We start from the raw sequence: 57,671 nt of genomic DNA, 5'->3' as shown, positions 1-57,671 counted from the left end.
AAGGCGCCGTTGCGGGACCCGGCCTCCGCGGCCTCCCGGTACCACCGAGCCGCCTCGACCACGTCCCCCCGGGCCGCCGCCAGCATCCCCACCCGCACCTGCGCCCGCCGATGCCCCAGGGAGGCCGCCCGCTCGTACCACTCCTCGCACTCGGTCTTCTCGTGCACGATCTCGCCCAGCTCATGCGCGGGCTCCGGCGGCCGCCGCGCGTCGAGCACGGTCGCCAGCCGGTACGCCCCCTCCGCGCTGCCGCCCCCCGCCGCACACCGCAGATGCCGCTCGGCCGCACCCTCGTCCCCGTCCCGCAGCCGCGCGATCCCGACCTGCAGCGCGGCCTCCGTGTGCCCGGCGGCGGCGGCACGCTCGTACCACCGCAGCGCGACGTCGTCCTCGCCCCGCCCGGCGAAGAGGATCCCCAGGTTGAACGCGGCGTCCACGCTCCCGGCCTCCGCGGCCTTGGAGAACCACGGCTCGGCCCCGGTCGCGTCCCCGCCCTGAAGCAGCAGAATGGCGAGCGCGTTGGCGGCCTCCCGGTGCCCGGCATAGGCGGCCCGCCGGTACCACTGCTCGGCCGGCGCGGTCCGCCCCTGCTCGGCGCAGAGCAGCCCGAGGTTGTACGCGCCGTTGTCGTCCCCGGCGTCCATCGCCGCCCGGTACCACCGCTCGGCGGTCTGCGTCTCGCCCCGCTCGGCGTGCAGCGCGCCCAGCGCGTTCGCCGCGTTGCCGTCCCCGTCCTGGGCGGCGCGCAGCCACCAGACGGCGGCGCTCTCGGTGTCGCCGGCGTCGCGCAGCAGGAAGCCCAGCGCGCACGCGGCGCGCGCCTCGCCGTCCTTGGCGGAGGTCAGGTACCAGCGCCCGGCCTCCTTGAGCTCGCCGCGCTTCTCCAGGATCGCGCCGAGGTGCAGCGCGGCCCGCCGGTGTCCGCGCGCGGCGGCCTGCCGGTAGAACTGCTCGGCCTGGGCCAGCAGTTCGACACCGTTGTCAGTCCCGCCCTCGCCCTCGCTCGCCGCCTTGCGATCAAGAGCGCGCGCCAGCCGGTACGCCGCCTCGCGGTGCCCCCGCTCGGCCGCGGCCCGCATCCACGCCTCGGCCCCGGTGTCCCCGCGGTGCTCCAGCAGATCGGCGAGCGCGTACGCGCCCAGGGCGTGCCCCTGCTCGGCGGACTGGCGCAGCCAGTACTCGGCGGCGGGCTCGTCCCCGCGCTCGCGGTGGTGCCGGCCGAGCGCGTGGGCGGCGGCGGCGGAACCGGCGACGGCGGCGATCCGCCACCACCCGGCGGCCTCGTCGGCGTATCCGCGCTGGTGAAGGAGGACTCCCAGGTTGTTGGCGGCGGCGCGGTCACCGGCCGCGGTGGCGGCACGCAGCTGGGGTTCGGCTCCGTCGAGATCTCCGCGGCGCAGCAGCATGGCCCCGAGGACACTCATCGCCTCGACGTCGCCGGCCTCCGCGGCGAGGCGCTGACGCAGTTCCTCGGCAGCCTGCTCGGCAGCCTCCTCCCCGGCCTCGGCTTGCTCCGGGCCGGAGGGCTGCACAAATCGCCCTGTCTCGAACAGAGTTGCCTTGTCCCCCATAACGTCCATCGTCGCACCACCTGCAACCTGGGTACACCTGGTATACCGCAGTCAGTGAGGTCACTTCAGCGTTTTGTCGACATGCCCACAGAGAGACAAGTCAAACACACATCACCCAACTCCCCACGGCGGCACGGCGAATCCCCTGTCGGCACATGCGTTCGCACATCACGAAGGCCCGGATCCGTGAGGATCCGGGCCTTCGACTTCAGTAGCGGGGACAGGATTTGAACCTGCGACCTCTGGGTTATGAGCCCAGCGAGCTACCGAGCTGCTCCACCCCGCGTCGTTGTTCGGCAACCGTATCACGACGCGGGACGGGCATTTGATCAGCCGCTGCCGGAGCTCTTGCTCGGACTCGGACTGCTGCTGGGACTGGCACTGGTGCTGGGACTGGGGCTGCTGCTGCTCTTGTTGCCGCTGCCCCCACTCGACTTGTCGGCCTTGGACTGCGCGTCCTCGGCCCGCTTCAGCGCGTCCTCCAGGTCCTTCTGCGCCTCGCCGTACGCCTGCCAGTCGCCCTTCTTCAGGGCTGCCTGGCCCTTGTCGAAGGCCTTCTGGGCGTCGTTCAGCGCCTCCTGGACCGTGGGATTACCGGACGTCGGGGGTGTGGTCGTCCCCTCGTCCGGTGGTGGTGTGGTCGAACTCTCCGCTCCGAAGACCTTGTTGAGCGCCTCGTCGAGGGTGTCCTCGAAGGCGGTCTTGTCGCCGTAGCTGACCAACACCTTCCGCAGCAGCGGGTACTTGAGTCCACCACCGCGTACGTAGACCGGCTCCACGTACAGCAGTCCTCCGTCGAGCGGCACCGTCAGCAGGTTGCCGTACTCGATGTCGGAGTCGCCGCCCTTGAGCAGCTTGATCGACTCGGCGATGTCCTGTTCGGAGTTGAACTGGCTCTGTACCTGTTTGGGTCCGTCGACGGTCGTACTGGTCGGCAGTTTCAGGATTCTGATCTTGCCGTAGTCGCTGGAGTCCGCCTGGGCGTCGACCGTCATGAACGCACTGAGGTTGTCCCGGCCGTTGGGCGTGAACGTCGTCGTCAGCGAGAACGCCTGGGACGTCTGGTCGGGCATCTTCATGCTCAGGTAGTACGGCGGCACCGCGTTGCCCGACTTGTTGGTCGGGTCGTCCGGCACCTGCCACACCTCACTGCCGGTGAGGAAGGTGGTCGGGTTGGTGACGTGGTACCGGGTCAGCAGCTCGCGCTGGACCTTGAACAGGTCCTGCGGATAACGCAGATGGGCCAGCAGCGACTTGGAGATCGCGCTCTTGGGCTGCACCGTCCCCGGGAAGGCCTTCATCCAGGTCTTCAGCACCGGGTCCTCGGTGTCCCACTGGTAGAGCTTGACCTGGCCGGTGTACGCGTCGACGGTCGCCTTCACCGAGTTGCGGATGTAGTTGACCTGGTTCTGCTGGGCCACCACCGCGCGCGAGTTGTTGGTCGCGGTCAGCGAGTCGGCCGTGGTGTCACCGAGGGTCGTACGGGAGGCGTACGGGTATCCGTTCGTCGTCGTGTACGCGTCGACGATCCACTGGATACGGCCGTCCACCACCGCCGGATAGGCGTCGCCGTCGATGGTCAGCCACGGCGCCACCGCCTCGACCCGCTCCTTGGGCGTGCGGTTGTAGAGGATCCGCGAACCCTCGCCGATCGCCCCGGAGTAGAGGATCTGCGGCTCGCTGAACGCCACCGCGTACGCCGCCCGGTTGATCGGGTTGGCGAGGTTGACGCCGCTCTTGCCCTTGTAGCTGGTGGTCTTCTCGCCGCTGTCGTCGGAGTAGTCGATCTCCTTCTGGGGACCGCCGACGATCGAGTACGTCGTGGTCTTCTCGCCGTAGTAGATCTGCTGCTCGTACGTCCCCAGGTCACCGGTGGACGGCAGGTCGGACTCGGTGAAGACCGGCTGGCCGTTGGCGTCGGCCGCGGTGCCCTTGGCGGCGACCACGCCGTAGCCGTGGGTGTAGCGGAAGTGGTCGTTGATCCAGTTGTTCTTCGGAATGCCGTTGAGGTTCAGCTCGCGCAGACCGATGACGGTGTCCTGGACCTTGCCGTCCTTGGTGTAGCGGTCGACGTCCAGGTTGGTCGGGAACGCGTAGTAGTTCCTGATCTGCTGGAGCTGCTGGAAGGTCGGCGAGACGATGTTCGGGTCCAGGATGCGGATGCTCGCCGTGGAGTCCACGTCGTCGCGCAGCGTGGTCTTGTCCTTGGTCTTGCTCGTCCCCGAGTAGTCGCTGACCTTGGTGCCGTCGATGCCGTACGCCTCGCGCGTCGCCTTGAGGTTCTTCTCGACGTACGGCGCTTCCTTGGCCTGCTCGTTCGGCTGGACCTGGAACTTCTGGACGATCGCCGGGTACAGGCCGCCGATCAGGATCGCCGAGAGCACCATCAGGCCGAAGCCGATCACGGGCAGCTGCCAGGTGCGCCGCCACAGGGTGGCGAAGAACAGCAGCGCGCAGATGACGGCGATGCAGAACAGGATCGTCTTGGCCGGCAGGTAGGCGTTCGCGTCGACGTACCTCAGGCCGGTCCAGTTGTCCGTCGCCTTGAAGTCGCTGGACTTGACCGCGAGGCCGTACCGGTCGAGCCAGTACGCGACCGCCTTCAGGGCGACGAAGATGCCGAGCAGCACGGAGAGATGACCGGTCGCGGCGGCGGTGGCCCGCGCCCCCGGGGAGGTGACGCGCAGCCCGCCGTACAGGTAGTGGGTGAGCGCGGCGGCGATCAGGGAGAGGATCGCGGCGGCGAAGCCGAAGCCCAGCAGGAAGCGGTACCAGGGCAGGTCGAAGGCGTAGAACGAGACGTCGAGGTGGAACTGCGGGTCCTTCTGGTGGAAGGGCACGCCGTTGACCCACATCAGCCAGGTCCGCCACTGGCTCGACGCCGAGGCACCGGCGATCAGGCCCACCAGCGAGGTGATCGCGAGCAGCAGCCAGCGCTTGTACGGCGCGATGCCCATCCGGTACCGGTCGAGGCTCTGCTGCTCCATCGACATGGCGCTCAGCGGCGGCCGCAGCCGGTGCGCGAGCCAGATGTTGAAGCCGACCGAGAGGGCCATCAGCAGACCGAAGACGAAGAACAGCCCGATCTTCGTCCACAGCGTCGTCGTGAAGACGGACGAGTAGTGCACCGACCGGTACCAGAGCCAGTCCGTCCAGAAGCCCGCGAACATGGTGAACGCCATGCCGAGCACGGCAAGGACGCCCAGTGTCATGAGCAGGGTCCGGACACGCCGGGACGGGCGGCCCACTCTGATCCGTGGCCCCGTCGGGCCTCCGCCGCGGTCCGGCATCTGGAAAGCCAAGGTGCGCACCTCGAAGTTCGCTGTCGATCCGTCAGGCCCTCGTGTTCGCGAGCCCGCCGTGGCCCCCCGTGATCGCGGGCCCACACCTATGCAACTTACTCACCGTTTACTCGGTTCCCGATTCCGGCCATGAACGAGGCAGGATTGTGACCATGTCCAACACCCCCATGGCGGCGAGCCCGCTCACCCGGGCCGTACTCGAGATCGACGAGTACGCCTCCGGCCTCGGCTGGGACCAGCCCGCCCGTCTCTTCGCCCTCGTAGACACCGCTCGGCTGCGGACCCAGGAACCCGCCCTCGCGGCCCAGCTCGGCCTGGAGGGCGAGCAGGAGTCCGCCGGGCTCACGCCGATCGAGCAGGACGAGATTCCAACGGGCAAGGCGCTCGACGAGTTCCTCGCGACCATCGCCTGGCCCGACGCGGTGGCCGGCTGCGCGCTCACCGTGGAGCGGCTGATGCTGCCGCCGTCCGCCGAGGCGTCCGTCCCGGAGGGGATGGACGAGAAGAGGCTCGCGAAGTGGGTGGCCGAGCACCCGGACCGTCAGGAGGTCCGGATGACGGTCGCGGTACTGCGCGACGGCACCCGCGAGTCCGCTCTGCGGCTGCGCGAGAAGGACACCCCGACGGACGTCCTCACCGGCTCCGACCTGGTGCCGGGCCTCGCGGAGGCACTGACGGCGACCTTCGAGGAGTAGCCGCCGCGGCTACTTGGCCGTGCACTTGGGCAGGTCGGCGGTCTTGCCGCCGCGGATGTCCTTCAGCGCGCCGAGGGCGTCCTCGATGGTGTTCACCTTCACCAGGGTGAGACCGCTCGGGGTGTCCTTGGCGGCCGCCGCGCAGTTCTCGGCCGGCGTCAGGAAGTACTGGGCGCCCTTGCTGCGCGCGCCGACCGTCTTCATCTCGATGCCGCCGATCGGGCCGACCTTGCCGTCGTCGTCGATGGTCCCGGTGCCGGCCACGAACTTGCCGCCGGTGAGGCTGCCCGGGGTGAGCTTGTCGTAGATGCCGAGCGCGAACATCAGGCCGGCGCTCGGTCCGCCGACGTCGGCCAGCTTGATGTCGATGCTGAACGGGAAGGTGTGGTCCGTCCCCGCGGAGATCCCGACGATGGCCCGCTTGGCCCCGCTGTCGTCCGAGGTCGCGGTCTTGATCGTGATCTTCTCGGTCTTTGTCGCCGTCTTGTTCGCCTTCTCGGCGGCGGCCTGCTCCTTGGCGGGCACGATCGTGAAGACGACGTCCTGGCCCGGCTTGTGCTTGGTCACCAGCGTCGCGACGTCGGCCGGCTCCTTGACCGTCGTACCGTCGACGGCCTTGATCACGTCACCGGCGTGCAGCCTGCCCTCGGCCGGGGAGTCCTTGACCACGGTCGAGACGATCACCCAGGACTTCACCGGGATGTCCAGCTCCTTCAGGGCGGCGACCTTGGCGCTCTCCTGGGACTGGCTGAACTCCTCGGCGTTCTCCTGGGTGGACTGCTCCTCGGTCTTGCCGTCCGGGTAGAGCGTGTCGTGCGGCACGACCTTGTTGTCGTGCGCGAGCCAGCCGTAGACGGCCTCGACGAGGTTCATCTTGTAGTCGGCGCTGGTGACGCGCACGGTCGTCATGTTCAGGTGACCGCTCGTCGCGTACGTCTTCCGGCCCGAGATCTGCAGCACCGGCTCGCCGTCGTGGTCCCCGAGCGTGTTCACCGTCGGCCCGGGGGACATCTCCGAGTACGGCACGGGGATGAACACTCCGGCGCACAGGAGCGCGATCAGCATCAGGGTGGAGGCGAGCATCGTCGCGGTGCGGCGTGGCATGCCAAGACAGTACGGGACGACGCTGTCAGCGCACCGTCAGCCCCACCTCTGTCATGTACCGGAGTGGGACTTGTCCATGGCCTCGCGGAACCGCGCGTACCCGTCGAGCTCGGGCCCGTCGCTGCGCACCTTGCGGGTGCGGTTGGCCCAGCTTCCCCACAGACCGGCGGCGACCGCAGCGACAAGCGGGATCAACAACCAGACGAGCGCACCCATGCCGACCTCCCAACCCCGGTGAGCGACCGCAAGAACTGACTGATCAGCAGATTAACCATCCGCACTGACAACGCTCACGGCAGGGGTGCGGTTACGCAACCGGAGGACCGGCGGAGGGGGTTCGGGCAGGGCCGGGAGCCCGGGTTCAGCAGGCGCCGACCCACTCCTCGGTGCCGTCGGAGAAGGTCTGGTGCTTCCAGATCGGCACCTCGTGCTTGAGGTCGTCGATCAGCTTGCGGCAGGCCTCGAAGGCCTCGCCCCGGTGCGGACACGACACGGCGACGACGACCGCGAGGTCCCCCACCGTCAGATCCCCGACCCGGTGCACCGCGGCCAGCGCCCGGACCGGGTACTCCGCGACGACCTTCTCGGCGATGCGCCGCATCTCGGCCTCGGCACTGGGGTGGCAGGAATAGCCGAGCCGGTCGACGTCGACACCCCCGTCGTGGTTCCGCACGGTCCCCACGAACAGCGTGGTCCCACCGGCGGCGTCGTCCCCGACGGCCCGGAAGACCTCGTCCACGGAGAGCGGCGTCTCACGGATGGCGACGAGCTTGATCGGGTCGTCCGCGACCTGCTCGCCGGGGTGGTCGTGTGTGGCTGCCATGGGTCCATCGTGCCCCACGCCTCGGACAACACGGAATACGACTTTCACCAGGCACACGCGTGTGCCGTTTTGGAGCGTCCTACAGCTTCGGTTGCCCTGGGGCACGCGTCAGCGCTCCGCGGATGTGCGGCGATGGGTCGTCCGTCGGCTGCGGCGCCGTCGTGGCTGGTCGCGCAGTTCCTCGCGCCCCTTGGGTGCGCTGCCCGACCGCAGTCGGCTTCCCCGGGACCGCTCAGATGCGCCGCCGCGCCTTCCGGGCCCGCCGTACCACCGCCGCCGCGCCCAGCAGGGCGACCGTCGCTCCCGCGGCACCGGCCGCGGTCGCGTCCTTGCGGCCGAGTCGCCGTCCGGCGACCGTGTGCCGGCCGGAGACCTCCTCCAGCAGTTCGGCGAGGACCTCCTCGTTGGTCCACTGCGGGCGCCAGCCCGCGTCGTGCAGCCGGCTTCCGCTCACCACCCAGGGGTACATCGTGTACGCCAGATCGCCCGCCGGGGACGGCGTCAGCCCGATCCGGTGCAGCCGGGCCGCCGCCCCCAGGGCGACCGCGGAGGGCAGCTCCATCCGGCGGATCCCGCTGAGCTCCTCGACCTCCTCCTGCTCCAGCCACCCGTCGCAGCCGACCGCGAGCTCCCCCTCGACCTTCTCCAGGACGGCGTACTCCAGCGCGCTGCACAGGTCCTCGACATGGCAGAACTGCCACGCGGGCCGCGACCCGGCCACGACCAGCAGCCGCGGCGACTCGAAGTACCTGGTCAGCGCGGTGTCGGTGCCCCCGATGAGTACCGCGGGGCGTACGACGGTGACATTGAGGCCGGGATGCGCCCGGGGCGCGCGCCGTGCGAGCCGCTCGATCTCCAGCAGGTCACCCACACCGGTGGCCTCGGCCGTCGCGCGCAGCTCCGCGTCCTCCGAAAGCGGCAGCTCGTTGTCCGGCAACGCGCCGTAGACCATGGCGGACGTGCACAGCACGACCCGGTGGACGCCCGCGGCCGCGGCGGCCGTGAGCACCGTCTGCGTCCCCCGCACGTTGTACGCCGTCCGGGCGGCGGGGTCGGTCTCCAGGTCCAGGTCGAGCGCCAGATGCACCACCACGTCGGCCCCGCGCAGCTTTTCCGCGATGGCCGGATCCCGCACGTCCAGGATGTGCCACTGGGCTCCCGCGCACTCGCCGCGCCGCTCGTCGATGGCGATGACCTGCTTGATCGCCTCCGAGGCGGCCAGCCGCTCGGTGAGCAGCGCGCCGATGCCGGACGCGGCACCGGTGACCGCGACGACGGGACCGCGCACCGTCGGCGGGGTTGACTCGTTTCGCGCTGCGCGAACCTGAGGATCTGGGGAACTCACCGGGCGTCTCCAGCGGTTGTCTTCAGTAAGAACGCGAGTGACGCGTCCGTACCAGGTGGCATCCATCCTGCCGCAGGCCAAGAGTCGGCGGAGCACCGAGGCCCGAACCGCCCACGGTGTCTAGGCTGGGTGGTGTTATCGGGCAGTCGTGCCGTCGGAGACAACCGGCGGCCTTAACAGCCGAGGAATCCCGTGAGTGACACCCCATTCGGATTCGGCCTTCCGCCGGAGGAGCCGGAAGACGGCGACGAGGGCAAGAAGAAGGACCAGCAGAGCGGTGGTGGTCAGGGCCCGGCCAACCCGTTCGGTTTCGGCGGGCTGCCCGGCGCCGGGGGCTTTGGCGGCCCCGGTGCGGACAATCCGCTCGCTGCCATGTTCGGCTCGCTGAACCCCACCGACCTGGGCGCCGCCTTCCAGCAGCTCGGCCAGATGCTCTCGTACGAGGGCGGTCCGGTGAACTGGGACATGGCCAAGCAGATCGCCCGCCAGACGGTCTCCCAGGGCACCCCGGACGGCACCAAGGACTCGAGCATCGGCCCCGCCGAGCGCAGCGCGGTCGAGGAGGCCGTCCGCCTGGCCGACCTGTGGCTGGACGACGCGACGTCCCTGCCGTCCGGCGCCGGCTCCGCCGTCGCCTGGTCGCGCGCGGAGTGGGTCGAGGCGACCCTGCCCGCGTGGCAGGAGCTCGTCGACCCGGTCGCCGAGCGCGTCGGCGCGGCGATGGGCGACGTCCTGCCGGAGGAGATGCAGGCCATGGCGGGCCCGCTGATCGGCATGATGCGCTCCATGGGCGGTGCCATGTTCGGCACCCAGATCGGGCAGGCCGTGGGCGTGCTCGCGGGCGAGGTCGTCGGCTCCACCGACATCGGCCTGCCGCTCGGCCCGGCCGGCAAGGCCGCGCTGCTGCCGGTGAACATCGAGGCGTTCGGCAAGGACCTGGGCGTGCCCAAGGAGGAGGTGCGGCTGTATCTCGCCCTGCGCGAGGCGGCCCACCAGCGCCTGTTCGCGCACGTGCCGTGGCTGCGCTCGCACCTGTTCGGCGCCGTCGACGGGTACGCGCGCGGGATCAAGGTCGACACCGCCAAGCTGGAGGACGTTGTCGGCCAGTTCGACCCGCAGAACCCGGAGCAGCTGCAGGACGCCCTCCAGCAGGGCATGTTCCAGCCGGAGGACACGCCCGAGCAGAAGGCCGCCCTGGCCCGTCTGGAGACCGCTCTGGCGCTCGTCGAGGGCTGGGTGGATGCGGTGGTCCACGCGGCTGCGAAGCCCCGCCTCTCCTCCGCCGACGCGCTGCGCGAGACACTGCGCCGCCGCCGTGCGACGGGCGGCCCGGCGGAGCAGACCTTCGCCACGCTGATCGGCCTGGAGCTGCGCCCGCGCCGCCTGCGCGACGCCTCCCGTCTGTGGGCCTCGCTCACGGACGCGCGCGGGGTCGACGGCCGGGACGCCCTGTGGGCCCACCCGGACATGCTGCCGACCGCCTCCGACCTGGACGACCCGGACGGCTTCGTGCACCGCGAGCAGCTGGACTTCTCCGAGATCGAGAAACTGCTCGGCGGGGTCACGGACGACTCCGGCGACAAGCCGAACCTGAAGAAGGACGACAGCAAGGACGACGGCAAGGGCGACGACACCGAGTGAGCCTGTACGACGACGCGGTCCTCGTCCTGAAGGGGTATGAGGGCCAGGAAGAGCTGCGCCAGGCCTACCTGGACCATCTCGCGGCCCACCCGGACGGCATGTGGAAGGCCTGCCACGCGGGCCACCTCACGGCGAGCGCGCTGGTGATCGACCCTTCGCGGGAGCGCGTGCTGCTGACCCTGCACAGGAAGCTGCGGATGTGGCTGCAGATGGGCGGCCACTGCGAGCCGCAGGACACCTCGGTGCAGGCCGCGGCCCTGCGCGAGGCGACGGAGGAGTCGGGCATCGCGGGGCTGACCCTGCTGCCGGGCGGGCCGGTGCGCCTGGACCGGCATGCCCTCCCGGCGCCCTGCCACTGGCATCTCGACGTCCAGTACGCGGTCGTGGCCCCGCCCGGCGCCGTGCAAGAGATCAGCGACGAGTCCCTCGACCTGCGCTGGTTCGCCTACGGCGAGGTGGCGGACGTTGCGGACGACTCGGTCGTACGACTGCTGGAAGCGGCGCTGGCCAGAATCTGAAGGCGTAAGGGGTGACCACCCTGGTGGTCACCCCTTACCGGTTCTAACTCCAGACATTCCCCTGGTTCTGCGCCCGCGCCCCTTGCTGCCCCATGCCGAACTGCGCGGCGAGGCCCGAACCGATCTGGGCGTTCTGCGGCGGCAGCAGTTCACTGGGCTGGACCAGCGCGTAGCCGCTGCCCATGAAGCTCAGCTCCCAGCCCTCACCGGTGTTGCCACGGCGCCGCCACACCCCGGAGGAGTGCGTCTGGGCCTGCATCTGGACGCGCAGCCCGGTCGACCAGGCGACGATCGCGTCGGCGTCGCAGCTGACGTACTTGTCCGGTGTCACCTGCATCATCAGCGGCGCGCCCGAGGTCATCAGGGCGACCTTGCCGCGGCCGGTGATGTTGAGCTGGTACTTCCCGGAGCCGGAGATGCCGTACTGGCTGTCGACGGCGATGACCTCGTGGTGCAGCGAGGAGTCCATCGCGAGGACATAGCTGCTGTCGACGGTGAGGCCGTCCTGCTCCACGTCCACCACATGGATGTGCTGGGCGAGGTTGGCGAAGAAGACCGTGCCCTGCCCGTGGCAGCGCATCAGGCTGAGGCCCTCGCCGGTGGCCGCACGCGCGTATGCCTGCCGGGTGCTCTGGTACTCGGCGTCGAACTCTACGAGCCCCTGGTAGGCGACCATCGTGCCCTTGCGGGCCAGGACGTCGTCGTGACCCTCCAGGTTGACGCGCAGCATCTGCTTGTTCTGCAGGCTGTAGCGGTCCTGGGACTGCGAGTCGTTGAAGGCGAAAAGCGGACTCTGCATGGCGTTCTGGCTCCCCCTCAGCCCCGGAACCGCAAGCGGTCGGTGCTGTCCTCGCTGGGCTGGACGACGACGATGCCCTGACCGGAGAAGGCCATCTGGTAGGCCTCGCCGCTGCCGCGGCCGATCAGCGACTGCGCCTTGAAGCTGCGCTTGCCCTTCACCTTGAGGTTCGGGGACCAGGCGACGAGCGCGTCCGGGTCGACGTAGGTCTCGTCCTCGCCACCGCCGCAGTCGACGACGATCGGCTTGCCCCGGGAGGTCAGCGCGACCCAGCCGTTCCCGGAGATCTTGGTGTTCCACAGGCCCTGCCCGGCGAACTTCGCCAGGCCCTTGACCCGCTCCACGCCCCAGGTGAGGGACGCGTCGAAGGCGAGCAGGTTGGTGGCGTTGACGGAGATGCCGTCACCGTTGAGGTTGATGACGACGACGTCGGCGCCGTAGTCGGCGAGGTAGAGCAGTCCGTCGCCGGAGCACTTCATCAGGGGCGCGCCCTCGCCGGTCATCCAGTCGCGGGCGATCTGGCGCACGGCCGGCGGGTTGGGCTCGTACTGGATGAAGCCCTCGTAGGCGACCATCGACCCCACGCGCGCGAGGAGGTCGTTTCCGGTCTGCATGGCGACCTTCAGCATGTTGTTGCCGTGGTTCTCCATGCGGGCGGTGACGGGTGCGGGAGCGTAGCCCGCGAGCGGCTGGTTCATGACGGGCTCCCTCAGACCTCGTACGGCTGGACGACGATGAAGGTGCCGGGAGCGCCCCGGAACTGCAGGTTGACGCTCTCCCCGGTGTCGCCGGGATAGGCGTTGCGGCGCATCCTGACCTGGCTGGAGACGATCACCTGGGAGGCGGCCGACCAGGCGACGACGGCGTTGCAGTCGGCGAAGGTGGTCGGCGTGACCGGCAGCACCACGGGCGTGCCGTGCGTCTTGACGACGATCGTGCCGGTGCCCTGGAACTGCATCGTGAACAGCGCGCCCCCGGGGATGCCGTGGCCCTCGATGCGGCGGACCTCGTACTGGAGGCTCTCGTCGAAGGCGAGGACGTTCTCCGCGGAGACGCAGATCGCGTCGCCCTGGAGTTCGACCGGGTGCAGATGGGTGGAGTTCTCGGCGAGGAACACCTGGCCCTGGCCGGTGCAGCGCATCAGCTGCATCTCCTGGCCGGTCGCGTTGCCCACGATCCGCCCGGCGAACCCGGCGCCCTTGTAGCTGAAGTCGACCTTGCCCTGGTAGAGCACCATGCTGCCCTGCCGGGCGAGCACGGGCTGGCCGCCGATGCCGAGGTCGACGCGGATGAGCTTCTTGTTCTGCTGCGTCCAGCGCTGCCCGGTGGGCGTCTCCCTGAACTTCTGCAGCGCGGCACCGACACCGGCACCGCCCTGGGGAGCGCCCTGCGGGACGCCGTAACCCTGCTGCTGCCCCGGGACCTGCCCGAGGGGCGGCTGCTGGCTGTAACCGGGGGGCTGGGGCGGCTGTCCGTAGCCGGGCGGCGGGGTCGGCTGGCCGTAGCCGGGCGGCGCCGTCGGGGCGTGCGGGGCCTGGGGTGCCTGGCCGTAACCGGGCGGCGGCGGGGCGCTCTGGCCGCCGGGCTGGCCGTACGGCTGCTGCTGCTGCGGCTGGCCGTAGCCGGGCGGCGGTCCCGGGGGCGGCACCGGGGAGCCGCCGGGCGGGGACATGGGCGCGACGATGGTGGGCGCGGCGTGCACGTTCGGCGCGGGGGCCGGGGCGGGCGCCGGGGGCGGTGTCTGGCCCGGGGGCGGCGCGAAGCCCTGGGGGGCGGGCGCGGGGGCCTGCGGGGCGGGGGCCGGTGCGGGGGGCGTGGGCGCCGGCGCCGGAGCGGCCGGGGCGCCGAACGCGGGCGGCGCGGTGGCCTGGGCGGGCGGCGCGAAGCCGGGGGCGGCGCCGGTCTGCGGTTGCTGCGGAGCCGGGGCCGCGGGTGCCTCCTCCTCCATGACCTCGCCGCCGAAGTTCTTCAGCAGCGCCTCCAGGCCACCGTCGAAGCCCTGGCCGACGGCCGCGAACCGCCACACGTCCTTCAGGTAGAAGTCGCCCAGCATCACGGCCCGTTCGGTGGTGAACTCCGAGCCGTTGAAGGAGTACCGGGCCACCTCCTCGCCGCCCGCGACGATGCGGATGTATCCGGGGGCGATCTGCGACATCTGTCCGGCACCGTCGATCGTCGCCGTGAACGACAGCTTCTGGATCTTCGCCGGGATCCGGTCGAGCGTGACCCGGAAGGACTCCGTGTCACCGGCCTGGGCGCCCAGGAGCTGAATCGACTCCTCGGGAGTCTTCGGCTGGTTGAAGAAGACGAAGTAGCTGTCGTCCGAGAGCCGTTCGTCGGCGTCGAGGCCGAAGCAGCTGATGTCGAAGCTCAGTCCGGGGCCGCTGATCTGCACGCCTACGTACAGATCGGTGCCCGCGGTGAGGTCACTGATCCTGGCCTTGTGGCCGCGTTGGAATTCCCTGGCCATGCGTAACGACCGTCCCCCATCCCGAATGCGAGTGCGTCGCGCCAGGCTAACGGCAAACTCCGACACCGGAAGAAGTCGGTACAGACCCGGTACACAACACCGGGCTCGGCCGTCACTCGCCGCGCGCGCCCGGCAGATGCGGCAACCGCTCGGCGGCGACCACCCCTTCGAGGTAGCCACGGGCCCGCTCGGTGCGCGGATAGGCCTCCAGGAGCCGCCAGAAACGGGGCCCGTGTCCGGGCACGAGCAGATGCGCCAGCTCGTGGACGAGGACGTAGTCGACGACGTACTCGGGCATCCCCTGGAGCCGGTGCGACAGTCGGATGCTGCCCTCGGCGGGGGTGCAGGAGCCCCAGCGCGTGTTCTGGTTGGTGACCCACCGCACCGAGGTGGGCCGCGCCCGCCCGTCGAAGTACTGCGCCGACAGCCGCTCGGCCCGCTCCGCCAGCTCGGCGTCGCCAAGGACCCGTTTGCTTTCCTGGGCGGCGAGTTTGTCGAGCATGACGGTGACCCAGCGCTGCTCCTCCGCCTCGGACATCCGGGCAGGGATGAGTACGACGGTGCGATCGCCCTCGCGGTACGCGGATACCGTCCGGCGTCGCCGGGCGCTCCTGCGGACCTCGATCGCGCTCGCCCCCGAGCCGCTCGGCGGCTGGCTCGTCGTGCTGCGCTGTGGCATTCCGGCGCTGTGCAGTGGGTCGGCGGGCACGCCCCGACGTTACCCGCTGCACACGCGGGAAGTCCCGACTCCGGGACGGTTCCGTGCCGATCCCCCTCCGTGCGTCTGATTTGTACGACGAATACCCACCGCCTGTGGACAACTTTCGGCGGCCGTCGGCGGGTCCGGGCATGCTGGATCCCGCCGGGGGAACCGCGACGGGCGTCGACCGACCATCGACCCGCCCCGCCGCGAGCGAGCCCCTCGGCGGACGGGATGTTCTACGAGGGCTACGGGGGCCTGTGATGGACACGGGGTGCGCGAAGGACGCGGCGAACGCGAAGGGTTACGGGAGCGCGGGGAGCGCGGGGAGCGCGAGGAGCGCGAGGAGCGCGGGGAGTACAGCGAACTCGGAGGGCGCAGGGAGCGCGAAGGGTGCGTGGAACGCCGTAGGTGCGAGTAGCGCCGTACGTGCAAGTAGCGCCGTACGTACGATTAGCGCGGCGGATGACCTGGACGCGGCCGGCGTGGTGGATCCGTCGGCGCCGATCGCTCCGCTGGTGAAGCCGGCGCTCCGGCGTGGCTGGCGTGATCTCAACACCGTGCAGTTCGGGATGGCTCCGGCGCACGCGATGACCCTCGGTCCGATGGACCCGGCGACGGGCAGCTTCCTCGACCTGCTCAACGGCACGAGGGGGCTGCCGCTGCTGCGGGAGGAGGCGCACCGGATGGGCCTGCCGGACGGCCACGTCGACGGACTGGTCACGGGCTTGGCGCGGGCGGGCCTCCTGGACGACGCCAAGGGAGGCGGTCCGGCCGCCGACGCCCTGCGCGGCAAGAAGGAGGTCCTGGACCGGCTGCGCCCCGACCTCGCCTCCCTCTCCCTGCAGACCACGGGACCGGGCGACGCGATCGGGCAGCTGGCCGCCCGCCGCTCACTGCGGGTGCAGGTGCGGGGCGCGGGCCGGGTCGGCGCCATCCTGGCCTCGCTCCTCGCGGCCGCGGGGGTGGGCGAGGTCGACGTGCGTGACGTCGGCGAGGCCGAGCCTTGGGACGTCGCCCCGGGCGGGCTGCCGGCCGAGTCCGTCGGGGACCGCAGGGACGAGGCCGCCCGGCGGACGGCACGCCACTGGGCCCCGGACCGTCCCCCACTCCGTGACCGCGCGGCACAGTCCCCGGCGGGTGACCCCGGCTTCTCCCTGGTGATCCTCGCCCCGCGCGACGACGTCGACGTCCACGCACCCGCACCGTCCACCGCCGAACCCCTCGTCTCTTCGGGTACGCCCCATCTGTACGCCGGTGTCGTGGAGGCCACCGGAGTCGTCGGCCCCCTGGTTCTGCCCGGCGAGACCGGCTGCGCGGGCTGTCTGCACGAGGGGCGGACCGACCGCGACCCGGCCTGGCCGCGCCTGGTGGCGCAGTGGCGCTCGGGTTCGGGCAGGTCCCGCGCGGTGCGGGCCTGCGATGTGACTCTCGCCACTACGGTCGCCGGGTTGGCCGCCGCCCACGCACTGGCCTTCCTCGACGGCCGGGTCCCGACGACCGCGGGCGCCCGCTGGGAGGTGTCACTGCCCGGCCTGACCTGGCACGCGAGACCGGTCTGGGGGCACCCGGCATGCCCGTGCGGTGCCGCGGAGAAAGGTAAGAAGGGGGCACGGGCCGGTGAGGACGGGAAGCCGCACGAGACAATGAAGGGGCAACGGTCGTCGAAGGAACGCCGTGAGGCGGACGCGGCGCGGCCGGCAGGGACTTGGAGGGCGCATGTCTGATCTTCCCCGCAAGGCGGTCACCCGGACCGCCAAGCTCGCCGCGCTCCCGCTCGGCTTTGCCGGGCGGGCCACCTGGGGGCTGGGCAAGCGGATCGTCGGGGAGTCCGCGGAGATCGTCGGCCGCGAGCTGCAACAGCGCACGGCGGAGCAGCTGTTCAAGGTGCTCGGCGAGCTCAAGGGCGGCGCGATGAAGTTCGGCCAGGCCCTGTCGGTCTTCGAGTCGGCGCTGCCGGAGGAGGTCGCCGGCCCCTACCGCGCGGCGCTCACGAAGCTGCAGGAGGCGGCCCCGCCGATGCCGACGCGCACCGTGCACACGGTGCTCGCCGAGCGGCTCGGCGAGGACTGGCACGAGCTGTTCCTCGAGTTCGAGGACAAGCCGGCCGCCGCGGCCTCGATCGGCCAGGTTCACCGCGGGATCTGGCACGACGGCCGCGAGGTGGCGGTCAAGGTGCAGTACCCGGGAGCGGGCGACGCCCTGCTGTCCGATCTGAACCAACTGAGCCGATTCGCCCGCCTGCTGGGGCCACTCATCCCCGGCATGGACATCAAGCCGCTGATCGCCGAGCTCAGGGACCGGGTCTCGGAGGAGCTGGACTACGCCCTGGAGGCCCAGGCCCAGCAGGTGCACGCGGAGGAGTTCGCCGGCGACCCGGACGTCGTGGTACCCGGTGTGGTCCACCAGTGCGACCAGGTGCTGGTCACCGAGTGGATCGACGGCGTCCCGCTGTCGGAGATCATCGCGGACGGCACCGCGGAGCAGCGCGACCGCGCCGGCCAGCTGCTGGCCCGCTTCCTCTTCTCGGGCCCGGCCCGCACCGGCCTGCTGCACGCCGACCCGCACCCGGGCAACTTCCGTCTGCTGCCCGGCGGTCCGGCCGGCGAGGACGACTGGCGGCTCGGGGTCCTGGACTTCGGCACGGTCGACCGCCTCCCCGGCGGCCTGCCGACCACGATCGGCGACTCGCTGCGCATGACCCTCGACGGCGAGGCGGAGGCCGTCTACGAACTCCTCTGCGAGGAGGGCTTCGTCAAGGAGTCCATCGAGCTGGACCCGGCCGCCGTTCTGGACTACCTCCTGCCGATCATCGAACCGGCCCAGGCCGACGAGTTCACCTTCACCCGCGGCTGGATGCGCAGCCAGGCGGCCCGCATCGCCGACCCCCGCTCCCCCGCCTATCAGCTGGGCAAGCAGCTGAACCTGCCGCCGGCCTATCTGCTGATACACCGGGTGACGTTGAGCACGATCGGTGTGCTGTGCCAGCTGGGCGCGACGGTCCGGCTGCGGGACGAGCTGGAGGAGTGGCTGCCGGGGTTCGTCCCGGAGGCGGCGGAGGAAGAAGAGTCGGCCGCGGAGGCGTGAGCTACCACCAGGCCGAGTCGAGCCGTCCCTCGATCGCCCGGAGGTTCTCCCGGGAACAGGCGTCGCAGAAATAGTGGCGGGTGCCGTTCTCCACGGAGCAGATCCAGGTGGGTTGCGGACCCTCGGCGCGGGTGCCGCAGCGTGCGCACACCAGGGGCTGGGGCTCCGCCGGGGAGCCGCCGTCGTCACTGCCTCCGGAAAGACTCGTCACGCGGCGACGATACGCCGAGGTCGGCGCCCGCGCGGGTACAACGCACCGCGGGGGCCGGTCCGTTCGGACGGACCGGCCCCCGCGGGGGAGCTATCGCCTCCCGGGCTCGGGAGGCCACCGCTTCAGGTGTGGTCGGTTACTGCATGACGGCCATGGCGAGCGCACGGCGGGCACGCCGCGAGGCGCGCTCCGCACGGCGCTGCATCCGACGGGCGGTCGCCAGGCGCACGGCCTGGCGTTCCCGCTCGGCCTCGTGCAGCAGGTCGTGCATATGCGCACGAGCCAGGGCTTCTGGTTGAAGTTGCATCTCTCGGGTCCTGTTCTGGGGTGAACCGGCGGTGCCGGTAGTCGTGGTGTCTTCGATCGCGGAGCCGGCGGGCTCGTTGGTGGACGGCTTCATCGAGGCCTGCTTCTTGGGGTCGTGCGTGAGGGGGCGGTCGATCGTTCCTGCGGTGTTCATGCCGTGACCGGGTTCTTGCGCGGGCGACCACGCGGCCGCTTCCGGGCGACGACGACACCCTGGACGAACAGCTCGCCACCCCAGACGCCCCAGGGCTCACGCCGCTCCTTGGCGCCGGCGAGGCAGGCCTCGATCAGCGGGCAGGTGCGGCAGAGGGACTTGGCGTACTCGACGTCCGCCGGCGACTCGGCGAAGAAGACCTCCGGGTCGTAGGAACGGCAGGGGACGGGTACGCCGAGGTTCTCGATGGCGTCGTCGAGCGCGGTGAGCGCGGTGAGCGGGATCAAGGCGGAGTCCTCCGTGAGGCCGGGCGGGGGGATCGTTTCGGAAGGCGGTACGGACGGGGCGTGCGCTTCGAGTTGCACGGTTCGTCTTCCTCGTCTGGTCGTTCCGGTCCTGTTGGACCGGGTGGCGGCTGGTACCGGGTTCTTTTCTTGTCCCGAGGCCCCTTCGCCCGTCCGTCCCGGTGATGGGACAAACAGAAGGGCCGCGGATCCCGGATGGGGTTCCGCGGCCCTGAAGGCGCCGGCCTGATTGATCAGGCTGGATCACTCCAGGGTTCTGGCCCACGGAAGGCCCACATCAGGTGGTGCTGCGTCGTCTGCTTCCGGTTTCCGGCACCAGCCGCCGTAAAGGCATAGGCCTGCGCCTGTGCCGCTACTGCTTCCAGTGCCTTCGTCGGTCGCTCATCGCGCTCACGAACGGGAAGACCCGCGAGAGACACGGAGGACGCCGGCCGGGCGGCACGAATGCCGGACAGACCGGTGCCCGGGTTGGAGGCGCCGAGCATGCACAGGGAAGCGACGACCGAGCGATCGGTCATTTTGACGGTGCTGATGGAGCTCTTCTTGATGCTGATCACTGGACTCGCCTCCTCTCGGCGTCTAGGGGGACTGGGATGAACCAGCCCGACGGATATGCAAGTAGAACACGGAATCGGGGCCTCCGAGAAGGCCTCCGTCCCCGTGGCTAAGAACCTATGGGGATTGCTGGGGCATGCGCAAACTATTTTTTCGACGAGTTTCCCTCAGCCCTCCTCGTCGCCTTCCCCGACCTCCCGGCCTGCGCAGATGGCCAGGACATCGGCCCCGTAGCGGTTGAACTTGCGCGCTCCGACGCCGGGGATCCGGGCCAGCTCGTGCTCGTCGTCCGGGACGGTCTCGGCGATCGCCATCAGCGTCTTGTCGGTGAAGACGCAGAACGCCGGCTGCCCGCTGCGCCGCGCCTGCTCGGCCCGCCACTCGCGCAACCGCTCGTACAGGCCCTCGTCCATGTCGGACGGGCAGTCCTCGCAACGCATCAGCTTCATCTCACCGGCGTCGGTGAGCGTGCGCCCGCACACCCGGCAGCGGGCCGGGCTGCGCTGGGTGCGCCGCGGGACGACGTCCGGTCTCCCGGCGAAGCCGCGCTCGACCCCGCCGGGGCCCGCCGCCGCGCCACGGCCGACGGCGGCGGTGGAACCGGGCCGCAGCCCGTCCAGGAAGCGGCTGGGGCGACGGCTCGGGCGGCCGCCGGGCGAGCGGGACAGGGACCAGGAGACATGGAGGCGCTCGCGGGCACGGGTGACACCGACGTAGAGGAGGCGGCGCTCCTCCTCGATCTGCTCGTCGGTCTTTGCGTAGGTGATCGGCATCATGCCCTCGGCGACGCCGACCAGGAAGACGACGTCCCACTCCAGGCCCTTGGCCGAGTGCAGGGAGGCCAGGGTGACGCCCTGGACGGTCGGGGCGTGCTGGGCGTTCGCCCGCTCGTCCAGCTCGGCGACGAGGTCACCGAGGGTGGCTCCGGATCCGGCGGCGGCGAAGTCCTGCGCGAGGTTCACCAGGGCGGCCAGGGACTCCCAGCGCTCTCTGACCGCGCCGGACCCGGCCGGGGGCTGCGATGTCCAGCCCTCCCCCGACAGCACGGCACGCACCTGGGAGGGCAGGTCGACGGCGTCGTCGAGCAGGGAGTCGTTGCCGCCGAAGCGGGCCGCGCCGCGCAGGGCGACGATGGCCCTGCGCACCTCGGGCCGGTCGAAGAACCGCTCGGCGCCGCGCAGTTGGTAGGGCACCCCGGCGTCGGAGAGGGCCTGTTCGTAGGTCTCGGACTGGGCGTTCGTGCGGAACAGGATCGCGATCTCGGCCGCGGGGACGCCCGCGTCGATGAGCTCGCGGATGCGGCGGGCCGCGCCCTCGGCCTCGGCCGGCTCGTCGACGTACTCGGTGTAGCCGGGCTCGGGGCCCGCCGCGCGCTGGGAGACCAGCTCCAGGCGGTGGTCGGCGGCGCGGCCGCGGGCCTGGGCGAGGAGGCCGTTGGCGAGGTGGACGACCTGGGGGGTGGAGCGGTAGTCGCGGACCAGCTTGACGACGGTGGCGCCGGGGTGGCGGGTGCGGAAGTCGAGCAGGTGGTCGGGGGTTGCGCCGGTGAACGAGTAGATCGTCTGGCTGGCGTCGCCGACCACGCAGAGGTTGTCCCGCTCGCCGAGCCACAGCTCCAGCAGGCGCTGCTGGAGCGGGCTGACGTCCTGGTACTCGTCGACGACGAAGTGCTGGTACTGGGCGCGGACCTGTTCGGCGATGTCGTGGCGGTCCTGCAGGACGGCCACGGTGAGCAGCAGGACGTCCTCGAAGTCGATGACGGAGCGGTCCCGCTTGAGGTCTTCGTAGACGGAGTAGAGCTGGGCGATCTCGGCCGGGTCGCGGGGTGCCTCACGGCCGGCCTTGGCGGCGGCCGCGGCGTAGTCGGCGGGGACGGTCTGGGTGACCTTGGACCACTCGATCTCGGCGGTGACGTCCCGCAGCTCGCCCCGGTCGAGGCGGATGCGGCAGGCGGCGGCCGCGTCGGCGACGAGCTGGATCTTGCGGTCGACGAGCCGGGGCATGGAGCCGCCGACCGCTTTCGGCCAGAAGTACTGGAGCTGGCGCAGGGCCGCGGAGTGGAACGTGCGGGCCTGGACGCCGGCGGCGCCGAGCTGCCGCAGCCGGCCGCGCATCTCTCCGGCGGCACGGTTGGTGAAGGTGACGGCCAGCACGCTGGAGGGCTGGAGGATCCCGGCCCGCACCCCGTAGGCGATCCGGTGGGTGATCGCCCGGGTCTTGCCCGTGCCGGCGCCCGCCAGCACGCACACCGGGCCCCGCAGGGCGGTGGCCACGGCGCGCTGCTCGGGGTCGAGCCCCTCGAGCACCGCGTCGGCCGATGCCGGAACCTGCGGGAAGAGCGTGGAGTGCGTTGCTGCTGTCACACGGCCATGCTGCCAGGTCGCCCGAGACGGGCGCGTCGGTTGTCCACAGGCAGGCACCATTAGTCGTACCAATGCGGCAGGCGTCACGTCGGTCGGGGCACCGCGTGTGGGAATGGTGGCTCTTTCAAGTACGTTCCCCCACTGCGAGCACCGATCCCCCAGCAGCTGAGGAGAGCGAGAGACATGCCGGGCACTGTGACGATGTACAGCACCACGTGGTGCGGCTACTGCCGTCGGCTGAAGAGCCAGATGGACCGCGAGGGCATCACGTACAACGAGATCAACATCGAGCAGGACCCGGAGTCCGCGGCGTTCGTGGAGAAAGCGAATGGCGGAAACCAGACGGTCCCGACCGTGCTGTTCGCCGACGGTTCGACGCTGACGAACCCGTCGCTGGCGCAGGTGAAGCAGAAGATCGGCGCGTAGTCGCTCCGCGGTTTCGCACGGAAGGCGGTCCCTGAGTTCGTCTCAGGGACCGCCTTCTCGCTTGTGGTCACTGTGGTCGCTTGTGGGGCGAGCGCCTCAGACGAAGCTCCGCGTCGGCAGCGGCTTGCCGTACCACATCTCGATCAGGCGGGCCGCGATGGAGATGCCGTAGGGCGGCAGGACCTCGCCGGACTCGAAGGCGGCGCCCAGTTCGTCGCGGGAGAACCAGCGGGCCTCGTGGATCTCGTCGCCGTCGACATCGATCTCGGTCGAGGTGGCGTGGGCCATGAAGCCGAGCATCAGGCTGGACGGGAACGGCCAGGGCTGGCTGGCGACGTACTCGACCTGGCCGACGGCGATGCCGGCCTCCTCGAAGACCTCGCGGCGCACCGCCTGCTCGATGGACTCGCCGGGCTCGACGAAGCCGGCCAGCGTCGAGAAGCGGCCCTCCGGCCAGTGCACCTGACGGCCGAGCAGGATGCGGTCGTCTGCGTCGGTGACGGCCATGATCACGGCGGGGTCGGTGCGCGGGTAGTGCTCGGCGCCGCAGGCGGGGCAGCGGCGGATGTGACCGGCCGCCGCGATCACCGTGCGCTCGCCGCAGCGGGAGCAGAAGCGGTGGGTGCGCTGCCAGTTCTCCAGGCCGACCGCGTGCACCATCAGGCCCGCGTCGCGGGGTGAGAGGAGCAGCCCGGCCTCGCGCAGGCCCGCGGCGCGCGCGGACTGGTCGATCCGTCCGGGCAGCGCGTCCTTCTGGAGGGCGAAGTAGCTGACGCCGTCCTCGTCGATGCCCAGGAAGTAGCGGTGCGCCTCGGTCAGGGGGGCTTCGAACGAGGGGGTCATGACGAGTTCGGTGCGGCCGTCCGCCGTCTCGTCGATGAGGACCTGGCCGCCGGAGACCACGAAGCAGCGCGTCGTGGGGTGGCTCCAAGCCGCCGCGAGCCAGGCCTCGTCGAGGCGGTGGTGGGCGGCGCGGTCGATGCCGCTCGGGGCGGTGAGCGAGATGGGGCGGTTGGCGGTGTGGTCGGTCCAGGTGGTCACGGGTGCTTCCAACTCCCCCAGTGGAACGGATTGTTTCGGCGGGCGGTTCGGCGGGACGTGCGGTGGGAGGCGGCCGGGTCCGGTGGGGTCGGGCGGTGCGGGGCGGCCCTTACAGTGTGCTCCCCGCGCGCTGCCGCTGCGGACGGCGCCGGGTGCTCAGGGCGCATGGCGCCAGTTCTCCGCGAGGTCGCCCCACAGGTACGCGGTGGTCTCGACGCCCTTGAGCAGCAGGTCGAGCTCGACCTTCTCGTTCGGCGCGTGCCAGCCGTCGGACGGCACGGAGATGCCCAGGAAGAGCACCGGGGCACCCAGTACCTCCTGGAGGTCGGCGGCCGGGCCGGAGCCGCCCTCGCGGGTGAAGCGGACCGGCTTGTCGAAGGCGCGCCCCATGGCGCGGGCGACGGACTGCAGGGCCGGGTGGTCCAGCGGCGTCAGGCACGGGCGCGTGGCGGCGCCGAACGTGATCTCGTGCCGGATCCCGGCGGGAACCTGCTCGGCGGCCCACGCGCGGACGGCCTTCTCGACGTGGTCCGGATCCTGGCCGGCGACGAGCCGGAAGGAGAGCTTCACCATCGCCGAGGACGGGATGATCGTCTTGCTGCCGGGGCCCTGGTAGCCGCCGCCGATGCCGTTGACCTCGGCGGTGGGGCGGGCCCAGATGCGCTCCAGGGTGCTGTGCCCCGCCTCGCCCTGGGCGGCGTACGACTTGGCGGTGCGCAGCCACTGCCGCTCGTCGAAGGGCAGTTCGGCGAAGAGTTCGCGCTCGCGGTCGGTGAGCTCGACGATGCCGTCGTAGAAGCCGGGGACGGCCACGCGTGCGTGCTCGTCGTGAAGGGCGGCGACCAGGCGGGCGACCGCGGTGGCCGGGTTGGGCACGGCGCCGCCGAAGGAGCCGGAGTGGATGTCCTGGTCGGGGCCGTGCAGCGTGATCTCGCACTCGGCGAGGCCGCGCATACCGGTGCACACCGTGGGGGTGTCCGCGGACCACATGCCGGTGTCGGAGACGATCACGGCGTCGGCGGCGAGCCGGTCCGCGTGCTGCTCCACCAGCGCGCGGAAGTGCGGGGAGCCGGACTCCTCCTCGCCCTCGATCAGCAGCTTGAGGTTGACGGCGGGGGCGGTGCGGCCGGTGGCGGCGAGGTGGGCGCGGACGCCGAGTGTGTGGAAGAACACCTGGCCCTTGTCGTCGGCCGCCCCGCGCGCGTGGAGGCGGTTCTCGCGGACGACGGGCTCGAAGGGTTCGCTGTCCCAGCCGTCCTCGCGGGCGGCGGGCTGTACGTCGTGATGGCCGTAGACCAGGACCGTGGGCGCCTCGGGGTCGGCGGCGGGCCACTCTGCGAACACGGCGGGGGCGCCCGGGGTGTCCCAGACCTCGGTGGCCGGGAAGCCGGTCTCCCGGAGCTTGGCGGCGAGCCAGTCGGCGCTGCGGCGTACGTCGGCGGCGTGGTCGTGCTGGGCCGACACGGACGGGATGCGCAGCCACTCGGCGAGGTCGTCGAGGAAGGCGGCGCGGTGCTGCTCGATGTACGTACGGACGGCGCTGACGACGCTGTCAACGGGATGGCTCATGGTCACGAGCCTATCGGCCCGCACCGACATCCTCGGTGGGCGGTTCCTCACAGTTTGCTTGTGCGTTCGGCTCCCCCAGCAGCAGCCGCTCCAGTGCCGCCCGGTCCGGCAGGTCCGCCGGTCGTACAACCTCACCCGTGCGTACGTACAGGAACGCCGCATTGACGGATTCCAGGGGAACGCCCTGCTGCTCGGCCCAGGCGAGCCGGTAGATGGCGAGCTGGAGCGGGTCGGCGGTGCGGTTGCGGCTGGTCTTCCAGTCGACGATCTCGTACGTCGTCCCGTCGCCGTCGCCCTCCTTGTAGACGGCGTCGATCCGGCCCCGGACCACGCGGCCGGCGATGGCGAGCTGGAAGGGCGCCTCGACGCGGTGGGGCGTGCGGTGCGCGTACTCGGTGCGTTCGAAGGCGTCCTTGAGTGCCTCCAGGTCACGCTCGTCGGCGATCTCGGCCTCGCTGCCGGGCAGCTCCTCCGGCTCCAGCACGGGCAGGGTCAGCTCTTCGAAGCGGGCCTCGACCCAGGCGTGGAACCGGGTGCCCCGGCGCGCGGCCGGCTGCGGGGGGCGCGGCATGGGGCGTGCGAGTTCCCGTGCGAACCCGTCCGGGTCGGCGGCCAGCCGCAGCACCTGGGAGGCGGTGAGCGAGGCGGGCAGCGGCACGTCGGTCACGGCTTCACGCGCGCGCAGGAGCTCACCGGTGAGCGCGTCGAGGTCGCGGTCCCAGGAGGCGAGGGTGCGGGCCTCCTCCGGGGTGAGGCGGGCGGGGGCGACCGGTCGCGAGTACGCCGGCCCGCCCTCCGGGGTGCGCCCGGTGCCGGCACGCGCGCGTACGCCCGTCTCCTCGGCGGGCTCCGGAGCGGCCGCCTGGTGCGGCACGCTCGGGCGGTCCGCCGACCAGGTGTCCCAGTCGTCCGGCTCGCCCTCCCGGAACGGGTCCTCGTCGTAGGGCGGTTCCTCGTCCTCGTACACCGGATCCTCGTCGTCCGGTGGCGGAGGCCACTCCGGGTCCTCGTGCTCGTCCGGGTCGTGTACGGCGGTGGGTTCGCCGTCCTGGTGGGCGGCGAGGTCCTCCAGGTGGGCGAGGACGGTTGCGGCGGCCGCCCGGCGGCGGGCGAGGGAGGCCTCGTCCAGGGGCAGGGGCCAGACCTGCTCGGCGCTCGCCGCGTGCAGTGCGGGGTTCTCCTCGTCCTCGGCCGGCTCGTCCGCCCAGGCCTCGATCTCGCCGTAACCCCGCTCGCAGTGCTCGTACAGGGCGAGCAGGAAGTCGGACGGGCCGCGCGGCTTCTTCTGGGTGGGGCCCCACCAGTGGCCGGAGCCGAAGAGGAGGGAGCGGGGGCGGGTGAAGGTGACGTAGCCGAGGCGGAGTTCCTCGGTGTGCTGGTGCTCCTTCATGGCCTCCTGGAATGCCTTCAGGCCGCGTGAGTCCCAGGCCTCGACGTCGGGCAGGGTGTCGGCGTCGCCGCGCAGCTCGTGCGGCAGCACCTTGCCCTGGGCGGTCCACTTCTCGCGGCCCTGGGTGCTGGGGAAGGTGCCGGTGACCAGTCCCGGGACGGCGACGACGTCCCATTCGAGGCCCTTGGACTTGTGCGCGGTGAGCACCTTGACCGTGTTCTCGCCGCCCGGCAGCGCGTTGTCGAGGCCCTTCTCGTACTGGGCGGCGGTGCGCAGGAAGCCCAGGAAGGCGAGCAGGGTCGCCTCGCCGTCGCCGGCGGCGAAGGAGGCGGCGATGTCGAGGAAGTTGGAGAGGGTCTCGCGGCGGCGGGCGGCCAGCGCGTGCGGGGACGCCGACAGCTCCACCTCCAGGCCGGTGACGGCGAGGACGCGGTGCAGGACGTCCATCAGCGGGTCGGACAACGACCGGCGCAGATCGCGCAGTTCGGTGGCGAGGCGGGCGAACCGCACGCGCGCGTCCGGCGAGAACGGCAGCCCGTCGTCCTCCTGCTCGGCGTCGAGCGGCAGCTCCAGGAAGGTGTCGAGGGCGTCCGCCAGCGATATCACCTCGGACGGGTCGACCCCCTCGACGGCCTCCGCCAGCCTGCGGTCCCGGTCCTCCTCACCCTCCACGCGCGCGTGGGCGACGAGCCGCCGGGCGCGCCTGCCGAGCAGGGCGAGGTCGCGCGGGCCGATGCGCCAGCGCGGGCCGGTCAGCAGGCGGACCAGGGAGGCGTTGGCGCCGGGGTCCTGGAGGACCTCGCAGACGGCGACGAGGTCGGCGATCTCGGGCAGGTGCAGCAGCCCGGACAGGCCGACGACCTCGACGGGGACGTCCCGGGCGACGAGCGCGCCCTGGATCTCCGCGAAGTCGGTCGCCGTACGGCACAGGACGGCGATCTCGCCGGGTGCCGTGCCAGTGTTCACGAGGTGGGCGATCGAGTCGGCGAGCCACTCGATCTCCTCGGCGTGGGTGGTCAGCAGCGCGCAGCGGACCGTGCCGTCACGCTCGGCGCCGGGAGCCGGGCGGAGGGCCTGCACGCCCGCGTGCATGGCGCGCAGGGGCTCGGCGAGGCCGTTGGCGAGGTCGAGGAGGCGGCCGCCGCTGCGGCGGTTCTCGCTGAGCGCCTGCCGGGTGGCGGGGCGTCCGTCGGGGTGGGCGAAGTGCTCCGGGAAGTCGTCCAGGTTGGCGACGGAGGCGCCGCGCCAGCCGTAGATCGCCTGGCAGGGGTCGCCGACCGCGGTCACCGGATGCCCTGTGCCGTCGCCGAACAGGCCCGCCAGGAGGACGCGTTGGGCCACCGACGTGTCCTGGTACTCGTCGAGCAGGACCACCCGGAACTCGTCGCGCAGGATGCGGCCCACCTCGGGAAGCTGCGCGAGCTGCGCGGACAGGGCGATCTGGTCGCCGAAGTCGAGCAGGTCGCGCTCGCGCTTGGCGGCCCGGTAACGCACCACCAGGTCGGCGAGTTCACGCCGGGCCGCGGCCGCCTCGGGCACCTTGCGCAGGGCGTCGTTGGTGAGCTTGGCCCCCTCCAGGGTGCGCAGCAGCCCGGCGTCGTACCGGCGCAGGTCCTCCGGTCGTACGAGGTGCTCGGCGAGTTCGGCGTCGAGGGCGAGCAGGTCGCTGACCAGGTCGGCGAAGGAGCGGGTGAGGGCGGGGTAGGGGCCGGGGGACTCGCGCAGGACGCGCGCGGCGAGCTGGTAGCGGGTGGCGTCGGCGAGCAGCCGGGAGGTGGGTTCGAGGCCGATGCGCAGGCCGTGGTCGGTCAGCAGGCGGCCCGCGAAGGCGTGGTACGTCGAGATCACCGGCTCGCCCGGCGGGTTGTCGGGGTCGATGGCGTCGGGGTCGGTGACGCCGGCCTTGACGAGCGCCTTGCGGACGCGCTCGGCGAGTTCGCCGGCCGCCTTGTTGGTGAAGGTGAGGCCGAGGACCTGTTCGGGGGCGACCTGGCCGGTGCCGACCAGCCACACCACGCGTGCCGCCATCACCGTGGTCTTGCCCGACCCCGCTCCGGCCACGATCACCTGCGGGGCGGGCGGCGCGACGATGCAGGCCGTCTGCTCCGGGGTGAACGGGATCCCGAGGAGCTCCTTGAGCTGATCGGGATCGGTGATACGAGGCGGCACGTCAGAGAGGCTAGCGGCGGCCACTGACAGCGGCGGACAGATCGGCCTCGGGGTGAGGAGAAACGCAGGTCAGCACGGGTGGTGTCGTCGATCACCCGGGTCACTCGACCACGTGCCGCCCTTCGGGCCGGGCGCTGCACGACGCCCGGAACGCGCAGTGTGTGCAGTGTTGTCCGGCGGTCGGGGTGAACCGTTCGTCGAGGACCTTGCCGGCCGCGGTCGCCAGCAGTTCGCCGACCCACTCCCCCTCCAGCGGCTCCTGGGCCTGCACCTTGGGCAGTGTCTCGCCGCCGTCGCGCTGGGCGGCGCCCTGGCGCAGCTGGACCAGTTCGGCGCCGCCCGGCTCGGGGCGCACCCCGTCGAAGGCCTCGTCCACGGCGCCCTCGCGGACGGCGAGCTGGTAGACCGCGAGTTGCGGATGGTGCTCCACCTCGCGCGCGGTGGGCGCCTGTTTGCCGGTCTTGAAGTCGACGACATAGGCGCGGCCGTCGCCGTCCGCCTCGACGCGGTCCATCTGGCCGCGGATGCGCACCTCGTAGTCGCCGGCTTCCAGGGTGACGTCGAAGTCGTGCTCGCTGGCCACCGGCGTGCGTCCGGTGCGGTCCATGACGTGCCACTTCAGGAAGCGTTCGAGCGCCACGCGCGCGTTCTCCTTCTCCTGCGCCGACTTCCAGGGCGCGTCGAAGGCGAGCGCGTTCCACACGGAGTCGAGGCGCTCCATGAGGACGGCGAGGTCGGCCGGGGTGTGCCCGGAGGCGACCTCGTCGGCGAGGACGTGCACCACGTTGCCGAAGCCCTGGGCGGCCGTGGCGGGCGCGTCGGCCTTCACCTCGCGGCCCAGGAACCACTGCAGGGCGCAGGTGTTGGCGAGCTGGTCGAGGGCGCTGCCGGAGAGCACGACGGGCTGGTCGCGGTTGCGCAGCGGCACCTTGGACTCGGTCGGGTCCCACATGCCCCACCAGCGGTAGGGGTGGGCCGACGGGACGAGCGGGCGGCCGTCCTCGTCGGCGAGCGCGGCAAGCCGGGCCAGCCGGTGCGCGGCGGCCTCCCTGAGGGTGTCGGAGACGCGCGGATCGACGGTCGTGGCGCGCAGTTCGGCGACGAGCGCGGCGACGGACAGCGGTCGGCGGGGGCGGCCCGTGACGTCCTTGGGTTCGACGCCGAGTTCGGTGAGGAAGCGGGAGGGCTGGTCGCCGTCGTCGGCGGGGGCCTTCACGGCGGTGACGACGAGCCGTTCACGCGCGCGCGTGGCGGCGACGTAGAACAGGCGGCGTTCCTCGGCGAGCAGCGCCCCCGGGGTGAGCGGTTCGGCGAGTCCGTCGCGGCCGATGCGGTCCGCCTCCAGGAGCGAGCCGCGGCGGCGCAGGTCGGGCCACAGGCCCTCCTGGACGCCCGCGACGACGACCAGGCGCCACTCCAGGCCCTTGGAGCGGTGCGCGGTCATCAGGCGTACGGCGTCGGGGCGTACGGCACGCCGGGTGAGGGTGTCGGCGGCGATGTCCTCGGCGTCGATCTCCTCCAGGAAGTTGAGGGCGCCCCGGCCGCCCGTGCGCTCCTCCGCGCGCGCGGCGGTCGCGAACAGCGCACACACGGCGTCCAGATCGCGGTCGGCGTTGCGTCCGGCCGCGCCGCCGCGCCGGGCGGACCGCTCCAGGCGCCCGGGCCAGGGAGTGCCCTCCCACAGCTCCCACAGCGCCTCCTCGGCCGTGCCGCCGCCGGCGAGGCGCTCCCGGGCCTTGCGCAGCAGCGCGCCGAGCCGCTGGGCGCCACGCGCGTACGCGGGGTCGTGCACGGCCAGGCGCTCCGGCTCGGCCAGCGCCCGCGCGAGCAACTCGTCCGAGGGCGGCGGCAGGGCGTTGCCGGCGGCCCGCTCCTCGTCCCGCAGGGCCCGCCCGAGCCGACGCAGGTCCGCTGCGTCCATGCCGCCGAGCGGGGAGGCGAGGAGGGTGAGGGCGGTCTCGGTGTCGAGCCAGCAGGGGGCCACCGCACCGGCTGAGCCGCCTTCGCCGCCGTCCACTGAATCGGTCGCGTCACGCCCGCCACCGTCCAGCGCCTCAGCCGCGTCACCTTCGCCGCCGTCCACTGGCGCAGCCGCGTCGCGCTCGTCGCCCTCTGGCGCCTCACGCTCGTCGCTCGTTGGCGCCTCAGCCGCGCCCCGCTCGCCGCCGTCCAGCGACTCAGCCGCGCCGCCTTCGCCGCCGTCCACCGGCTCAGCCGCGTCACGCTCGCCGCCCTCTGCCGCCTCAGGCGCGTCGCGCTCGTCGCGCCCTGGCGCCCCAGCAGCGCCGTCCTGGCCACCATCCGGCGTGTCTTGCCCGCCCTCCGCCGCCGGTGCCACGTCCGCGCCCTCGCCACGCGCGCGTGGGCCTGCGTCGGCCGCCTCCGCCGTGGCCACCGCCCGTAGGGCCGTCAGCAAGGGCGCGACAGCCGGTTCGTGGCGCAACGGCAAGTCGTCGCCGTCTATGTCCAGGGGGACGCCCGCGGCCGTGAGCGCGCGGCGCACCGTCGGGATCGTCCGGGAGCCGGCCCGCACCAGGACGGCCATCTCGCGCCAGGGGACGCCGTCCTCCAGGTGCGCGCGGCGCAGGATGTCGGCGACGTTGTCCAGTTCCGTGCCGGCCGTCGGGTACGTGTACACCTCGATGCGGCCGCCGTCGCGCACCGGCGCGAGCTCGCGGTGCGCGCGTACCTTCTCCGCCGGGAGCCGGGTCAGCGGCATGCGCTGGGTGAGCAGCCGGGTCCCGGCCAGCAGCGCGGCACCGGATCGGCGGGAGGTGCGCAGAACCTCCACGGGCGCCGGGCTGCCGTCCACGCGCGTGAAGGCGTGCGGGAACTCCAGGATGCCGTTCACGTCGGCGCCCCGGAAGGCGTAGATCGACTGGTCCGGGTCGCCGTACGCGACCAGGGTGCGCCCCCCGCCCGCGAGCGCGTGCAGCAGCCGTACCTGCGCCGCGTCCGTGTCCTGGTACTCGTCCACGAGTACGGCGTCGTACTGCGCGGCGAGCTTCTCGGCCACCTCGGGGCGGCGGGCGAGGAGGACCGCGCGGTGGACCAGTTCCGCGTAGTCGAGGACGCCCTGGAGGTCGAGGACGTCGAGGTACTCGGCGAGGAAGGCGGCCGCGGCACGCCAGTCGGGACGGCCGATGCCGCGCGCGAAGGCATCCAGGGCGCCCGGGTCCAGGCCCAGCTCACGGCTGCGCGCGAGGACCGCACGGACCTCGTCGGCGAAGCCGCGGGTGGTCAGGCACGCGCGCAGGTCGTCCGGCCAGCGCACGTGCGCGAGGCCGAGCCGCTCCAGGTCGGGCTGCCCGGCGAGCAGTTCACGGACGGCGACGTCCTGCTCGGGGCCGGACAGCAGCCGCAGCGGCTCCACGAACAGCTCGCTGTCCTGGTGGGCGCGGACCAGGGCGTAGCAGAAGGAGTGGAACGTCGTCGCCCAGGGCGCGCGGGCCGCCCCCATGCGCAGCGCCATGCGGTCGCGCAGCTCGACGGCCGCCTTGCGGCTGAACGTCAGCACCAGGATGCGCTCGGGATCCCCGCCGCGGGCGATCCGTGCCGCCACCGACTCGACGAGCGTGGTGGTCTTTCCGGTGCCCGGACCTGCGAGGACGAGCAGCGGACCATCCTTGTGGTCAACCACGGAGCGCTGTGCGGCGTCCAGACGAGGGGGATCCGGTCGGGCCGGTGGGGTACGGACCAGTCGGTAAGCGCCACGGTTCCCCTGCCGCACCTGGGGGTGCGGCAGGCGCCTGGTGGAGGAAGAGGAGCTCACGTGGTTCGCCGGTCCTGGTGGTCGTACTGGTTGTCGGACCACCGCGCGTGCAGGGCGGTGATCTGGGGGTGAGGGGGACTCGTGCAGCCGACGCTACGCCGACGGGCGTTGCGGAAGCAGGGCTTCCCCTTCTTCCCCTCCTTCTCTTTCCGCCCGTACGGCACTCGCGACACGCGGGTCCCTCGCCTCACGAACGTACGGCATGCCACGGATGTGCCCCTGTTCCCCCGTACGGAGCACAGGTCACACACGGGGCCGCCGGATGGCGGAAGCTGTCAGGTGTGACCCTCCGCGCGTTCGCCGCCGTCCCAGCGCGCCCGCCTCATGTCGAGGCGCGGCAGGTGGCCCTCGGCGGCCCGGCTCGCCTCCTTCAGGGGCGTGCCCTCGGCGCGGTAGTGGTCGACCGCCTCGAGTTCGTGCCCCGGGAGCAGGACGCCGTCCGAGCGGACGACGCGCCACCAGGGGACGGCTCCGCCATAGAGGGCCATCACCCGGCCGACCTGCCGCGGGCCGCCCTCTTCCAGCCATTCGGCCACGTCCCCGTACGTCATGACACGCCCGGGCGGGATCAGTTCGGCGACCTCCAGGACGCGCTCGGCGTACTCGGGCAGCGCGTCGGGGCGGTCCTCGGGCGGCAGGCTCTCCTCGCTCATCCGTCCCATCCTGCCGCACCCCACCGACAGTGTGACGGGCCCGCCACCGTGCGTATCCCTCGCCCCGGGGCGGCGCTTCGGGCAGACTGTGCGCCCCCGCCTTTGCACCCTGATGCCCCCGTGTGTCGGTGGGGCATGCCACCATCATGCGGGCGGTGACCGGTGATACGAGATCAAGAAGAGACGATGAAGCAGCAGGGTGTGCAGCCGGAGGACGCGCAGAGCGCCTCTGACGCTTCGTCGCGCCCGGACACCGGCACCGAGGACCCGGAGACGGCCGAGAACGCCGCGCCCGGCACGCGCGCGGAGGACGCGTACAAGGACGACGCGGACTGCCTCGACGAGGCACACGCCGACGAGGTCGAGGGCGACGAACCGCTGCTCCCCGCGCGCGTGCACCGCCCCTCCGACCTGATGCGCCTCTTGGTGGGCCTGCTGGCCGTCGTCATACTGCTGGCGATCGCCGCCTTCGCGCACGGCACCACCTCAGGGCTCGAACAGGACATCAACAAAGGCACCGGACAGGCGCCCGACCTGCTCATCAAGATCGCCGGCCTGGCCTCCAGCATCGCGATCCTGCTGGTGCCGGTCGCGTTCGCGATCGAGCGGCTGATCAAGCGCGACGGGCTGCGCATCGCCGACGGCGTGCTCGCCGCGGTCCTCGCGCACGGCGTGACCCTGGCCACGGACCTGTGGGTCGCCAAGGCCGCCCCCGACTCCATCCAGGAGGCGCTCACCCAGCCCTCCCCCGGCGACATCCACGCGCTGACCGACCCGGTGCACGGCTATCTCGCCCCGGTCATCGCGTACATGACCGCCGTCGGCATGTCCCGGCGGCCGCGCTGGCGCGCGGTGCTGTGGATCGTGCTGCTCCTGGACGCGTTCTCGATGCTCGTCACCGGCTACACCACACCGTTCTCGATCATCCTGACGGTGCTGATCGGCTGGAGCGTGGCCTACGGCACGCTGTACGCGGTGGGCTCCCCCAACGTCCGCCCGACCGGGCGGACCCTGATGGCGGGCCTCAGGCACGTCGGCTTCCGCCCGGTGAGCGCCGCGCGCGAGGAGATGCCGGAGAACCCGGAGACGGGCGACCGCGGCCGGCGCTACTTCGTCACCCTGGAGGACGGCCCGCCGCTGGACGTCACGGTGGTCGACCGGGAGCAGCAGGCGCAGGGCTTCTTCTACCGCGCGTGGCGCAATCTGACCCTGCGCGGCTTCGCCACCCGCAGCAGCCTCCAGTCGCTGCGCCAGGCCCTGGAGCAGGAGGCGCTGCTCGCGTACGCGGCCATCGCGGCCGGCGCCAACGCGCCCAAGCTCATCGCGACCTCGGAGCTCGGCCCCGACGCCGTCATGCTCGTGTACGAGCACACCGGCGGGCGCACCCTCGACTCCCTCGCGGACGACCAGATCACCGACGAGCTGCTGCACGACACCTGGCACCAGGTGCGCGCGCTCCAGTCCCGCCGGATCGCGCACCGCAGGCTGGTGGGTGACGCGATTCTGGTGGATCGTTCCGGCACGGTCATCCTCACCGACCTGCGCGTCGGCGAGATCGCGGCCGGCGATCTGCTCCTGCGCATGGACGTCTCGCAGCTCCTGGTGACGCTCGGCCTGCGAGTGGGCGCCGAGCGCGCGGTGGCGTCCGCGGTGAGCGTGCTCGGCCCGGACGCGGTGGCCGACTGCCTGCCCATGTTGCAGCCCATCGCGCTCAGCCGCACCTCCCGCGCGACTCTGCGCAAGCTGGCCCGGGAACGCGCCCAGCGGGAGCGTGAGGCGGTCCTGGAGGCGTCCCGGCAGGCCAAGCAGGCCCGCCTGGAGGCGGCCGGGGACGACCACACCAGGCCCGTACTCGAAAAGCCCGACAAGAAGGCCGTGCGGGCCGAGCAGCGGGCCGAGAAGCGGGCCATCGACGAGGCGCTCGACGAAGCGCGCGAGGAGGACCTGCTCAGCCAGATCCGGCACCAGGTGCTGCTGATCAGGCCGCAGGCCCCGGTCGAGCCGGCCCGCCTGGAGCGGGTGCGCCCGCGGACGCTGATCAGTTTCATCGCGGGCGCGATCGGCGCGTACTTCCTGCTGACGCAGCTCACCCACATCGAGTTCGGGCCGCTGATCGAGAACGCCCAGTGGGGCTGGGTGCTGGCGGCCGTGGTGTTCTCGGCGGCCAGCTACTTCGCGGCGGCGATGGCGCTGCTGGGGTTCGTGCCCGAGCGGGTGCCGTTCCTGCGGACGGTGGCGGCTCAGGTGGCCGGGTCGTTCGTCAAGATCGTCGCGCCGGCGGCGGTGGGCGGCGTCGCGCTCAACACGCGCTTCCTGCAACGCTCCGGGGTCCGTCCGGGCCTCGCGGTCGCGAGCGTCGGCGCCTCGCAGCTGTTCGGGCTCGGCTGCCACATCCTGATGCTGCTGTCCTTCGGCTATCTGACCGGCACCGAGAAGACGCCGTCGCTGTCACCGTCCCGGACGGTCATCGCGGGTCTGCTGACGGTGGCGGTGCTCGTCCTGGTGGTCACCTCGGTGCCGTTCCTGCGCAAATTCGTCGTCACGCGCGTGCGCTCGCTCTTCGCCGGTGTCGTGCCGCGCATGCTGGACGTGCTGCAGCGGCCGCAGAAGCTGGTCACCGGCATCGGCGGCATGCTCCTGCTGACCGCCTGCTTCGTGATGTGCCTGGACGCCTCGATCCGCGCGTTCGGCCAGCAGGGGACCTCGCTGAGCATCGCCAGCGTCGCGGTCGTCTTCCTCGCCGGCAACGCGCTCGGCTCGGCGGCCCCGACCCCGGGCGGCGTCGGCGCGGTCGAGGCCACCCTGACGGTCGGTCTGATCGCCGTCGGCCTCCCCAAGGAGGTCGCGGCCCCCGCCGTCCTGCTGTTCCGCCTGCTGACCCTGTGGCTGCCCGTCCTCCCCGGCTGGCTGGCCTTCAACCAACTCTCCCGCAAGGGCTCGCTCTAGTACGGCCGTTTCCGGTACGTCCGCTTCTGCCGCGTCCGCTTCCATTACGTCCGTTCTGGTACGACGGCTGTACGCGCGCGTACCTCATACGGCCCGCGCCCCGAGCGCCCCGCCTCGGGCGACCGCAGGATGGAGGCATGCCGAAGCCTCCCCGCGCGCGTGCCGCTGCCCTGACCGCCACCGCCGTGCTGCTGTCCTCCGTGCTGGCGGCCTGTAGCGGCGGCGACTCCAAGGACGAGGACCTGTCGGCCCAGAAGCTGGACTGGAAGGACTGCACAGCACCTTCCCAGGCGGAGGGCGGCGGTGATGCCCCGTCACCGCTGCCGAATGGCACGAAGTGGCAGTGCGCCACCATGAAGGCGCCCCTCGACTGGAACAAGCCCAAGGGCGACACGATCGGCATCGCCCTGATCCGGGCGAAGACCAGCGGCAGCGAGAGCACGCGCATCGGCTCGCTCGTCTTCAACTTCGGCGGCCCCGGCGGCTCGGGCGTCACCACGCTGCCCGCCTTCGGCGAGGACTACGCGAAGCTGCGCACCCGCTACGACCTGGTCAGCTTCGACCCGCGCGGAGTCGGCCGCAGCGCCCCCGTGAAGTGCGAGAGCGACCAGCAGCTCGACTCCTACTTCCAGCAGGACGCGACCCCCGACGACGCGGCCGAGCGCACCAAGCTGCTGGACAACACCAAGGAGTTCAACGCGGCCTGCGAGAAGAACTCCAAGAAGGTGCTGGCGCACGTGCGCACCACCGACGCGGCCCGCGACATGGACCTCATGCGGCAGGTCCTCGGCGACGACAAGCTGTACTACTTCGGCATCTCCTACGGCACCGAACTCGGCGGCGTCTACGCCCACTTGTTCCCGAAGAAGGTGGGCAGGGCCGTCTTCGACGCGGTCGTCGACCCGACGCAGGACGCCGAACAGGGCTCCCTCGGCCAGGCCAAGGGCTTCCAGCTGGCGCTCGACAACTTCGCCGAGGACTGCACGTCGAAGACCGAGGACTGCCCGATCGGCGACACCGCCCAGGACGTGAAGGACCGTATCGCCAAGCTGCTGGCGGACCTCGACAAGAAGCCGATCCCGGGAATCTTCCCGCGCGAGCTGACCCAGACCGCCGCGACCAACGGCATCGCCCAGGCGCTGTACTCGAAGGACTTCTGGCAGTACCTCACAGAGGGCCTGGAGCAGGCGTACGACGGGGACGGCAAGATCCTCCTCGCCCTGTCCGACTCGATGAACGGGCGCAGCGAGAACGGCGAGTACAGCAACATCACCGCGGCCAACATCGCCATCAACTGCGCCGACGACAAGTCCCGGTACGACTCCGCATACGTCGAGCGGAAGCTGCCGGAGTTCCGGGCCGCCTCGCCGCTGTTCGGCGACTTCCTGGCCTGGGGAATGGTGAGCTGCACCGACTGGGCCGTCGCGGGCGCCGCCGAGCATCCCGACGTGAGCGCGGCCGGCTCGGCGCCGATCCTCGTCGTGGGCAACACCGGCGACCCGGCCACGCCGTACGAGGGCGCGCGGAAGATGGTGGACGCGCTGGGCAAGGGCGTGGGCGTCGAGCTGACCTACAAAGGCCAGGGGCATGGCGCCTACGACAGCAAGAACAAGTGCGTGCAGAGCGCGGTGAACGGCTATCTGCTGGACGGGAAGGTACCGGCGGCCGGAACCGTCTGCTCCTAGTGACCAACCCCCATTCCGGATAAACGTGCAGGTCAGAAGGTTATCCACAGGCCGACGCAGTTCCGGTTGGATTTGCCTACCATGGCCTGACCGCCGTCTGCTGCTCGGTGCGGACGGCTCACACGGGGGGAAGCACATGGCACGAATCGCACGCTGGGCGGCTCTGGGGGCGGCCGCCGGACTACTGGTGGCGGGCTGCAGCAGCGGCTCGTCGTCCGACGGCGGGGACGCAAAGGGGGGTGGGAGGACGAGCGGGGCCGCTTCACCGACGACCGGCTCCTCCGGCACGACCGCCGCGCTGCCCTCCTCCCTGACCGCGCAGAAACTCGCCTGGGGACGCTGCAAGGCCACCGCGGACTCCGCCGCGCCCGGCGGCGACTGGCAGTGCGCCACGCTCAAGGCGCCACTGGACTGGTCGAAGCCCGAAGGCGAGACGATCGGCCTCGCGCTGATCCGCTCGAAGGCGACCGGCGGCGACCGCATCGGCTCCCTGCTGTTCAACTTCGGCGGTCCGGGCGGCTCGGGCGTCGACTACATGCCGTCGTACGCACCCACCGTCTCCAAGCTGCACGAGCGGTACGACCTGGTCAGCTGGGACCCGCGCGGGGTGGGCGCCAGCGAGGGCGTGCGCTGCCGCAGCGACGAGGCGATCCAGGCCGCCGAGGACATCGACGCCACACCGGACACGCCGGCCGAGGAGAAGGCGTACTTCCAGGACGCCGTCGACTTCGGCAAGGGCTGCCAGAAGGCCGCCGGGAAGCTGATGGCGCACGTCTCGACCACGGACACGGCCCGCGACATGGACCTGATGCGCCAGGTGCTGGGCGATTCCAGCATGCACTACTTCGGCATCTCGTACGGCACCGAACTGGGCGGCGTCTACGCCCACTTGTTCCCGAAGAAGGTCGGGCGGCTGATCCTCGACGCGGTGGTCGACCCGAGCGCCGACTCGGTGGGGCACGCGGAGAACCAGGCCAAGGGCTTCCAGCGCGCGCTGGACGACTATCTGAAGTCGACCGGCCAGAACCCGAAGCAGGGCACCCAGAAGATCGCGGATCTGCTGAAGCGGCTCGACGCCAAGCCGCTGCCTACCTCGTCCGGGCGCGAGCTGACCCAGTCGCTCGCGGTCACCGGCATCGTCCTGCCGCTGTACAGCAAGTCCGGCTGGCCGACGCTGACCAGCGCCCTGGACGCGGCGGAGCAGGGTGACGGCACGGAGCTGCTGGCGCTGGCGGACGGTTACAACGAGCGCGACGACTCGGGGCACTACGGCACGACGACCCACTCGCAACGAGTCATATCGTGCCTGGACGACAAACAGCGGCCGACAGCGGAGGAGACGAAGAAGCGGCTGCCCGCGTTCGAGAAGATCTCGCCCGTGTTCGGGGACTTCCTCGGCTGGGACTCGGCCGGCTGGTGCCACGACTGGCCGGTGGCCGGGCAGTTCGACACCCCGGAGGTGAGCGCCCCGGGTGCGGCACCGATCCTGGTGGTCGGCAACACCGGCGACCCGGCAACGCCGTACGAGGGCGCCCGCAAGATGGCCGACGAACTGGGCAAGGGCGTCGGCGTGGAACTGACCTGGAAGGGCGAGGGACACGGTGCGTACGGCAGCGGGAGCGACTGTGTCGACTCGACGGTGAACGCGTATCTGCTGAACGGCACGGTGCCGGACGACGGCAAGGTCTGCGCCTCGTAGGGGCGACGACGAGGGGCCCGGCACCCACGGTGCCGAGCCCCTTCCCGGAAGGCCTGTGCCTAGTAGACCGGCTTGTGCGGTTCGATCTGGTTGACCCAGCCGATCACGCCGCCGCCCACGTGCACCGCGTCGGCGAAGCCGGCGGACTTCAGGACCGCGAGGACCTCGGCGCTGCGGACGCCCGTCTTGCAGTGCAGGACGATCTTCTTGTCCTGCGGGAGGCCCTCCAGGGCGGTGCCCATGAGGAACTCGTTCTTCGGGATCAGCTTGGCGCCCGGGATGGAGACGATCTCGTACTCGTTGATCTCGCGGACGTCGATGATCTCGATGTTCTCGCCGTCGTCGATCCACTCCTTGAGCTGCTTGGGAGTGATCGTCGAGCCGGCGGCCGCCTCCTGGGCCTCCTCGGAGACGACGCCGCAGAAGGCCTCGTAGTCGATGAGCTCGGTGACGGTCGGGTTCTCGCCGCAGACCGCGCAGTTCGGGTCCTTGCGGACCTTGACCTGGCGGTACTGCATCTCCAGGGCGTCGTAGATCATCAGGCGGCCGACGAGGGGCTCACCGGTGCCGGTGAGGACCTTGATGGCCTCGGTGACCTGGATGGAGCCGATGGACGCGCACAGCACGCCGAGGACGCCGCCCTCGGCGCAGGAGGGGACCATGCCCGGCGGCGGGGGCTCCGGGTAGAGGCAGCGGTAGCAGGGGCCGTGCTCGGACCAGAAGACGGAGGCCTGGCCGTCGAAGCGGTAGATCGAGCCCCACACGTACGGCTTGTTCAGCAGTACGCAGGCGTCGTTGACCAGGTAGCGGGTCGCGAAGTTGTCGGTGCCGTCGACGATCAGGTCGTACTGGCTGAAGATGTCCATCACGTTCTCGGCCTCGAGCCGCTCTTCGTGGAGGATCACGTTCACGTACGGGTTGATGCCCAGGACGGAGTCGCGGGCGGACTCGGCCTTGGAGCGGCCGATGTCGGCCTGGCTGTGGATGATCTGGCGCTGCAGGTTCGACTCGTCGACCTCGTCGAACTCCACGATGCCGAGCGTGCCGACGCCCGCCGCGGCCAGGTACATCAGCGCCGGCGAGCCCAGGCCGCCGGCGCCCACACAGAGCACCTTGGCGTTCTTCAGCCGCTTCTGCCCGTCCATCCCGACGTCGGGGATGATCAGGTGGCGGGAGTACCTGCGGACCTCGTCTACGGTGAGCTCAGCAGCTGGCTCGACCAGGGGTGGCAGCGACACGGGGACTCCGTTGATCGGTCAATCACTACAGTTGTTCTCCCTGTAACACTGCCATGGCCTTCTTCATTCCGAGACACCCGTCCCGATGCGCGAGACGATTTCGTCCCAGTAGCCGGGCAGGGTCTCCCAGGGGTCGCCGCGCCCGCCGCGGTCCGTGCGGTCGGTGAAGTAGATGGTCGACGCGCCCTGCCAGCGGGCGATCCGCAGCGCCTCCTCCAGGTGCGGTCGGGGCACCCCGTGGACGAAGTGACAGAACCGCTCGGGGGGATACTCCGCGGTCCACTCGGCCACCTGCGACCAGCGGTAGTCGCTCCACGGCCCGGAGAAGGTGACCAGCTGGTCGGCGCTCTCGGCGTAGCCGGGGTGGGGGTGGGTGCCGTGACCGAGGACGACGTGGGCGTCGTCCCGGATCGCCCGCAGGGTGGTGACCGTGCGGCGGATCTCGGGGAGCGAGGTCCGCTCGGTCGGGCAGCGGTCCAGGAGGAAGCCGTCGACCTGGTACCAGTCGAGGTAGCGGTTCGCGTCGGAGACGATCTCGCCGAAGCCGCGGGCCCCATAGGTGGAGTCGAGGTGGCCGAGGACACGGACGCCCGCGTTGCGCAGCCGGCCGGCCGCCTCCAGACAGTGCGGGTCGGGACGGCTGCCGGGGCCGTCGGCGACATTGAGGACGACCCAGTGCAAGGGGGTTCCGGGGCGGGTGAGTTCGCCCCATTCGGTGGGCGCGAGCAGGGGGTGGGCGTAGCCGGGGACGCCGAGGCCCGTGCGGACGTCGGTGCTCGCGGTACTGGTCCTGGTGCTGGTCACATACGGCATGCCGCCTCCATCCAGATGTCGGCGAGGGATTCCTCGAGGTTGATCCGGGGCCGCCAGCCGAGCCGGTCGCGTGCGGTGCGCACGTCGGCCTGCTGCCAGCTGCCGCAGCCGTCGGGGTACGGGTACGCGACCGGGGCCGCGTGGTCGGATTCGCCGCGCGGGTGGCCGATGGACGCCCGCAGCGGGCCGGGCGGGCCGTCGAGTTCGTGCAGGGCGCCGCCGTATCCGGCCACGCGCGCGAGGGTCGCGGCGGCGTCGCGCAGCCGGACGGCGCGTCCGGAGCCGATGTTGATGACGCCCTGGGCGGCGGAGAGCGAGGCGGCGTGCACGGCGCGCGCCACGTCGCGTACGTCGATGAAGTCGCGCTGCGCGCCGAGGCCGGCCAGCTTGAGCTCGCCGTCGCCGGACTGCATGGCGCGGCGCATGGCCTCGGCGAGACGGCCGAGCGGGGAGCCGGCGGGGGTGCCGGGGCCGGCCGGGGAGAAGACGCGCAGCACCACGGCGTCCAGGCCGGAGCCGAGGACCAGTTCGGTGGCGGCGAGCTTGCTGACGCCGTACGGGCCGCCGGGGCGCGGCACGGCGTCCTCCGCGGTGGAGGAGCCGGGCTGGCTGGGGCCGTACTCGGCGCCGCAGCCGATCTGCACCAGCCGGGCACCGCAGCCGCTGCGGCGCAGGGCCTCGCAGACGGTGGCGACGGCGACGGTGTTGTGCCGGGCGAGTTCGCGGGCCCCGCCCCGGGTGGCTCCGGCGCAGTTGACGACGACGCCGGGGTGCACCGCGTCGAGGAAGCGGGTGAGGGCGCCGGGGCTGCCCGAGGCGAGGTCGAAGCGGACGTCGGCGTCGTCGCCGCGGCCGAGTGCGGTGAGCTGGACGGCCGGGTCGGCGAGGAGGCGGTCGGCGACGAAGCGGCCGAGGTAGCCGTTGGCTCCGATCAGCAGGACTCTCATCGGGCGGCTCCCGGGGCCGAGGCTTCGGGTCGGGAGGTGATCATCTGGGGTTCTCCTTCAGAGGGGGTGATGCCGTTGCCTCGGGCGGCGGGACCGGGCGCCTCGGGCTGGGTTCGTCGGGCGGCGGAGAGCGTGTGGGCGCGCTCCCGCGAGGGCCCCTGGAGCGGCTGCCGCGTCAGCACGGCCGGTCCGCCGTGGCGTGGGCGGAGGCCCGGGTGAGGGTGCGGGCCGCGTGGACGAGCAGGGTCAGCGCGGCGGCACCGCAGACGAGGGCCGGGACGCTGCCGGGGCCCCATGCCCCGACCAGGGTCTCCACGGGGGTGGCGAGGAAGCCGCAGCCGGGGAGGCGGCCCGCGAAGACGGTGACCAGGGCGGTCGCCTCGGCCGTGGCCGCGGCGGTGAGGACGATCGCCGGGGCGTGGGTGAAGCCGTGCGTGGTGAGCATCCGGGCGAGAAGCAGCAGGGCGCCCAGGGTGACGGTCTGGGCGTACGCGGCGTTCTCGCCCAGGACCGTGGCGCACAGGGCGAGCAGGGCGGCCAGGGCGCACAGGTGGAGGGCGAACGTGCCGAGCAGCAGCGGTCGTACGGAGTCGGCGAACTCCTCCAGGCCGCGGCTGGCGGCGAGTCTGCGGCGGGCGCGTACGGCGAAGAGATGGGCGCACCAGGCCGCGGGGGCGCAGGCCCAGGCGAGGGCCAGGACGGGGGCGGTGGCGAGGGGCCAGGGGCCGTCGGCGGCGCCGGTGGGCAGGGCGTCGGGGCCTCCGGCGACGGCCGCGCGCAGGAGTCCGTCGCCGAGGGCGGCGTAGGCGAGGAGCCAGTAGGTCCAGATGCGGGTGGAGGGGGCGTGCGGGGCGGGTCCGGACGCCGTGCGGTCGCTCGCGGAGAGGGGGCCGCGGGAGAGCGCGGCGCGCAGGGCGAGGGCCACGGCGAGGACGCCTGCGACGGCCACGAACGCGCGGGCCTGTCCGTGGGTGAGCCGCAGACCGGCCGCGGTCGCGGTGCCCAGCGCGCCGGGGAGGAGGGTGAGCAGGGCCCAGCCGGTACGCGCCTGGAGTGCCGGGGCGGCCGCCGGGGTCGGCACGGCCTCCTCGTCACGGGCGGCGCGCGCGAACATCTCCTCGGCGAGGGAGAAGACGTCCCGGTGCCGGAACCGCGCCGCGGTCCGGTCGGTGACACCGTGCGCCTCCAGCCCGGCCGCGATCTCCAGGGGGTCCACGGCCCGCTCGCACAGCTCCCGGTGACGGTGCATCAGGGCTTTCACGGGGTCGGCGGCGGTACGACGGGGGGCCGACGGCTGCCGACGAGCGGGGGCTGCGGCGCCACCGCGCGCATCATCGCCGGCACGCGCGCGTGCACTCGCCTCGCCCTTCTCACGCCCCTCACGCCCCCCACGCGCCCCCGCGCTCGCGTCCTCCGCCACGCGCCCCGGCTCACGCGCCTCGGCGCCCTCCGCGATCCACTCCTCCGAGCGCTCGTCCCACGCCCCCGGGCTCTCGGGCGTCCCGGGCCTGTCCAGTTCCCCGAGCCCGCTCATCGCGCCCCCTCCACGGCCGACTCCGAAGCCGTCGCCCGAACCGGCGTCCCCGGAGCCCCCGGAGCCCCCGGAGTCCCCGGAGCCCCTGCCGCCCACCCCGGCCCTCCCCGCGCCACCACGCGGGCGTTCGCATCCGTCCAGCGGCCGGGCACATGCGCCTCGGCGGGAGCGGCGAACGGCAGGGGCTCTCCCGTGTCGTCGAGGACGACCCGGCGTACCGGGGTGTGCGACACGATCTCCAGGTAAATGCCGTGAAATGCCGTGGTGTTCTGCTCGACGGTGAACAGTTCGAGCGCACGCGCGCGTGCGGCCGCGCCCAGGCGCTCACGGCGCTCGGGGTCGCGCAGCATCGCCACGCACGCCTCCGCGAGCGCCCGCGGATTGCGCGGCGGCACGACGAGCCCCGTACCGCCGATGACCTCCACGACCGCGCCGACGTCCGTGGAGACGGTCGCGCGCCCGCAGAACATGGCCTCGACGAGGCTGATGGGGAAGCCCTCGACCACGCTGGACAGCACGGTCACGGCGCCGGCGGCGTACGCGTCGGCGAGTGTCGGCAGCTCAGGGCCGCCGATCTCCTCGAAGCAGACGGGGTTGTCGCCGACGGAGTGCAGCCCCTCCGCCTCGTCGGGGAAGAGCTGGGCGGCGAGGGACCGGCAGTGGCCGAGGTAGGCCTCGCCCTCGGCGCCGACCGGGGTGCCGACGATCCGCAGCCGCGTCTTCGGCTCCTCCTTGCGGACCTCGGCGAAGGCGTGCAGCAGCGACACCAGGTCCTTGGCGGGTTCGACGCGGCCGACCCAGACCAGGGTGTCGGGGTCCGCGCACTCCGTGGACTCCCCCACCTCGGCGAAGTGGGAGGCGTCCATGCCCGGGTAGACCGTGCGGAGCTTGGCGCGGTCGGCGCCGCAGCGTTCCTGCCAGCGGCGCGCGTGCGCGTTGCCGGGGGTGATGACCGCGGCCCGGGTGTAGATCTCGGTGGCGAGCCTGCCGTGGAAGGCGGCGAGCAGCGACCGTACGGCGGGCGGCGCGTCCGTGGAGGCGAGGTAGTGCGAGCGCAGCCGCACGCCGTACTCGGTCAGCAGCAGCGGTACGCCCGAGAAGTGGTGGGCGAGCAGCCCCGGCAGGGCCGCCGGGCCGCCCGAGGTCGCGTGGCACAGGTCGACCTCGTCGAGGCCGCCGTCCTCGTACCAGTCAAGCGAGAGGGGGCGCAGGGCGCGTTCCAGGTGCGCGGCGACGGCGAGCAGATCCGGTACGCGCGCCTCGCGCGCCGTCTGCAGCGCGCCGGGCGCACGACAGGCGCGCTCCAGGGCGCGCACGGCGCGTTCCGAACGGAGTGCGCCCACCAGGCCGCCCTCGTCGCGGGCGAGTTCGGCGAGCCCGTACAGAGCGCTGCTGAAACGGTCCGCCTCAGCGGCGGACGTCTCCTCGGAGACGCCGTAGGCATCTGCGGCGCTCCCCCGGCTCAACACGCCCGCCAGCTCGCCGTAGCACTCGTCGAACCTCCGGCGCGCCCGGCGCCCGTACACCACGCCGTCTTCCTCGGCCGCCCACAGCGGCGCTGTCCGCACCCGGCCGACCTGGCGCGGCAGAGGGACCCAGCCCTCGTCCTCCTGGCGCTCGCTGCGGCTGAGCGCGTAGATGTCGAACTCGTGCTGCCCGAGCCCGCGCACGAGCCGGTCGCACCAGAGCCTGGCGTCACCGCTCACATACGGATAGCCACCCTCCGTAAGCAGTCCGATGCGCACGCGCGCACCCCCGATCTCCCGTTTGGGGAGCCGCCGTTGACCCGACGGCTCGCAGCGGGAAGAACGTATGCGGACAAGGCGGTGGCGCGACGGACGGTTGTCCATCGCGCCACCAAAAGGGGTGAACGGTCGTAACTTTCCCGTGCGGGTCGCGTTCGATCGCGCTAAGAGATCAAGCAGTTACGTTACGTCAGGCTGCGGCCAGCTCCCGCCGTTCGGCTCGGCGCCGGGCCGCGACCTGGGGGTCGAGCGCCGGTACGGCGGCCAGCAACTGCTTGGTGTACGGGTCCTGGGGGTTGTCGTACACCTCGTCGGCGGGGCCCGATTCGACGATCCGGCCGCCGCGCATCACCGCGACCCGGTCGCTGACCTGGCGGACCACGGCGAGGTCGTGCGCCACGAAGACGAGCGCGAGGCCGAGTTCGCGCTGGAGTTCGCCGAGCAGGGCGACGACCTGGGCCTGTGTGGTGACATCCAGCGCGGAGACCGGCTCGTCGCAGACGATCACGCGCGGGTCGGCCGCGAGCGCCCGCGCGATGCCGACGCGCTGGCGCTGGCCGCCACTGAACTCGTGCGGGTACCGGTCGTAGTGCGCCCCTTCGAGCCCCACGCGCTCCAGCAGTTCCCGCACGCGCCCCCTGATCGCCTTCTCGTCGCGCTCACCACGCGCGCGTAGCGGGTCGGCTATCGACTCGCCCACGCTGCGGCGCGGGTTGAGGGAGGAGACGGGGTCCTGGAACACCATCTGGACGGCCGGATTCACGCCCACGCGTGCGTGGCCGTCGTAACGGACCTCCCCCGCGGTGGGCTCCAGCAGTCCGACCAGCATCCGCCCGAGCGTCGTCTTGCCGCTGCCGCTCTCGCCGACGACACCGAGGGTCTCGCCCCGGTGGATGGTCAGCGAGACGTCGTCCACGGCCCTGAACGTCCGCTTGCCGCGGCCGAACTCACGCCGCAGGCCGGTCGCCTCCAAGACGACCTCGTCGGAGGCCTCGGACGGCGTGCGCCGGTCGTCCACGCGCGGCACGGCCGCCATGAGCTCCCGCGTGTACGCCTCCGCCGGCGCCCCCAGCACGGCCGCCACCGGCCCCTGTTCGACCACGCGCCCGTGCTGCATGACGAGCACCCGGTCGACGCTCTCGGCGGCGACGCCGACGTCGTGGGTGACGAGCAGCAACCCCATGCCGGTCTCCTCGCGCAGTGTGTGCAGCAGGTCGAGGATCTGGGCCTGGACGGTCACGTCGAGGGCGGTGGTCGGCTCGTCGGCGATCAGCAGCTCGGGCTCGCAGGCGAGCGCCATGGCGATGAGGGCGCGCTGGCGCATGCCGCCGCTGAACTCGTGCGGGCGCGACCGGGACCGGCGCTGTGCGTCCGGAATTCCGACCCGGTCGAGGACCTCGACGGCACGCGCGCGTGAGACGCGTCGCGACACGCGCGTGTGCACGCGGTACACCTCGGCGATCTGGTCGCCGATCGCGTAGTACGGGTCGAGGGACGACAACGGGTCCTGGAACACCATCGCCGCCTTCGCCCCGCGCAGCCGCCGCAACTCCTCGTCGGACGCCTTCCGTACGTCGGTGCCGGCGACCTCGATCGAGCCGCCGACGCGCGCGCCCGTGCCGCGGTGCAGGCCCAGCAGGGCCGAGGCGACCGTGGACTTGCCGGAGCCGGACTCGCCGACCAGGGCGAGGGCGGCGCCCGGCGCCAGCTCGAAGGAGAGGCCGTCGACGGCCCGCAGGTCGCCGAACTCGACGGTCAGATCCGTGACTTGGACGAGACTCACGTCAGTACCACCCGTCGGTCGGCCAGCGCGTACAGCACGTCCGCGACGGCGTTGGCGAGGACCACGAAGAAGCCGATGACCAGGACCATGCCGACCACGACGGGCAGGTCGACCACGTTGACCGCGTGGACGAGCTCCTGGCCGATGCCGGGAAGGCCGAACAGCGACTCGATGAGGACGGCACCGCCCACCGCGCTGCCGAAGTCGTTGGCGTTCAGGGCGATGATCGGCGCCAGGGCGCCCCGCAGGGCGTGCCGGCCGACGATGGACCGCTCGCCCACTCCGTAGGCACGGAAGGTGCGGATGTGGTCCTCCGCAAGGGTCTCCAGCATCGACGCGCGCGTGAGCCGCGCGAAGTAGGCCGCCTCGCCGAGCGCGAGGGTCAGCCAGGGCAGCAGGAGGCCCCAGGCCCACTGTTCGGGGTCGTCGGAGAAGGAGACGTACTCCGGGAAGGGCAGCAGCTCCAGCTGTCCGCACACCACGATCATCAGGACGAGCCCGATGACGAAGACGGGCGTGGAGAGGCCGGCCAGGGTGATGCCGGTCAGCACGCGCTCGCTGAGGCGGCCGCGCCGCCAGGCGGAGAGGATGCCGGTGCCGACGCCCAGCAGCAGCCAGAGCACCATCGCGCCGATCACCAGCGACAGGCTGACCGGCAGCTTGGTCAGGATGATCTGCATGACCTGCTGGTCGCTCTGGTACGACTGCCCGAGGCAGGGCGCCGAGCAGTGCTCGACGGACGTGCCGGTCGAGTAGTCCTGGCCGACGACGATGCCCTCCAGGAAGTGCCAGTAGCGCAGGTACAGCGGGTCGTCCAGCCTGAGCTGCTGGGCGACCTGGTGGACCTGTTCCGGCGAGCAGCGCGGGCCGCAGGTGATCTGGGCGACGTTGCCGGGGGTGGCGTAGAAGACGACGTAGATGATCACCGAGAGGGCGAGCAGGGTGAGGACGGCGGCCACGGTGCGGCGCACCGCGAATCCGGCGAAGCCGCTCATGACTTCGCCTCCTGCCCGCGGCCCGTGCCGACGCGCAGGCGGGAGGCCGCGCGCGGGTCGAGGGCCGTGCGGATGCCGTCGCCGAGGACGGTGAGCGCGAGGACGGTCACGAAGAGCGCGCCCGCGGGCAGCAGCAGGTACTGCGGGGCTGCCTGGTACCAGACGTTGGCCGAGGTGAGCATCTGCCCCCAGGACGGGGTGGGCGGCTTCACGCCGACGCCGAGGAAGGACAGCGCGGCCTCGATGGTGATGTTGGCCGGCACCATCAGGGCGGCGTAGGTGATGATGGGCGCGGCGAGGCCGGGCAGGAGTTCCCGGCGGGCGATGCGCCAGGTGCCCCAGCCGCTGAGCCGGGCGGCGGACACGTAGTCGAGTTCCTTGAGGGTGAGCGTCGCGGCGCGGGTGATCTTGGCGATCGTGCCCCAGGCGACGAAGCCGATGATGAGCGCGACCAGGACGGGCCTCGGGAAGCTGCCGGGCACGACGGCCAGCAGCGCCAACGCCATGATCATCAACGGCATGGCGACGATGATGTCGGCGATCCGGCTCAACAGTTGATCAACCCATCGATTGCCGAGCGCGGACGCGACACCCACGACGACACCGAGGAGGACCTGTACGGCGGTGGCGGCCAGCGCCACACCCAGGGAGACCCGGGCGCCGTAGACCAGACGTGCGAACAGATCGCGTCCGGTCTGCGGTTCGACGCCCAGCCAGTGGTCCCCGCTGATGCCGCCGAAGGAGCCGATCGGCACGCCTCCGCGCGCGGAGTCGACGAGTGAGGGGTGGTAGGTGGTCGGGTCCTGGCCCTCGATCGCCGTGAGCAGCGGCGCGGCGAGCGCGACCAGGACCAGCAGGGCGACGACGGCCGCCGCGACGAGGGCGGCGCGCTGCGCTCGCAGCCGCCGCCAGAACTGACGGGCCCCCGAGGTCCCCGAGGCGTCCGCCTCGGGGACCTGGGTGGCGACAAGTGCCTCGCTCACGGCGCTACTTCACCGCGACCTGCGAGATGTCAAGGACGCCGGTCCAGTCGCTGATCACGACGTTGCGGATGTCCTTGCCGACCAGGCGCTTGTAGACGGGGTGGAACAGCGGGACGGTCAGCGCCTGCTCGCCGATCTTCTTGTCCAGTGCACCCCACCTCTTGGCGGCAGCGTCAAGATCGGTCAACTTGTTGATCGCGTCAATCTCGGCATTGACCGACTTGTCATTGAGCAGGCCCGTGTTGAAGTTCGCGCCGTCCTTGACGATCTGCCGTCCGTCGAAGATCGGGGCGAGGAAGGGACCGCCGGACGGCCAGTCCGCACCCCAGTGGGCGAGGAAGAAGCCCGGCTCGGTCTTCACATTGTGGATCGTGTCGGAGTAGTCGTTGTCCTCCAGACCCTGCAGCTTGACCGTGATGCCGGCCTTCTTGAGCGCGTCCTGGATGGCGGTCGCGATCTCCGGGCTGGTCTCGAAGTCCTTGGCGTTGGAGTGCGTCAGCGTGACGGTGAGCCCGTTCGGGTAACCGGCCTCCTTGAGCAGCTCCTTGGCCTTCGCCGGGTTGCCCGTCTTGCCCGCCGGGAAGAGGTCGTAGGGCTCGTAGCCGAAGGACTTCTGGTTCGGCAGGTAGGTGGTCGCGGCCTCGGCGAGCGCGGAGCCGCCCGCGGCGTTGATCACGGACGAGCGGTCGACGGCGTACGAGATCGCCTGGCGCACCTTGATGTTGTTGAACGGCTTGACCGTCGGGTTGAACGCTATGTAGTTCGTGTAGCCGAAGTGGCCGGTGCCGACGCGCGAGGCGAGGTCCTTGTCCCCGGTCACCTTGGCGAGTTCGGCCGGGCCGAGGTTGGTGTCCGTCGTGACGGCGGCGGCGTCCGTGCCCTGGGACGCCGACAGCCGCTGGTTGATCACGGAGGAGTCGAGCCCGGACTTCACGTCGACCTTGTCCGGGTAGGCCTTGCGCTCGGCGTCCGTCGCGGTGGACCAGTACTTGTTGCGCTCCAGGACGATGTGCTCACCGTTGTTCTCGTTCTCGACGACCTTGTACGGGCCGGACGAGACCGGGTGCTCGGCGTACTTCGTGCCGGTGTCCTTGGCCTTCGGGACGGGCGTGAACTGCGTCTGGGTGGCCAGGTACGGGAACTCGCCCTCGGGCTTGTTCAGGTGGAAGACGATGGTCCGCTCGTCCGGCGTCTCGATCGCCGACAGGCCCTTCTTGTCCTTGTACGGCCCCTGGTAGTCGGCCGCGCCGACCAGCCAGTCCCGCAAGTAGGGCGCGCCGCCGGACAGTTCGGGCGCGAAGGAGCGCTCGATGCCGTACTTGATGTCGGCGGACGTGATCGCCGTGCCGTCCTCGTACTTGAGGCCCTTCTTCAGGGTGTACGTCCACACGGTCGCGTCCTTGTTGGGACGCCCGGTGTCGGTGGCGAGGTCCGGGACGACCTTGGCGCCGGCGGCGCCGGCCTCACGGTTGCGGGTGGTGAGCGTGCGGAAGACCAGGGACGGGACGTTTCCGCCGCCCGAGGTGTACAGCCGGGCCGGGTCGAAGTTCTCCTGCGGGCTGGAGTTCAGCACCGTCAGGGTGCCGCCCTTGTGCGGCGTGGAGTCGCCACCGGAGCCCTTGGCATCGTTGTCCTTGGGCCCGCAGGCGGCGGCGCCCGCTGCCAGAACAAGGCCTACGGATACCGCGGCCACTCGGCGCGCTGTGTCGGACGGTTGACGCATCGGAATGACGACCTCTCGGATGGTTCGGACCCCTATGGCCCGAATAGTGAGACGGATTGACGAGGAGTGAGACGGAAGCGAACAGACCTCTGCCCGGGCGTCAGGTCGTCGAAAACCGTGACCCAGTCACGGAAGGGGAAAGAAATCGCGACGCGAACGCCTGAGGGCGGGCGTCAGCGACAGTGGATGTCGGCCACGCAGAGCGGGGTCACGCCGATGAGCGCCAGCTCGATGGCGGCGCGGCAGGAGGCGTGAACGGTCGACATGCCCAGAAATATGTATGAACTTTCTGCGCATGTCAACGTGACCTATGTGGCTCCTGTCAACTCCCGGGATACGGCCAGGGGTTGGGCAGACAGTGGATCCCGTCGTGGTCGAGGAACTTGGTCTGCTGCTGCATGACCGGCGCGAGCTGTCCGTTCTTGCTGCAGGTGACGTGGCTGTAGCCGAGCCGGTGACCGACCTCGTGATTGATCAACATTTGCCGGTACGCATGGATCTGATCACCGTATGTGGTTGATCCCTGTGCCCATCTGTACGCATTGATCATGACGCGCTGGGTGGAGGCGGAGTCGCAGGAGACGTTGTCCTCGGTGGTGTCCAGGCCGGACTTGGCGCACCAGGTCGCGGTGGTCCCGGGGCTGGCCAGGGTGATCACGAAGTCCGGTTTGCCGGAGGAGACGCGCTCGAAGGTGCGGGCGCCGTCGTGGGCCCAGCTCCGGTCGTCGTTGAGCGTCTTCTGCACGGCCTGCGCGAACAGCTCCCCGTCGAGGCCGAGCCCCTGCTCCACGTCCACGCGGTAGGTGTACTTCTGACCCTTCCCCGGCGCCTTGTCGGTCCCGGGGATGGCGTCGAACTTCCCGGATCCCTTGAGCGTGGGACTCAATGTGTACTTCGTGTCCATCTTCTGCGTGTACGTCAATGTCGTGACGCTCGCCGACGAGGACGGCGTGGGCCGCCCGTCCCCGCGCGAGGACGAGTCGCGGACGTCCCGCGCCTGATCGGTGGCCGACTGCGTACCGAGGGTGGAATCGTCGCGCCCCTGCGTGACCTGGCCGGCGACCACGACTGCCAGCACGGTGGTGACGGCGGCGGCCGCGATACCGGTGAACGTACGCCCCTTGGCCCCCTTGGCCTGCGCGGGCACACCGGTCGGCGGCGGGTCGTCGGCGTCCCCCTCCGTGTCGGACGCGACGCCGACCCCGGTGCGGGGGTCCCAGTCGGTGACGGAGGCGTAGTGGTCGGCGGGGTCGGGGTGAGGGCCTGTGGGGTGCGATGCGGGGGCGCCGCGACGAGGAGCGAAGACGTCGACGTCATCGCCGCCACCGTCGCCGTCGCCGAAGGCATCGAGATAGTCCTGCCGGGGCGTACCAGGAGGTGCCTGCCGCTGCCGGGGAATGGCAGCCCCGGGCCCGCCGACGGCCCCGTACCCGGCTCCGTTCAGCCCGCTCAACCGCCCCCAGCCGCCCCCACCTTCACGCTGCTCGGGATGCCCACCACGAACTTGAGGAACACCCCGGGCAGGGGTCCCGTCGGCATAACGCGGCACACCACGCCCCGGCGTCCCGTCAGGCAACCGCGGGACACCATGAGCCGGCGTCCCGTCGGCAAAACGCGGCACCCCGCGCGCGGGCGTCCCGTCGGGCAACCGCGGCACCCCACGCGCGGGCGCGCCGTCCGCCATCCTCGGCACCCCACGCGCGGGCGTCCCCTCCGCCATCCTCGGCACCCCACGAGCCGGCGTACCGTCCGGCAATCGCGGCACCCCACGCGCAGGCGTCCCGTCAGCCATCCTCGGGGCCTCGGAGCCCTCAGGCCTCACCGACCTCCCCGAACCACCAGCCCCCCGAGCTCCCTTCCCCTCGCCTATGTCCCCTGCGTCACCCTTCGCGGCGGCAGCTCCCCCGCGGCGGCTGTGGCGTCCCACGTCGGCCCTCAGCTCCCCGCGCTCTCGGCCGCGGACGGGTCCGCGTCAACGGGTGCCACAGCCTCCACCGAACGCCCGCCGACTGCCGCCGCCGCACCGTCCACCGAGCCCCCGCCGACCCCGCCGGCCGCACCAGCCGCACCAGCCGCACCAGCCGCACCAGCCGCACCAGCCGCCAACTCCCCGGTTTCCGTGAGGAGTTCGACGAACGCGCGGGCCACCGTCTCCGGGTACTCCATCATCGCCACGTGTCCCGCCTCCGGCAGGGTCAGCAGACGGGAGTCGGGGAAGGCGCGGGCCGCCTTCTGGGCCATGCGGAAGCCGACCAGCTGGTCGCGGCCGCCGTAGACGAGGAGGGTCGGCGCGAGGACGCGCTCGGCCTGGCGCCACAGCCCGTGCTGGCCGCCCAGCGTGTACGCGTTCACCACCCCGCGCGCGGAACGCGCCATCGCGTCCCAGAAGTACGGCAGTTGGAGCCGCCGCTCCATCTCCTCGACCGCGTTGCGGAAACCTTCCGGCGTCACCCGCCCGGGATCGCCGTAACAGAGCCCTAGGACCCCGCGGACGCGCTGCTCGGCCGTCCAGCCACGCGTGTACCGCGTGAAGAAGCCGGCCACCCCCGGCAGCGCGAGCAGCGCCGTCGGCACGGCGGTGCGCTGGACGAGGATCTCGGGCAGCGCCGGCGAGACGAGGGTGAGCGTGCGGACCAGGTCGGGGCGGAGGGCCGCCACGCGCGTGGTGACCGCGCCGCCGAGCGAGTTGCCGAAGACGTGCACGGGACCGCGCCCGGTCGAGTCGAGATAGCGGATCACGGCACGCGCGTGCCCGGTGACCGAGTAGTCGCCGTCGTCCGGCGGCGGGGAGTCGCCGAAGCCCGGCAGGTCGATGGCCTCGCCGTCGACGACGCCTTCGAGCTGCTGCATCAGCTCCGACCAGTTCTGCGAGGAACCGCCGAGGCCATGGACGTACAGCGCGGGCGGCAGCCCCTCGCGCGCGGGTGGTCTCGACCGGATCGTCAGGGTGATCCCGGGCAGTCCGACCGACCTGAGCCGCTCGCCCTCGGCGACCCTGACGGGCGCCACCCTCGGGAGCGCGGTGGACGCCGGAACGGACGGCAGCTCGGTCGAAGACATGCGGCAATGTTACGAGACGATCACGTAGTGGCTCATGTGTTCGCCGTCACAGATCGTACGCACGTGGCATGGCGTCCGGATCGGGTGTCTCCTAGGCTCGTGGAATGGGCACCCGGTGCGGCCCCTGCTTCTTCCAGGGACATTCGCAGGGACATTCGTAGGAAGGGAGCCCGACATGGCCATCGACCCCACTGATCCGGAGACGTTCGAGGACGACGACGCCCAGGAGGCGCCGGAGTTCGACGTGGAGGCCCCGGAGAACGACGCGGCGGAGCAGCACGCCGACGTGACGCCGGACCGCGACGACCCACTGGAGGACGTGGACCCGGCCCGGGCGAACGAGGCGGACCTGGTCGAACAGCGCCGCGTGGTCTCCCTCGACGAGGACGACTACCGCTGACGGGGGACACGGCCGCACGGAAGGGTGCCGCTGAGCTGGCAGAAGACGGCCCACTGCCCGCCGAATCCCGTTTTGAAACCCTATGCGCGGCTTTCACGGCCGTCCGGTCCGTGAAATTCTGCGCTCGCACCGCGCACACCAGGGTTACCGAAAAGTACGATGGCCGCGCGGCGCACACCGCATGTGGACGAATTTGGGAGGCGGCGTGACAGCCATCGAGCAGACAGAGGCGGCACGCCCGCGGGGCACGCGCCTGCCGCGCCGTGCCCGACGGAATCAGCTGCTGGGCGCCGCGCAGGAGGTCTTCGTGGCGCAGGGTTACCACGCGGCCGCGATGGACGACATCGCCGAGCGCGCCGGCGTCAGCAAGCCGGTGCTCTACCAGCACTTCCCGGGCAAGCTCGACCTCTACCTGGCCCTGCTGGACCAGCACTGCGAGTCACTGATCGGGGCGGTGCGCGGAGCGCTCGCGTCGACCACGGACAACAAGCAGCGCGTACGGGCGACCATGGACGCGTACTTCGCGTACGTCGAGGACGACGGCGGTGCCTTCCGCCTGGTCTTCGAGTCGGACCTGACGAACGAGCCCGCGGTCCGCGAGCGCGTCGACAAGGTCACGAACGAGTGCGCGGAGGCGATCTGCGAGGTCATCGCCGAGGACACCGGCCTGTCCCGCGCGGAGTCGATGCTGCTGGCCTCGGGCCTGGGCGGCCTCGCCCAGGTGGTGGCCCGCTCCTGGCTGCACAGCGACCGCAGCGTCCCGCGCGACCAGGCGGTTCAGCTGCTGACCTCGCTGGCCTGGCGTGGCATCGCGGGCTTCCCGCTGCACGGCATCGAGCAGCACCACTGACACGCAACTGGCCCGCACGCGCGCGTGCGGGCCGTTTGTTCCCGCTCGCTGTTCGCTCCTGGCGTTCAGGCGCGGAGCGTGTACGTCCCCTCACCGGGCTAATGTGTGCTGGGTACGGCGCGGAATGGTCGCGCACTTACTGACCGTCGGAGGGACATAGCCGTGGAGGTCAAGATCGGCGTGCAGCACGCGCCCCGCGAGATCGTTCTGGAGAGCGGTCAGAGTGCCGAGGAGGTCGAGCGGATCGTGGCCGACGCCCTGGCGGGGAAGTCGCAGCTGCTCTCCCTCGTGGACGAGCACGGCCGCAAGGTCCTCGTCCCGGCCGAGCGCCTCGCCTACGTAGAGCTCGGCGAGCCGGCCCCCCGCAAGGTGGGTTTCGGCGCGCTGTAACAGCAAGCGGCACACGACGAGAGGGGCCCGGCGACGCATGGTCGCCGGGCCCCTCTCGCACGCTTTCCCCGTCCGCTCCCCCACCCTCCCCGCAAGATTTTTCTCCTCCACATATGGAGCACAAGGAGCGCACAGAGGAGGATTGCATTCCGCAGGTCACGGGTATGACGGGCTACGACCGTGATGCGCAGTGTGGCCGTGTGGGAGGGACCCCATGATGTTGTTCGAAGCGCTCGGCTCCGCTCTGCTCGGTCTGGTGCTGGCATGGGCGGCGAACCGCCGCTTCTCGCACCGCCTCCCGGCCCGCTCCCTGGTACTGGCGACGGGCGTCGCCGGAGCCCTCTTCGGCGCCTTCATCACCCACAGCGCGCTGGACCCCGGCTTCGTGGTCTTCATCCTCCTGGGAGCGGCGATCGTCTCCGCGGCTTCGCTCTCCCTGCTCCTGCGCCCGGCGGGAAGACTCCGCCGGTCGGCCCCGGCGTGAACGACGACGACGGCCGCGGGCCGGAAGCCTAGGCCGCCAGCCCCAGCGCCGCCATCCGCTTGGTGTGCGCCTCGGTGATCCGGGAGAACATGCGCCCCACCTCGGCGAGGTCGAACCCGTCGGCGACCCCGCCCACGAGCATCGTCGACAGGGCGTCCCGGTCGGCGACCACGCGCTGCGACTGCGACAGGGCCTCGCCCATGAGCCGTCGCGCCCACAGCGCGAGCCGCCCGCCCACGCGCGGGTCGGCGTCGATGGCCGCCCGCACCTTCTCCACGGCGAAACCGGCGTGCCCGGTGTCGTCCAGCACCGCGAGCACCAGCTCGCGCGAGTCGGAGTCGAGCCGCGCGGCGACCTCGCGGTAGAAGTCGCTGGCGATCGAGTCACCGACGTAGGCCTTGACGAGCCCCTCCAGCCAGTCCGAGGGCGCCGTCTGCCGGTGGAAGCCGTCCAGTGCGGCGACGAACGGCTCCATCGCGTGCGTGGGTTCCTCACCGATCTCCGTGAGCCGGTCGCGCAGCCGCTCGAAGTGGTGGAACTCGGCCGACGCCATCTTCGCCAGCTCCGCCTTGTCCGCCAGGGTCGGCGCCAGCTTGGCGTCCTCCGCGAGCCGCTCGAACGCCGCGAGTTCGCCGTAGGCGAGCGCGCCGAGGAGGTCGACGACCGCGGCACGGTACTGCGGGTCGGCGGAGGCCTTCGCCCAGTCCTGGGCGGCGACTCCGGTGGGTTCCTGGGGGGCGTCGGAGGCGTTGTCAGGCTTGTCAGAGGTCGTCATGAAGCGCACAATAGCCCGCTCGCCGGGCGGGGGAAGGCCCTGGTCAATCAGTGTGACGACGACTACGTGACCAAATCGGCCATCGCATGTGCGGGATTCCGGGGTATGGTGGTAATGCGCCTGCTGAGTACGTACGTCGCAGAGAAGCCTCTGCTGACGCCGTACACGACGGGCCGCACGTTTGAGGATGCCCGGTCGGTGGCCCGATCGGCTCCGACCCGACAGCTCTCCGAGTTCGTACGGCACATCGCGTACGACGACCGGAGGGACACCCTCAGCGGTACGAGCGCTAGAGCGTCGGCAGTGGTCCCGTGCGTTACGGCAGCAAGCCCGTAAGGCAGCCGACGTCCCCGGCACGGTCCGTCAAAGACCCCCGCGCTCGCCTCGCACCGCGCACACAGAAGAGGCAGCACCCTGACTACGACGTTCAGAGATCTCGGAATCCTTCCCGAGACCGCCGAGGCCCTCGAGGCCGTCGGCATCATCACCCCCTTCCCCATCCAGGAGATGACGCTCCCCGTCGCCCTTTCCGGCACGGACGTCATCGGCCAGGCCAAGACCGGCACCGGCAAGACGCTGGGGTTCGGCCTCCCGCTCCTCGAGCGCGTCACCGTCCCCGCCGACGTCGAGGCCGGCCGCGCGAAGCCCGAGG

Annotated in this window: 47 protein-coding genes and 1 tRNA gene (2 of these 48 running past the window's edge); 14 read left to right on the top strand and 34 right to left on the bottom strand. The window is 71.6% G+C overall.

The window, feature by feature from the left end; genetic code table 11:
* From MQP27_RS17850 to MQP27_RS17840, 3 genes are all read right to left on the bottom strand, one after another.
* Positions 1-1,580 carry the 5' portion of a tetratricopeptide repeat protein gene (locus MQP27_RS17850; protein WP_242766178.1) on the bottom strand. It extends 241 nt beyond the left edge of the window, so the window shows 1,580 of its 1,821 coding nt (coding positions 1-1,580); it begins with the start codon at positions 1,578-1,580; its stop codon lies off the left edge, out of view.
* Between the two features lie 203 nt (positions 1,581-1,783).
* Positions 1,784-1,857: transfer RNA gene (locus MQP27_RS17845), tRNA-Met, on the bottom strand.
* 43 nt (positions 1,858-1,900) lie between these two features.
* Entirely contained in the window at positions 1,901-4,861 is a 2,961-nt protein-coding gene (locus MQP27_RS17840; RefSeq protein WP_242766535.1) for a UPF0182 family membrane protein, read from the bottom strand.
* A gap of 164 nt (positions 4,862-5,025) precedes the next feature.
* On the opposite strand from MQP27_RS17840, the gene MQP27_RS17835 reads away from it, so the two are divergent.
* Positions 5,026-5,568: a PPA1309 family protein gene (locus MQP27_RS17835; protein WP_242766177.1), complete on the top strand. Its 543-nt coding sequence runs from the start codon at positions 5,026-5,028 to the stop codon at positions 5,566-5,568.
* A gap of 9 nt (positions 5,569-5,577) precedes the next feature.
* Here the strand turns inward: MQP27_RS17835 and MQP27_RS17830 are convergent, their stop codons facing one another.
* The 4 genes from MQP27_RS17830 to MQP27_RS17815 all read right to left on the bottom strand — a co-directional run bounded on the left by MQP27_RS17830 (position 5,578) and on the right by MQP27_RS17815 (position 8,840).
* Positions 5,578-6,672 carry a YlbL family protein gene (locus tag MQP27_RS17830; RefSeq protein WP_242766176.1) on the bottom strand — a complete coding sequence of 365 codons (1,095 nt, stop codon included), beginning with the start codon at positions 6,670-6,672 and terminating at the stop codon, positions 5,578-5,580.
* A gap of 51 nt (positions 6,673-6,723) precedes the next feature.
* The gene (locus MQP27_RS17825) at positions 6,724-6,888 is read right to left on the bottom strand and encodes a hypothetical protein (protein ID WP_242766175.1); all 165 of its coding nucleotides are present in this window, start codon (positions 6,886-6,888) and stop codon (positions 6,724-6,726) included.
* 145 nt (positions 6,889-7,033) lie between these two features.
* Positions 7,034-7,495, bottom strand: a complete 462-nt coding sequence (locus MQP27_RS17820) for a molybdenum cofactor biosynthesis protein MoaE (RefSeq protein WP_242766174.1) — start codon at positions 7,493-7,495, stop codon at positions 7,034-7,036.
* 232 nt (positions 7,496-7,727) lie between these two features.
* Complete coding sequence (locus MQP27_RS17815; protein ID WP_242766173.1) at positions 7,728-8,840, bottom strand: SDR family oxidoreductase; 1,113 nt, start codon at positions 8,838-8,840, stop codon at positions 7,728-7,730.
* A gap of 192 nt (positions 8,841-9,032) precedes the next feature.
* Here MQP27_RS17815 and MQP27_RS17810 point away from each other — a divergent pair, with 192 nt between their 5' ends.
* Both MQP27_RS17810 and MQP27_RS17805 read left to right on the top strand, forming a co-directional pair.
* Positions 9,033-10,481 (top strand): zinc-dependent metalloprotease, encoded by a 1,449-nt coding sequence (locus tag MQP27_RS17810; RefSeq protein WP_242766172.1) that lies wholly within the window; start codon positions 9,033-9,035, stop codon positions 10,479-10,481.
* The gene (locus MQP27_RS17805) at positions 10,478-10,999 is read left to right on the top strand and encodes an NUDIX hydrolase (protein ID WP_242766171.1); all 522 of its coding nucleotides are present in this window, start codon (positions 10,478-10,480) and stop codon (positions 10,997-10,999) included. The genes MQP27_RS17810 and MQP27_RS17805 overlap by 4 nt, the downstream gene beginning before the upstream one ends.
* Positions 11,000-11,042: 43 nt before the next feature.
* Here MQP27_RS17805 and MQP27_RS17800 read toward each other — a convergent pair whose 3' ends face one another.
* From MQP27_RS17800 to MQP27_RS17785, 4 genes are all read right to left on the bottom strand, one after another.
* On the bottom strand, positions 11,043-11,798 hold the full coding sequence (locus MQP27_RS17800; protein ID WP_242766170.1) for an AIM24 family protein: 756 nt from the start codon (positions 11,796-11,798) through the stop codon (positions 11,043-11,045).
* A gap of 17 nt (positions 11,799-11,815) precedes the next feature.
* Complete coding sequence (locus MQP27_RS17795) at positions 11,816-12,496, bottom strand: AIM24 family protein (RefSeq protein WP_242766169.1); 681 nt, start codon at positions 12,494-12,496, stop codon at positions 11,816-11,818.
* Between the two features lie 11 nt (positions 12,497-12,507).
* Complete coding sequence (locus tag MQP27_RS17790; protein ID WP_242766168.1) at positions 12,508-14,268, bottom strand: TerD family protein; 1,761 nt, start codon at positions 14,266-14,268, stop codon at positions 12,508-12,510.
* Between the two features lie 112 nt (positions 14,269-14,380).
* Positions 14,381-14,977: a M48 metallopeptidase family protein gene (locus MQP27_RS17785; RefSeq protein ID WP_242766167.1), complete on the bottom strand. Its 597-nt coding sequence runs from the start codon at positions 14,975-14,977 to the stop codon at positions 14,381-14,383.
* Between the two features lie 497 nt (positions 14,978-15,474).
* Between MQP27_RS17785 and MQP27_RS17780 the strand changes: the two genes are divergently transcribed.
* Together MQP27_RS17780 and MQP27_RS17775 are read left to right on the top strand one after the other, a co-directional pair.
* Positions 15,475-16,695 carry a TOMM precursor leader peptide-binding protein gene (locus MQP27_RS17780; RefSeq protein ID WP_242766534.1) on the top strand — a complete coding sequence of 407 codons (1,221 nt, stop codon included), beginning with the start codon at positions 15,475-15,477 and terminating at the stop codon, positions 16,693-16,695.
* The gene (locus MQP27_RS17775) at positions 16,688-18,055 is read left to right on the top strand and encodes an ABC1 kinase family protein (RefSeq protein WP_242766166.1); all 1,368 of its coding nucleotides are present in this window, start codon (positions 16,688-16,690) and stop codon (positions 18,053-18,055) included. Before MQP27_RS17780 ends, MQP27_RS17775 begins: the two co-directional genes overlap by 8 nt.
* 1 nt (position 18,056) lies before the next feature.
* Here MQP27_RS17775 and MQP27_RS17770 read toward each other — a convergent pair whose 3' ends face one another.
* From MQP27_RS17770 to MQP27_RS17750, 5 genes are all read right to left on the bottom strand, one after another.
* Complete coding sequence (locus MQP27_RS17770; protein WP_242766165.1) at positions 18,057-18,266, bottom strand: hypothetical protein; 210 nt, start codon at positions 18,264-18,266, stop codon at positions 18,057-18,059.
* Between the two features lie 136 nt (positions 18,267-18,402).
* Positions 18,403-18,726: a putative WhiB-interacting protein gene (locus MQP27_RS17765; protein ID WP_242766164.1), complete on the bottom strand. Its 324-nt coding sequence runs from the start codon at positions 18,724-18,726 to the stop codon at positions 18,403-18,405.
* Entirely contained in the window at positions 18,723-19,091 is a 369-nt protein-coding gene (locus MQP27_RS17760; protein WP_242766163.1) for a WhiB family transcriptional regulator, read from the bottom strand. Before MQP27_RS17760 ends, MQP27_RS17765 begins: the two co-directional genes overlap by 4 nt.
* Positions 19,092-19,264: 173 nt before the next feature.
* Positions 19,265-19,588: a hypothetical protein gene (locus MQP27_RS17755; RefSeq protein WP_242766162.1), complete on the bottom strand. Its 324-nt coding sequence runs from the start codon at positions 19,586-19,588 to the stop codon at positions 19,265-19,267.
* A gap of 165 nt (positions 19,589-19,753) precedes the next feature.
* On the bottom strand, positions 19,754-22,009 hold the full coding sequence (locus MQP27_RS17750; protein WP_242766161.1) for an ATP-dependent DNA helicase UvrD2: 2,256 nt from the start codon (positions 22,007-22,009) through the stop codon (positions 19,754-19,756).
* A gap of 123 nt (positions 22,010-22,132) precedes the next feature.
* Between MQP27_RS17750 and MQP27_RS17745 the strand changes: the two genes are divergently transcribed.
* Positions 22,133-22,375 (top strand): mycoredoxin, encoded by a 243-nt coding sequence (locus MQP27_RS17745; RefSeq protein WP_242766160.1) that lies wholly within the window; start codon positions 22,133-22,135, stop codon positions 22,373-22,375.
* 96 nt (positions 22,376-22,471) lie between these two features.
* On the opposite strand, the gene nudC is transcribed toward MQP27_RS17745, so the two are convergent.
* The 5 genes from nudC to MQP27_RS17720 form a co-directional block, all read right to left on the bottom strand.
* Entirely contained in the window at positions 22,472-23,416 is a 945-nt protein-coding gene (gene nudC / locus MQP27_RS17740) for an NAD(+) diphosphatase (protein WP_242766159.1), read from the bottom strand.
* A gap of 156 nt (positions 23,417-23,572) precedes the next feature.
* Positions 23,573-24,985, bottom strand: a complete 1,413-nt coding sequence (locus MQP27_RS17735; protein ID WP_242766158.1) for a dipeptidase — start codon at positions 24,983-24,985, stop codon at positions 23,573-23,575.
* A 10-nt stretch (positions 24,986-24,995) separates the two neighbouring features.
* Complete coding sequence (locus MQP27_RS17730) at positions 24,996-28,544, bottom strand: ATP-dependent helicase (RefSeq protein ID WP_242766157.1); 3,549 nt, start codon at positions 28,542-28,544, stop codon at positions 24,996-24,998.
* Positions 28,545-28,644: 100 nt separating this feature from the next.
* The gene (locus MQP27_RS17725; RefSeq protein ID WP_242766156.1) at positions 28,645-32,316 is read right to left on the bottom strand and encodes a UvrD-helicase domain-containing protein; all 3,672 of its coding nucleotides are present in this window, start codon (positions 32,314-32,316) and stop codon (positions 28,645-28,647) included.
* Between the two features lie 275 nt (positions 32,317-32,591).
* Complete coding sequence (locus MQP27_RS17720; protein WP_242766155.1) at positions 32,592-32,969, bottom strand: MGMT family protein; 378 nt, start codon at positions 32,967-32,969, stop codon at positions 32,592-32,594.
* 186 nt (positions 32,970-33,155) lie between these two features.
* Between MQP27_RS17720 and MQP27_RS17715 the strand changes: the two genes are divergently transcribed.
* From MQP27_RS17715 to MQP27_RS17705, 3 genes are all read left to right on the top strand, one after another.
* On the top strand, positions 33,156-35,915 hold the full coding sequence (locus MQP27_RS17715; protein ID WP_242766154.1) for a lysylphosphatidylglycerol synthase domain-containing protein: 2,760 nt from the start codon (positions 33,156-33,158) through the stop codon (positions 35,913-35,915).
* 137 nt (positions 35,916-36,052) lie between these two features.
* Positions 36,053-37,600, top strand: coding sequence for an alpha/beta hydrolase (locus tag MQP27_RS17710; RefSeq protein ID WP_242766153.1), 1,548 nt, complete (start codon positions 36,053-36,055; stop codon positions 37,598-37,600).
* 136 nt (positions 37,601-37,736) lie between these two features.
* Positions 37,737-39,299, top strand: coding sequence for an alpha/beta hydrolase (locus MQP27_RS17705; RefSeq protein WP_242766152.1), 1,563 nt, complete (start codon positions 37,737-37,739; stop codon positions 39,297-39,299).
* A gap of 59 nt (positions 39,300-39,358) precedes the next feature.
* Here MQP27_RS17705 and moeZ read toward each other — a convergent pair whose 3' ends face one another.
* The 12 genes from moeZ to MQP27_RS17650 form a co-directional block, all read right to left on the bottom strand.
* Complete coding sequence (moeZ, locus tag MQP27_RS17700; protein WP_242766151.1) at positions 39,359-40,537, bottom strand: adenylyltransferase/sulfurtransferase MoeZ; 1,179 nt, start codon at positions 40,535-40,537, stop codon at positions 39,359-39,361.
* A gap of 63 nt (positions 40,538-40,600) precedes the next feature.
* Positions 40,601-41,350 carry a spherulation-specific family 4 protein gene (locus tag MQP27_RS17695; protein ID WP_242766150.1) on the bottom strand — a complete coding sequence of 250 codons (750 nt, stop codon included), beginning with the start codon at positions 41,348-41,350 and terminating at the stop codon, positions 40,601-40,603.
* Complete coding sequence (locus MQP27_RS17690; protein WP_242766149.1) at positions 41,338-42,297, bottom strand: NAD-dependent epimerase/dehydratase family protein; 960 nt, start codon at positions 42,295-42,297, stop codon at positions 41,338-41,340. The genes MQP27_RS17695 and MQP27_RS17690 overlap by 13 nt, the downstream gene beginning before the upstream one ends.
* Positions 42,298-42,472: 175 nt before the next feature.
* Positions 42,473-43,831, bottom strand: a complete 1,359-nt coding sequence (locus MQP27_RS17685) for a hypothetical protein (protein ID WP_242766148.1) — start codon at positions 43,829-43,831, stop codon at positions 42,473-42,475.
* Positions 43,828-45,576, bottom strand: a complete 1,749-nt coding sequence (locus MQP27_RS17680) for a DUF3492 domain-containing protein (protein ID WP_242766147.1) — start codon at positions 45,574-45,576, stop codon at positions 43,828-43,830. Before MQP27_RS17680 ends, MQP27_RS17685 begins: the two co-directional genes overlap by 4 nt.
* 190 nt (positions 45,577-45,766) lie before the next feature.
* Positions 45,767-47,359: a dipeptide ABC transporter ATP-binding protein gene (locus tag MQP27_RS17675; RefSeq protein WP_242766146.1), complete on the bottom strand. Its 1,593-nt coding sequence runs from the start codon at positions 47,357-47,359 to the stop codon at positions 45,767-45,769.
* Positions 47,356-48,354 carry an ABC transporter permease gene (locus MQP27_RS17670; protein ID WP_242766145.1) on the bottom strand — a complete coding sequence of 333 codons (999 nt, stop codon included), beginning with the start codon at positions 48,352-48,354 and terminating at the stop codon, positions 47,356-47,358. The genes MQP27_RS17675 and MQP27_RS17670 overlap by 4 nt, the downstream gene beginning before the upstream one ends.
* The gene (locus MQP27_RS17665; protein ID WP_242766144.1) at positions 48,351-49,337 is read right to left on the bottom strand and encodes an ABC transporter permease; all 987 of its coding nucleotides are present in this window, start codon (positions 49,335-49,337) and stop codon (positions 48,351-48,353) included. Before MQP27_RS17665 ends, MQP27_RS17670 begins: the two co-directional genes overlap by 4 nt.
* A gap of 4 nt (positions 49,338-49,341) precedes the next feature.
* Positions 49,342-51,060: an ABC transporter substrate-binding protein gene (locus tag MQP27_RS17660; RefSeq protein ID WP_242766143.1), complete on the bottom strand. Its 1,719-nt coding sequence runs from the start codon at positions 51,058-51,060 to the stop codon at positions 49,342-49,344.
* 173 nt (positions 51,061-51,233) lie between these two features.
* Positions 51,234-51,326: an Ms4533A family Cys-rich leader peptide gene (locus MQP27_RS51645; protein ID WP_372511216.1), complete on the bottom strand. Its 93-nt coding sequence runs from the start codon at positions 51,324-51,326 to the stop codon at positions 51,234-51,236.
* Between the two features lie 56 nt (positions 51,327-51,382).
* Positions 51,383-52,513 (bottom strand): DUF3152 domain-containing protein, encoded by a 1,131-nt coding sequence (locus MQP27_RS17655; protein WP_504979078.1) that lies wholly within the window; start codon positions 52,511-52,513, stop codon positions 51,383-51,385.
* Between the two features lie 482 nt (positions 52,514-52,995).
* Positions 52,996-54,120: an alpha/beta fold hydrolase gene (locus MQP27_RS17650; protein ID WP_242766141.1), complete on the bottom strand. Its 1,125-nt coding sequence runs from the start codon at positions 54,118-54,120 to the stop codon at positions 52,996-52,998.
* Between the two features lie 175 nt (positions 54,121-54,295).
* Here MQP27_RS17650 and MQP27_RS17645 point away from each other — a divergent pair, with 175 nt between their 5' ends.
* The 4 genes from MQP27_RS17645 to MQP27_RS17630 all read left to right on the top strand — a co-directional run bounded on the left by MQP27_RS17645 (position 54,296) and on the right by MQP27_RS17630 (position 56,244).
* Positions 54,296-54,520, top strand: a complete 225-nt coding sequence (locus tag MQP27_RS17645) for an Rv3202a family protein (protein WP_242766140.1) — start codon at positions 54,296-54,298, stop codon at positions 54,518-54,520.
* A gap of 205 nt (positions 54,521-54,725) precedes the next feature.
* The gene (locus MQP27_RS17640; RefSeq protein WP_242766139.1) at positions 54,726-55,370 is read left to right on the top strand and encodes a TetR/AcrR family transcriptional regulator; all 645 of its coding nucleotides are present in this window, start codon (positions 54,726-54,728) and stop codon (positions 55,368-55,370) included.
* A 162-nt stretch (positions 55,371-55,532) separates the two neighbouring features.
* Complete coding sequence (locus MQP27_RS17635) at positions 55,533-55,760, top strand: DUF3107 domain-containing protein (RefSeq protein ID WP_242766138.1); 228 nt, start codon at positions 55,533-55,535, stop codon at positions 55,758-55,760.
* Between the two features lie 217 nt (positions 55,761-55,977).
* Entirely contained in the window at positions 55,978-56,244 is a 267-nt protein-coding gene (locus tag MQP27_RS17630) for a hypothetical protein (protein ID WP_242766533.1), read from the top strand.
* A 28-nt stretch (positions 56,245-56,272) separates the two neighbouring features.
* Here MQP27_RS17630 and MQP27_RS17625 read toward each other — a convergent pair whose 3' ends face one another.
* Entirely contained in the window at positions 56,273-57,019 is a 747-nt protein-coding gene (locus MQP27_RS17625; protein ID WP_242766137.1) for a ferritin-like fold-containing protein, read from the bottom strand.
* Between the two features lie 507 nt (positions 57,020-57,526).
* On the opposite strand from MQP27_RS17625, the gene MQP27_RS17620 reads away from it, so the two are divergent.
* A protein-coding gene (locus tag MQP27_RS17620; protein ID WP_242766136.1) for a DEAD/DEAH box helicase crosses the window boundary here: on the top strand, positions 57,527-57,671 show its 5' portion. Its footprint extends 2,330 nt past the window's final position; only the first 145 of its 2,475 coding nucleotides appear in the window; its start codon is at positions 57,527-57,529; its stop codon lies off the right edge, out of view.

Origin of the sequence: Streptomyces cylindrosporus (assembly GCF_022698165.1) — a bacterium.
Lineage (GTDB): Bacteria > Actinomycetota > Actinomycetes > Streptomycetales > Streptomycetaceae > Streptomyces > Streptomyces cylindrosporus.
Note: the sequence above shows the minus strand (reverse complement) of the source record. Positions and strands in the feature narration are given on the sequence as shown.

What these genes read in the sequence shown, in the direction of transcription:
- MQP27_RS17840 (WP_242766535.1), bottom strand. Translation starts at nt 4,861, where the DNA reads ATGCCGGACCGCGGCGGAGGCCCGACGGGGCCACGGATCAGAGTGGGC.
- MQP27_RS17835 (WP_242766177.1), top strand. Translation starts at nt 5,026, where the DNA reads ATGTCCAACACCCCCATGGCGGCGAGCCCGCTCACCCGGGCCGTACTC.
- MQP27_RS17830 (WP_242766176.1), bottom strand. Translation starts at nt 6,672, where the DNA reads ATGCCACGCCGCACCGCGACGATGCTCGCCTCCACCCTGATGCTGATC.
- MQP27_RS17825 (WP_242766175.1), bottom strand. Translation starts at nt 6,888, where the DNA reads ATGGGTGCGCTCGTCTGGTTGTTGATCCCGCTTGTCGCTGCGGTCGCC.
- MQP27_RS17820 (WP_242766174.1), bottom strand. Translation starts at nt 7,495, where the DNA reads ATGGCAGCCACACACGACCACCCCGGCGAGCAGGTCGCGGACGACCCG.
- MQP27_RS17800 (WP_242766170.1), bottom strand. Translation starts at nt 11,798, where the DNA reads ATGCAGAGTCCGCTTTTCGCCTTCAACGACTCGCAGTCCCAGGACCGC.
- MQP27_RS17795 (WP_242766169.1), bottom strand. Translation starts at nt 12,496, where the DNA reads ATGAACCAGCCGCTCGCGGGCTACGCTCCCGCACCCGTCACCGCCCGC.
- MQP27_RS17790 (WP_242766168.1), bottom strand. Translation starts at nt 14,268, where the DNA reads ATGGCCAGGGAATTCCAACGCGGCCACAAGGCCAGGATCAGTGACCTC.
- MQP27_RS17775 (WP_242766166.1), top strand. Translation starts at nt 16,688, where the DNA reads ATGTCTGATCTTCCCCGCAAGGCGGTCACCCGGACCGCCAAGCTCGCC.
- MQP27_RS17765 (WP_242766164.1), bottom strand. Translation starts at nt 18,726, where the DNA reads ATGAACACCGCAGGAACGATCGACCGCCCCCTCACGCACGACCCCAAG.
- MQP27_RS17750 (WP_242766161.1), bottom strand. Translation starts at nt 22,009, where the DNA reads ATGGTGCCTGCCTGTGGACAACCGACGCGCCCGTCTCGGGCGACCTGG.
- MQP27_RS17745 (WP_242766160.1), top strand. Translation starts at nt 22,133, where the DNA reads ATGCCGGGCACTGTGACGATGTACAGCACCACGTGGTGCGGCTACTGC.
- MQP27_RS17735 (WP_242766158.1), bottom strand. Translation starts at nt 24,985, where the DNA reads ATGAGCCATCCCGTTGACAGCGTCGTCAGCGCCGTCCGTACGTACATC.
- MQP27_RS17720 (WP_242766155.1), bottom strand. Translation starts at nt 32,969, where the DNA reads ATGAGCGAGGAGAGCCTGCCGCCCGAGGACCGCCCCGACGCGCTGCCC.
- MQP27_RS17715 (WP_242766154.1), top strand. Translation starts at nt 33,156, where the DNA reads ATGAAGCAGCAGGGTGTGCAGCCGGAGGACGCGCAGAGCGCCTCTGAC.
- MQP27_RS17710 (WP_242766153.1), top strand. Translation starts at nt 36,053, where the DNA reads ATGCCGAAGCCTCCCCGCGCGCGTGCCGCTGCCCTGACCGCCACCGCC.
- MQP27_RS17705 (WP_242766152.1), top strand. Translation starts at nt 37,737, where the DNA reads ATGGCACGAATCGCACGCTGGGCGGCTCTGGGGGCGGCCGCCGGACTA.
- MQP27_RS17695 (WP_242766150.1), bottom strand. Translation starts at nt 41,350, where the DNA reads ATGCCGTATGTGACCAGCACCAGGACCAGTACCGCGAGCACCGACGTC.
- MQP27_RS17690 (WP_242766149.1), bottom strand. Translation starts at nt 42,297, where the DNA reads ATGAGAGTCCTGCTGATCGGAGCCAACGGCTACCTCGGCCGCTTCGTC.
- MQP27_RS17685 (WP_242766148.1), bottom strand. Translation starts at nt 43,831, where the DNA reads ATGAGCGGGCTCGGGGAACTGGACAGGCCCGGGACGCCCGAGAGCCCG.
- MQP27_RS17670 (WP_242766145.1), bottom strand. Translation starts at nt 48,354, where the DNA reads ATGAGCGGCTTCGCCGGATTCGCGGTGCGCCGCACCGTGGCCGCCGTC.
- MQP27_RS17660 (WP_242766143.1), bottom strand. Translation starts at nt 51,060, where the DNA reads ATGCGTCAACCGTCCGACACAGCGCGCCGAGTGGCCGCGGTATCCGTA.
- MQP27_RS51645 (WP_372511216.1), bottom strand. Translation starts at nt 51,326, where the DNA reads ATGTCGACCGTTCACGCCTCCTGCCGCGCCGCCATCGAGCTGGCGCTC.
- MQP27_RS17650 (WP_242766141.1), bottom strand. Translation starts at nt 54,120, where the DNA reads ATGTCTTCGACCGAGCTGCCGTCCGTTCCGGCGTCCACCGCGCTCCCG.
- MQP27_RS17645 (WP_242766140.1), top strand. Translation starts at nt 54,296, where the DNA reads ATGGCCATCGACCCCACTGATCCGGAGACGTTCGAGGACGACGACGCC.
- MQP27_RS17630 (WP_242766533.1), top strand. Translation starts at nt 55,978, where the DNA reads ATGTTGTTCGAAGCGCTCGGCTCCGCTCTGCTCGGTCTGGTGCTGGCA.
- MQP27_RS17625 (WP_242766137.1), bottom strand. Translation starts at nt 57,019, where the DNA reads ATGACGACCTCTGACAAGCCTGACAACGCCTCCGACGCCCCCCAGGAA.